General features: G+C 69.2%; 48 protein-coding genes, 2 tRNA genes and 1 rRNA gene. 32 read left to right on the forward strand and 19 right to left on the reverse strand.

Translation table 11 applies throughout. The annotated features are described in order from the left end of the window. Positions 1 to 64 precede the first annotated feature (64 nt). Entirely contained in the window at positions 65 to 979 is a 915-nt protein-coding gene (locus tag ACWDNU_RS27415) for an NAD-dependent epimerase/dehydratase family protein (RefSeq protein ID WP_449671000.1), read from the reverse strand. Between the two features lie 145 nt (positions 980 to 1,124). Between ACWDNU_RS27415 and ACWDNU_RS27420 the strand changes: the two genes are divergently transcribed. The 4 genes from ACWDNU_RS27420 to ACWDNU_RS27435 all read left to right on the forward strand — a co-directional run bounded on the left by ACWDNU_RS27420 (position 1,125) and on the right by ACWDNU_RS27435 (position 5,366). Next, entirely contained in the window at positions 1,125 to 2,486 is a 1,362-nt protein-coding gene (locus ACWDNU_RS27420) for an NDP-hexose 2,3-dehydratase family protein (RefSeq protein WP_449671001.1), read from the forward strand. Between the two features lie 73 nt (positions 2,487 to 2,559). Continuing rightward, the gene (locus tag ACWDNU_RS27425) at positions 2,560 to 3,318 is read left to right on the forward strand and encodes an SDR family NAD(P)-dependent oxidoreductase (protein ID WP_370935359.1); all 759 of its coding nucleotides are present in this window, start codon (positions 2,560 to 2,562) and stop codon (positions 3,316 to 3,318) included. 39 nt (positions 3,319 to 3,357) lie between these two features. Next, entirely contained in the window at positions 3,358 to 4,251 is an 894-nt protein-coding gene (rfbA, locus tag ACWDNU_RS27430; RefSeq protein ID WP_449671002.1) for a glucose-1-phosphate thymidylyltransferase RfbA, read from the forward strand. Between the two features lie 8 nt (positions 4,252 to 4,259). After that, positions 4,260 to 5,366, forward strand: coding sequence for a nucleotide disphospho-sugar-binding domain-containing protein (locus ACWDNU_RS27435; protein WP_449671003.1), 1,107 nt, complete (start codon positions 4,260 to 4,262; stop codon positions 5,364 to 5,366). A gap of 120 nt (positions 5,367 to 5,486) precedes the next feature. Here ACWDNU_RS27435 and ACWDNU_RS27440 read toward each other — a convergent pair whose 3' ends face one another. Then, positions 5,487 to 6,836, reverse strand: a complete 1,350-nt coding sequence (locus tag ACWDNU_RS27440) for an outer membrane protein assembly factor BamB family protein (RefSeq protein WP_449671004.1) — start codon at positions 6,834 to 6,836, stop codon at positions 5,487 to 5,489. 530 nt (positions 6,837 to 7,366) lie between these two features. Between ACWDNU_RS27440 and ACWDNU_RS27445 the strand changes: the two genes are divergently transcribed. Next, a complete protein-coding gene (locus ACWDNU_RS27445; RefSeq protein ID WP_449671005.1) occupies positions 7,367 to 8,203 on the forward strand; it encodes a G1 family glutamic endopeptidase in 837 nt (278 codons plus the stop codon). A 25-nt stretch (positions 8,204 to 8,228) separates the two neighbouring features. On the opposite strand, the gene ACWDNU_RS27450 is transcribed toward ACWDNU_RS27445, so the two are convergent. Beyond that, positions 8,229 to 9,122 (reverse strand): NADP-dependent oxidoreductase, encoded by an 894-nt coding sequence (locus ACWDNU_RS27450; RefSeq protein WP_449671006.1) that lies wholly within the window; start codon positions 9,120 to 9,122, stop codon positions 8,229 to 8,231. 92 nt (positions 9,123 to 9,214) lie between these two features. On the opposite strand from ACWDNU_RS27450, the gene ACWDNU_RS27455 reads away from it, so the two are divergent. Next, positions 9,215 to 10,924, forward strand: a complete 1,710-nt coding sequence (locus tag ACWDNU_RS27455; protein WP_449671007.1) for a CocE/NonD family hydrolase — start codon at positions 9,215 to 9,217, stop codon at positions 10,922 to 10,924. A gap of 17 nt (positions 10,925 to 10,941) precedes the next feature. Further along, positions 10,942 to 11,277 (forward strand): putative quinol monooxygenase, encoded by a 336-nt coding sequence (locus ACWDNU_RS27460; RefSeq protein ID WP_449671008.1) that lies wholly within the window; start codon positions 10,942 to 10,944, stop codon positions 11,275 to 11,277. A gap of 48 nt (positions 11,278 to 11,325) precedes the next feature. Here the strand turns inward: ACWDNU_RS27460 and ACWDNU_RS27465 are convergent, their stop codons facing one another. From ACWDNU_RS27465 to ACWDNU_RS27480, 4 genes are read right to left on the reverse strand one after another with little or no spacing between them, the layout of a single operon-like run. Next, the gene (locus ACWDNU_RS27465) at positions 11,326 to 12,414 is read right to left on the reverse strand and encodes an alpha/beta hydrolase (protein ID WP_449671009.1); all 1,089 of its coding nucleotides are present in this window, start codon (positions 12,412 to 12,414) and stop codon (positions 11,326 to 11,328) included. 23 nt (positions 12,415 to 12,437) lie between these two features. Further along, entirely contained in the window at positions 12,438 to 13,289 is an 852-nt protein-coding gene (locus ACWDNU_RS27470) for a hypothetical protein (protein WP_449671010.1), read from the reverse strand. A 23-nt stretch (positions 13,290 to 13,312) separates the two neighbouring features. After that, on the reverse strand, positions 13,313 to 14,473 hold the full coding sequence (locus ACWDNU_RS27475) for a serine hydrolase domain-containing protein (protein WP_449671011.1): 1,161 nt from the start codon (positions 14,471 to 14,473) through the stop codon (positions 13,313 to 13,315). Positions 14,474 to 14,506: 33 nt separating this feature from the next. Next, positions 14,507 to 14,746 carry a hypothetical protein gene (locus tag ACWDNU_RS27480; RefSeq protein ID WP_370935344.1) on the reverse strand — a complete coding sequence of 80 codons (240 nt, stop codon included), beginning with the start codon at positions 14,744 to 14,746 and terminating at the stop codon, positions 14,507 to 14,509. 170 nt (positions 14,747 to 14,916) lie between these two features. On the opposite strand from ACWDNU_RS27480, the gene ACWDNU_RS27485 reads away from it, so the two are divergent. After that, entirely contained in the window at positions 14,917 to 17,172 is a 2,256-nt protein-coding gene (locus ACWDNU_RS27485) for a helix-turn-helix domain-containing protein (protein WP_449671012.1), read from the forward strand. A gap of 18 nt (positions 17,173 to 17,190) precedes the next feature. Then, complete coding sequence (locus ACWDNU_RS27490) at positions 17,191 to 17,742, forward strand: hypothetical protein (protein WP_449671013.1); 552 nt, start codon at positions 17,191 to 17,193, stop codon at positions 17,740 to 17,742. A gap of 29 nt (positions 17,743 to 17,771) precedes the next feature. Here ACWDNU_RS27490 and ACWDNU_RS27495 read toward each other — a convergent pair whose 3' ends face one another. Continuing rightward, positions 17,772 to 18,722, reverse strand: a complete 951-nt coding sequence (locus tag ACWDNU_RS27495; protein ID WP_449671014.1) for a DMT family transporter — start codon at positions 18,720 to 18,722, stop codon at positions 17,772 to 17,774. Here ACWDNU_RS27495 and ACWDNU_RS27500 point away from each other — a divergent pair. Further along, the gene (locus ACWDNU_RS27500) at positions 18,721 to 20,130 is read left to right on the forward strand and encodes an aminotransferase-like domain-containing protein (protein ID WP_449671015.1); all 1,410 of its coding nucleotides are present in this window, start codon (positions 18,721 to 18,723) and stop codon (positions 20,128 to 20,130) included. The genes ACWDNU_RS27495 and ACWDNU_RS27500 overlap by 2 nt on opposite strands. On the opposite strand, the gene ACWDNU_RS27505 is transcribed toward ACWDNU_RS27500, so the two are convergent. Further along, positions 20,127 to 21,623, reverse strand: coding sequence for a class I adenylate-forming enzyme family protein (locus tag ACWDNU_RS27505; protein ID WP_449671016.1), 1,497 nt, complete (start codon positions 21,621 to 21,623; stop codon positions 20,127 to 20,129). The genes ACWDNU_RS27500 and ACWDNU_RS27505 overlap by 4 nt on opposite strands. Then, the gene (locus ACWDNU_RS27510) at positions 21,620 to 22,507 is read right to left on the reverse strand and encodes an alpha/beta hydrolase (RefSeq protein WP_449671017.1); all 888 of its coding nucleotides are present in this window, start codon (positions 22,505 to 22,507) and stop codon (positions 21,620 to 21,622) included. Before ACWDNU_RS27510 ends, ACWDNU_RS27505 begins: the two co-directional genes overlap by 4 nt. Positions 22,508 to 22,577: 70 nt before the next feature. Between ACWDNU_RS27510 and ACWDNU_RS27515 the strand changes: the two genes are divergently transcribed. Further along, the gene (locus ACWDNU_RS27515) at positions 22,578 to 23,210 is read left to right on the forward strand and encodes a TetR/AcrR family transcriptional regulator C-terminal domain-containing protein (protein ID WP_449671018.1); all 633 of its coding nucleotides are present in this window, start codon (positions 22,578 to 22,580) and stop codon (positions 23,208 to 23,210) included. A 33-nt stretch (positions 23,211 to 23,243) separates the two neighbouring features. Here the strand turns inward: ACWDNU_RS27515 and ACWDNU_RS27520 are convergent, their stop codons facing one another. Further along, positions 23,244 to 25,061, reverse strand: a complete 1,818-nt coding sequence (locus ACWDNU_RS27520) for an NAD(P)-binding domain-containing protein (protein WP_449671019.1) — start codon at positions 25,059 to 25,061, stop codon at positions 23,244 to 23,246. 154 nt (positions 25,062 to 25,215) lie between these two features. Between ACWDNU_RS27520 and ACWDNU_RS27525 the strand changes: the two genes are divergently transcribed. The 4 genes from ACWDNU_RS27525 (at position 25,216) to ACWDNU_RS27540 (ending at position 27,151) form a co-directional block, all read left to right on the forward strand. Further along, on the forward strand, positions 25,216 to 26,406 hold the full coding sequence (locus tag ACWDNU_RS27525) for a transcriptional regulator (RefSeq protein ID WP_449671020.1): 1,191 nt from the start codon (positions 25,216 to 25,218) through the stop codon (positions 26,404 to 26,406). Between the two features lie 83 nt (positions 26,407 to 26,489). Then, positions 26,490 to 26,561, forward strand: a tRNA-Val gene (locus ACWDNU_RS27530). A 34-nt stretch (positions 26,562 to 26,595) separates the two neighbouring features. Continuing rightward, positions 26,596 to 26,667: transfer RNA gene (locus tag ACWDNU_RS27535), tRNA-Val, on the forward strand. 142 nt (positions 26,668 to 26,809) lie between these two features. Then, positions 26,810 to 27,151: a hypothetical protein gene (locus ACWDNU_RS27540; protein WP_449671021.1), complete on the forward strand. Its 342-nt coding sequence runs from the start codon at positions 26,810 to 26,812 to the stop codon at positions 27,149 to 27,151. Positions 27,152 to 27,186: 35 nt separating this feature from the next. On the opposite strand, the gene ACWDNU_RS27545 is transcribed toward ACWDNU_RS27540, so the two are convergent. Further along, on the reverse strand, positions 27,187 to 27,729 hold the full coding sequence (locus ACWDNU_RS27545; protein ID WP_449671022.1) for a hypothetical protein: 543 nt from the start codon (positions 27,727 to 27,729) through the stop codon (positions 27,187 to 27,189). 207 nt (positions 27,730 to 27,936) lie between these two features. Between ACWDNU_RS27545 and ACWDNU_RS27550 the strand changes: the two genes are divergently transcribed. From ACWDNU_RS27550 to ACWDNU_RS27570, 5 genes are all read left to right on the forward strand, one after another. After that, positions 27,937 to 30,072: a phosphocholine-specific phospholipase C gene (locus tag ACWDNU_RS27550; protein ID WP_449671023.1), complete on the forward strand. Its 2,136-nt coding sequence runs from the start codon at positions 27,937 to 27,939 to the stop codon at positions 30,070 to 30,072. 109 nt (positions 30,073 to 30,181) lie between these two features. Beyond that, positions 30,182 to 31,126 (forward strand): ATP-dependent 6-phosphofructokinase, encoded by a 945-nt coding sequence (locus ACWDNU_RS27555; protein WP_370935331.1) that lies wholly within the window; start codon positions 30,182 to 30,184, stop codon positions 31,124 to 31,126. A gap of 167 nt (positions 31,127 to 31,293) precedes the next feature. Beyond that, positions 31,294 to 32,556 (forward strand): MocR-like pyridoxine biosynthesis transcription factor PdxR, encoded by a 1,263-nt coding sequence (pdxR, locus tag ACWDNU_RS27560; RefSeq protein ID WP_449671036.1) that lies wholly within the window; start codon positions 31,294 to 31,296, stop codon positions 32,554 to 32,556. 48 nt (positions 32,557 to 32,604) lie between these two features. Then, positions 32,605 to 33,093: a carboxymuconolactone decarboxylase family protein gene (locus ACWDNU_RS27565; RefSeq protein WP_449671024.1), complete on the forward strand. Its 489-nt coding sequence runs from the start codon at positions 32,605 to 32,607 to the stop codon at positions 33,091 to 33,093. Then, positions 33,090 to 34,280 (forward strand): MFS transporter, encoded by a 1,191-nt coding sequence (locus tag ACWDNU_RS27570; RefSeq protein ID WP_449671025.1) that lies wholly within the window; start codon positions 33,090 to 33,092, stop codon positions 34,278 to 34,280. The genes ACWDNU_RS27565 and ACWDNU_RS27570 overlap by 4 nt, the downstream gene beginning before the upstream one ends. On the opposite strand, the gene ACWDNU_RS27575 is transcribed toward ACWDNU_RS27570, so the two are convergent. Beyond that, positions 34,247 to 35,437, reverse strand: a complete 1,191-nt coding sequence (locus ACWDNU_RS27575) for an acyl-CoA dehydrogenase family protein (RefSeq protein ID WP_370935327.1) — start codon at positions 35,435 to 35,437, stop codon at positions 34,247 to 34,249. The two genes, ACWDNU_RS27570 and ACWDNU_RS27575, sit on opposite strands and share 34 nt — an antisense overlap. Continuing rightward, a complete protein-coding gene (locus ACWDNU_RS27580) occupies positions 35,434 to 36,555 on the reverse strand; it encodes a CaiB/BaiF CoA transferase family protein (protein ID WP_449671037.1) in 1,122 nt (373 codons plus the stop codon). Before ACWDNU_RS27580 ends, ACWDNU_RS27575 begins: the two co-directional genes overlap by 4 nt. Positions 36,556 to 36,661: 106 nt before the next feature. Here ACWDNU_RS27580 and ACWDNU_RS27585 point away from each other — a divergent pair, with 106 nt between their 5' ends. Next, the gene (locus tag ACWDNU_RS27585) at positions 36,662 to 37,408 is read left to right on the forward strand and encodes a helix-turn-helix domain-containing protein (protein ID WP_449671026.1); all 747 of its coding nucleotides are present in this window, start codon (positions 36,662 to 36,664) and stop codon (positions 37,406 to 37,408) included. Positions 37,409 to 37,464: 56 nt separating this feature from the next. Here ACWDNU_RS27585 and ACWDNU_RS27590 read toward each other — a convergent pair whose 3' ends face one another. Next, positions 37,465 to 37,872, reverse strand: coding sequence for a MarR family winged helix-turn-helix transcriptional regulator (locus ACWDNU_RS27590; protein ID WP_449671027.1), 408 nt, complete (start codon positions 37,870 to 37,872; stop codon positions 37,465 to 37,467). 95 nt (positions 37,873 to 37,967) lie between these two features. On the opposite strand from ACWDNU_RS27590, the gene ACWDNU_RS27595 reads away from it, so the two are divergent. The 7 genes from ACWDNU_RS27595 to ACWDNU_RS27625 all read left to right on the forward strand — a co-directional run bounded on the left by ACWDNU_RS27595 (position 37,968) and on the right by ACWDNU_RS27625 (position 44,538). Continuing rightward, on the forward strand, positions 37,968 to 39,038 hold the full coding sequence (locus tag ACWDNU_RS27595) for a substrate-binding domain-containing protein (RefSeq protein ID WP_449671028.1): 1,071 nt from the start codon (positions 37,968 to 37,970) through the stop codon (positions 39,036 to 39,038). Between the two features lie 88 nt (positions 39,039 to 39,126). Then, positions 39,127 to 39,753, forward strand: a complete 627-nt coding sequence (locus tag ACWDNU_RS27600) for an AmiS/UreI family transporter (RefSeq protein ID WP_449671029.1) — start codon at positions 39,127 to 39,129, stop codon at positions 39,751 to 39,753. A gap of 25 nt (positions 39,754 to 39,778) precedes the next feature. Beyond that, positions 39,779 to 40,816, forward strand: coding sequence for an aliphatic amidase (locus ACWDNU_RS27605; RefSeq protein ID WP_370935322.1), 1,038 nt, complete (start codon positions 39,779 to 39,781; stop codon positions 40,814 to 40,816). A 41-nt stretch (positions 40,817 to 40,857) separates the two neighbouring features. Continuing rightward, positions 40,858 to 41,904, forward strand: coding sequence for an AAA family ATPase (locus tag ACWDNU_RS27610; protein WP_449671030.1), 1,047 nt, complete (start codon positions 40,858 to 40,860; stop codon positions 41,902 to 41,904). A gap of 79 nt (positions 41,905 to 41,983) precedes the next feature. Further along, a complete protein-coding gene (locus ACWDNU_RS27615; protein ID WP_449671031.1) occupies positions 41,984 to 43,141 on the forward strand; it encodes a sialidase family protein in 1,158 nt (385 codons plus the stop codon). A gap of 30 nt (positions 43,142 to 43,171) precedes the next feature. After that, entirely contained in the window at positions 43,172 to 43,906 is a 735-nt protein-coding gene (locus tag ACWDNU_RS27620; RefSeq protein ID WP_449671032.1) for a thioesterase II family protein, read from the forward strand. 152 nt (positions 43,907 to 44,058) lie between these two features. After that, the gene (locus tag ACWDNU_RS27625; RefSeq protein ID WP_449671033.1) at positions 44,059 to 44,538 is read left to right on the forward strand and encodes a nitroreductase family deazaflavin-dependent oxidoreductase; all 480 of its coding nucleotides are present in this window, start codon (positions 44,059 to 44,061) and stop codon (positions 44,536 to 44,538) included. 268 nt (positions 44,539 to 44,806) lie between these two features. Here the strand turns inward: ACWDNU_RS27625 and ACWDNU_RS27630 are convergent, their stop codons facing one another. Beyond that, positions 44,807 to 45,427, reverse strand: a complete 621-nt coding sequence (locus ACWDNU_RS27630; protein ID WP_116206505.1) for an L-threonylcarbamoyladenylate synthase — start codon at positions 45,425 to 45,427, stop codon at positions 44,807 to 44,809. An 83-nt stretch (positions 45,428 to 45,510) separates the two neighbouring features. Here ACWDNU_RS27630 and ACWDNU_RS27635 point away from each other — a divergent pair, with 83 nt between their 5' ends. The 3 genes from ACWDNU_RS27635 (at position 45,511) to ACWDNU_RS27645 (ending at position 47,697) form a co-directional block, all read left to right on the forward strand. Continuing rightward, positions 45,511 to 46,230: an MgtC/SapB family protein gene (locus ACWDNU_RS27635; protein WP_344282958.1), complete on the forward strand. Its 720-nt coding sequence runs from the start codon at positions 45,511 to 45,513 to the stop codon at positions 46,228 to 46,230. A 118-nt stretch (positions 46,231 to 46,348) separates the two neighbouring features. Beyond that, positions 46,349 to 47,170 (forward strand): DivIVA domain-containing protein, encoded by an 822-nt coding sequence (locus ACWDNU_RS27640; RefSeq protein ID WP_449671034.1) that lies wholly within the window; start codon positions 46,349 to 46,351, stop codon positions 47,168 to 47,170. 245 nt (positions 47,171 to 47,415) lie between these two features. Continuing rightward, positions 47,416 to 47,697 (forward strand): metal-sensitive transcriptional regulator, encoded by a 282-nt coding sequence (locus ACWDNU_RS27645; protein WP_009081418.1) that lies wholly within the window; start codon positions 47,416 to 47,418, stop codon positions 47,695 to 47,697. 311 nt (positions 47,698 to 48,008) lie between these two features. Here ACWDNU_RS27645 and ACWDNU_RS27650 read toward each other — a convergent pair whose 3' ends face one another. After that, positions 48,009 to 50,240 (reverse strand): heavy metal translocating P-type ATPase, encoded by a 2,232-nt coding sequence (locus ACWDNU_RS27650; RefSeq protein WP_449671035.1) that lies wholly within the window; start codon positions 50,238 to 50,240, stop codon positions 48,009 to 48,011. A gap of 11 nt (positions 50,241 to 50,251) precedes the next feature. Further along, positions 50,252 to 50,458: a heavy-metal-associated domain-containing protein gene (locus ACWDNU_RS27655; RefSeq protein WP_354750865.1), complete on the reverse strand. Its 207-nt coding sequence runs from the start codon at positions 50,456 to 50,458 to the stop codon at positions 50,252 to 50,254. A gap of 114 nt (positions 50,459 to 50,572) precedes the next feature. Between ACWDNU_RS27655 and cobF the strand changes: the two genes are divergently transcribed. Next, complete coding sequence (gene cobF, locus ACWDNU_RS27660; protein WP_344282928.1) at positions 50,573 to 51,334, forward strand: precorrin-6A synthase (deacetylating); 762 nt, start codon at positions 50,573 to 50,575, stop codon at positions 51,332 to 51,334. A gap of 114 nt (positions 51,335 to 51,448) precedes the next feature. On the opposite strand, the gene rrf is transcribed toward cobF, so the two are convergent. Continuing rightward, positions 51,449 to 51,537, reverse strand: a 5S ribosomal RNA gene (rrf, locus tag ACWDNU_RS27665); the annotation flags it as partial.

A 51,537-nucleotide genomic window follows, 5' to 3' on the forward strand; every position in this document is an offset into this window, starting at 1 on the left:
TTGACCGCTGTGCTGGCGCAATGAACGGTTGCGGGGCACCGGATCCGGTGCCCCGCAACGAGGATCACGGCCGCACCGACTCCCACAACGCCCGCAGCGAATCGTCGAGCGTGTGCCGTGCCTGCCAGTTCAGCACCGCCGAGGCGGGACCCGGATCCACTTCCTGTGCGCCCTCCGCGGAGCGATGGGACGCAGTCTGCTGCGGAGCCCGCTCGGACAACCGCGCGGGCACCCCGCTGATCTCGACGAGGTCCGTGACCAGCGAGCGCACCGGAATCGACCTGCCGCTGCCCAGGAGGACAACCCCGCCGGGAACCGGCGTATGCGCGGCGAGAGCGACGGCGGACACCAGATCGCGGACATCGAAAAAGTCACGGGAAGCCCGGAGGGCGAAGAGATCGAGCGTGGCGGACGAACCTTCGCGGGCAGCCGCTGCGAGAACCGCGGCGACCTTTCCGGGGAGACTGGCCTCCGGAATGCCTGGACCGAGCACATTGGACAGTCGAAGAACCACGCCGTCGACAGCGCCGCGGGCGGTGGCCGCCAGCACCGCACGAGTGGCGAGATTCTTGGTGCGCCCGTAGGGAGTCCGCGGCGCACACGGCACGGATGCGTCGAGCCGGACGCCGCCAGGCACCGAACCGTGTTCGTGGACAGTGCCGAACTGCACGAAGCGCGTCCGCGGCGAAAGCCCGGCGAGCACATTCTCCACCAGGCGAGTGTTCGAATACTCCATCTGTTCCTCGGTCACCGCGCCCCACAGCGCGCCCGCCGCGTTCACGACAAGGCTCGCCCGCAGGTCCCCGAACAGCTCGCGGGCCGGTGCCGTCGCGAGGTCGGCCGTGACGATCCGGGCGCCGGGAACGTCGGCGCGCCGCCGGGCGATCGCGACGACGTCGCAGCCGCGTGCGGCCAGCCCCGCACAGACCTGCCTGCCGAGAAAACCCGTGCCGCCGAGAACCACCGCGCGATCGTTCACCGCCACAGCGTGCCAGCCCGCCCTCGACCACGGATCCAGCCCGCTCGGCCAGGACTCGACCAGTCCGCGAAGAGCACGCCCGACGCTGAAAGCCGAACGGCGGCCAGGCCCGTTGCCCGGTCGGTTGACGAGATCCGGGGTTGTTGTGGACGAAGACGAAGGCATCGCCGTCTCAGCGGCGGTCACCGACAGCGCCGTCACGCCGAACAAGGACGTCGACCAGTGGTTCGCCGCGCATCGCGCGCGCTCGGACTTCTCGGTCACCCGCATCCCGTTCGCCGAGATGGACCACTGGGGTTTCGCCGGCGACGCCGGCGCGCTGGCGCACGACAGCGGACGGTTCTTCTCCGTCGCCGGACTGCGGCTCGAACCCGACTCCGGACCGGCGTGGGACCAGCCGATCCTCGTGCAGCGCGAGATCGGCATCCTCGGCCTGCTCGTGCGCGACATCGACGGCGTGGCCCACTTCCTCGTGCAGGCCAAGGCCGAACCCGGCTACACCGGCGGCGTGCGGATCTCCCCGACAGTGCAAGCCACCCGCAGCAATTTCAGCGGCGTGCACCGCGGCCGCTCGATCCCGTACCTCGAGCACTTCCTCGACGCGCCGCCGGAACGCGTGCTCGTGGACAGTCTCCAAGGCGAACGCGCGGCGTGGTTCCTGCGCAAACGCAACCGGCACCTCGTGGTGCGCGTCGACCACGACGTGCCCGAGCACGACGGCTTCCGCTGGCTCACCCTCGGGCAGCTGCGCCGGCTGATGAAGGAGGACAACGCGGTGAGCATGGAGATCTGCTCCGTGCTGGCCTGCCTGCCCGCGCCCTCGTCCGACGGCGCGTCCGACTTCCACACGGCGCTGGCCCGCTCGATTTCGGGCAAATGGCAGGCGAAACACGGAATGCGCGAAGTCGGCAGCCGCTTGTGCGAGATCAAGGCCCGGCACGAAATCGGTCAGCGCCCGATCCCGCTGCACACCGCCGAAGGCTGGCAACGCGACGACCATCGCCTCTTCCGCCCGGACGGCCGCTTCTTCTCCGTGGTCGCCGCCCGCGTCGAAGCGAACCGCGAAGTTCCACAGTGGACTCAACCGTTGCTGGCCCCGGTCCCGGGCGGAATCTCGGCGCTGGTGACCCGCACCGTCGACGGCGTCCTGCACGTACTGCTCGACGCCCACATCGAAGCGGGCTCCCTCGACGTCGCGGAGTTCCGGCCCACCGTGCAGTGCACCCCGGCCAACTACGCCGGCCGGCCCCGCCCGCCGTTCCTCGACACCGTGCTCGGCGCCGCGCCGGAGCGGATTCGCTACGACGGCGTGATTTCCGAGGAAGGCGCGCGGTTCCACCACGCCGAAAACCGCTACTTGATCGTCGACGGCGGCGAAGACTTCCCGCTCGACGTGCCGCCGGAGTTCACCTGGGTGAGCGTCGCCCAGATCCGGCGGCTGCTGGAACACAGCTACTACCTGAACATGCAGGCGCGCACGCTCGTCGCGCTGCTGCACGCGATCTGACCCACCCCGGCACCAGCCGCGCTCAAGCGCGACGCCGGAGGATCGCCGCGGACGAAACCTCAGGGAGGCAAGGATGGACACCGGACTGACCGGCCGCGTCGTGCTCGTCACGGGCGCGACCGGAGGCATCGGGCTCGCCACGGCACGGGCGTTCGCCGCGGAGGGCGCCAAGGTCGCGCTGACCCACCGCGACAGCGCGGCGGCCGCGGCCGTGCTCGTCAAGGAGTTCGGGCCGGAGCGGGCGATGGCCGTCCGCTACTCCCTCGCCGAACCGGAGTCCGCCGAAGCCGCCTTCGCCGAGATCACCGAACGGTGGGGCCGGGTCGACGTGCTCGTCGCCAACGCTTACCACCGCACCGGACGGCGGGCGCCGGGGCACCGCTTCGAAGACGTCGCCGCGAGCGAATGGCAAGCGACGCTCACCGACAACCTCGCTGCCACGATCCGGCTGTGCCAGCTCGTGCTGCCCGGGATGCGCGAGGCGGGCTGGGGCCGGATCGTGCTGCTGTCTTCCCACGTCGTCTCGCACGGCCGGCGCGGACAGGAAACCTATGCGGCGGCGAAAGGCGGGCTGCACGGCTTCGCCCGCAGCCTCGCGTGGGAGGCGGGCGAGGAGGGCGTGCTCGTGAACGTGGTCGCGCCGGGCCTCACCCGTACCGAGGCGGTGCTCGCGAAACTGCCGGAAGCGCTGCGGGAACAGGAACGTTCGCGCACCGCGACCGGGAGACTGTCGGAACCCGAAGACGTCGCCTCCGCGGTGGTCTTCGCCGGATCGGCCGCCAACCGCAACATCAGCGGCCAGGTCCTCGAAGTCTCCGGCGGTCGCAGCTGAACCGAAAGATCCATTCGGCACCAACGGAAACGGGCGGATATGCGCGGAATCATCCTCGCCGGCGGACACGGGACGCGGTTGCACCCCATCACGCGGAGCGTGTCGAAGCAGCTCCTGCCGGTCTACGACAAACCCATGATCTACTACCCGCTCTCGACGCTGATGCTCGCGGGCATCCGGGAAATCCTCGTGATCTGCACCCCGCGCGACCTCACGCTGTTCGAGAACCTGCTGGGCGACGGCAGCTGGCTGGGCATCGAAATCACTTACGCCGTGCAATACGAACCGCGAGGCCTCGCCGACGCGTTCCTGATCGGCGCCGACCACATCGGCGACGAGGACTGCGCGCTGATCCTGGGCGACAACATCTTCCACGGCCACCGCTTCTCCGAACTCCTTGTCCGCCACCGCTCCCCGGTCGAAGGCTGCGTGCTGTTCGGCTACCCCGTGACCGACCCGGAGCGCTACGGCGTGGCCGAGATCGACGACACCGGCCGCCTGCTGTCGCTGGAAGAGAAACCCCGGCACCCCAAGTCGAACCTCGCGGTGACCGGCTTGTACTTCTACGACCGGCACGTGGTGGACATCGCCCGCGGCCTGAAGCCGTCTCCGCGCGGCGAGCTGGAAATCACCGACGTGAACCGGCACTACCTGGACGCCGGAGCCGCCCGGCTCGTCCCACTCGGACGCGGGTTCGCCTGGCTCGACACCGGCACCTACGGCTCGCTCATGGACGCCGGGCAGTACATCCAGCTGCTGGAACACCGCCAGGGCGTGCGGATCGCCTGTCTCGAGGAAGTGGCACTGCGCATGGGTTACATCGATGCGGCCGAATGCCACCGGCTGGGCGAGGACATGGCGCACTCGGACTACGGTCGCTATGTCCTGACTGTCGCCTGCGCGCAACAGGTCGCGGGACCGGTGATGCTCTAATGGGTTCGATGCGCGTACTGGTCACCGCGGCGGTGCCCAGCCACCTCATGTCGATCATCCCGCTTGCCTGGGCATTGCGGTCGATGGGCCACGAAGTACTGGTCGCGGGCAAAGCCGACGTAACCGCCACCGCGCGCAGTGCCGGCCTGTGCACCGCCGACGTCCGCGAAGCCGACAGCGGACTCGACGCCCGTCGCAAGGCCGCCGCGAAGCCCGTGTCCCCGGACGGCCCGCCCGACTGGGCGCGGATGGCGGACAACTGGCGCGCGCGAGTCGGCAATGTGCTCGACAGCTATCTGGAAACGGCGCGGCAGTTCCGCCCGGACCTAGTGGTCACCGACCCCATCGAATACAGCGGCCCGGTGCTCGCCGGTCTGCTCGGCATCCCCTACGCCGTCCACCGGTGGGGCCCGGAGTCGTTGTCCAGCGACGCCCTTCCCCACGCGCGAACGGCACTCGCTGATCTGGGGCCGTTCAACGCCCCCTCGGCCATCGTCGACCCGTGCCCGCCCAGCCTGCAAGCCCCCGAAGCGACCCCGGCGAGCCATCCCCTGCGCTTCGTCCCCTTCAACGGCTCCGGCACGGTGCCGAGGTGGCCGTCCGACGGCCGGACGCGGCTCTGCGTATCGCTCGGCATGTTCGGCTTCAGCGTGCTCGCCGGCGACGGTTCGGCCACCGTGCTGGAAGTACTGGCCGGCAAGCTCGCGGGACGCACCGATCTGGACGTGGTGCTGCCCGTACCCGCCGAATACCTGGAGCAGGTGCGCGAGCTGCCCGCTCCCGTACGCGTCGTACCACAAGTCCCGCTCAACACCGTCCTCGGCGACTGCGCGCTGGTGCTGCATCACGGCGGCTCCGGCACCGCGCTGACCGCCGCGACGTTCGGTCTGCCGCAACTAGTGATGCCCCAGGCCCACCCCGCACTGGCGAGCTGCGCGGAACGCCTGGTCAAGACCGGCGTCGCACGGGAGGCCGGCGCCGAACCGGCGGAGGTGATCGACGAGGTCCTGGCCTCCGGCAGCGAGGCCGGGCGAGCCGCCGAGCTGCGGGAGGAAATGCTCGCGCTGCCGACACCGGCCGAGACCGCGGACGCGTTGACGCGGGAATTCGCCTGAAGCGGCGAGGAATCCCGAGAAGCACGCGAGGTTTCGGGGAGACGGTTTCGCCGAGCTGTCGCGGTTTATCCATGCACCGCAACTTGGCGAAATTACCGCCGCCTCCCCGATCCCACGGGGTCAGGCTCCGGAGACAGCCACCACGCCGGTCATGGTGCCCACGTACGCGTGGTCACCGGACAGGGTGGGAGAGGCGAAGTGCGGGACGGTGCCCAGGTTGATCTGACTCCGCACCGTGCCGTCGGCCGGGGACAGTGCGTACAGGTCGCCGGTGTTCCAGTCCACCACCCACACCGCGCCGCCGCCTACCGTCGGGGAGCCGTTCGCGGAGACTGCGGCGCGCCAGACCACGGTGGGAGTGCCGGCCGCGTCGACGCGCACTGCTGCCGGACCGTCGGTGCAAGGCAGGTAGGCGGTGTCTCCGCTGGTCGCGCTGCCGCCGAAAGACTGGCAGATGTCGGCCTGGGCCAGTTGCCCGCCGATGCCGCCGAGCTTGTCGTGGTTCAGCACGTACCCGGTGCCCCGTTTGCCGACCGCGATCACGTGGTCGCCGAGCAGGGTCGGGCTGGACGAACCGAGATCCAGGTCCTGTGCGTTGTCGTCGGCCCAGGTGTCCGGGGCGAACAGGTCCACCCGCTGCAAGGCGGGCGACAGGGCCAGCACGGAATCGCTGTCGTCGTAGGCCATGGTGGATTCGCCGTTGCCCACCGAATAAAGGAGCCGCTGCCCGTCGACGACGCCGCCGCCCGGGGCCCAGATCCCGGCTTCCCTGGTGGTCGGCACGGCGTAGCTGATCGGGTCGGTACCGGCGGTGGTCACCGATGCCACTGAGCCGATGTAGTTGGCGCAGTCGCCGGCCAGTCCGCCGTAAGGCACATAGACCCGGCCGTCGAACAGGGTCAGCGCCGCTCGCTGCTGGTGGGCCACCGCGTCGCCTTTCGGCGGCTCCAGTGGCGTGCGCACCTCCACCGCACCGGTTCCCGTGTTCACCCCGACCAGCACGTGCTGCCCGCCGGTGAGTTCGGCCAGCGCGTAGACCCGCGACGTCGCCTGGTCGTACACCATGGTGCTGGTGATGCCGAGCGGGTCGATGTTCCCGCACGGCAGTTCCGACCGGCGCGCCGGTTCGCCGATGTGGGCCGACCAGCGCGTCGCGCCCGTGGCCGGGTCGAGCGCGTACACGGTGTTGTTTTCCGTGGCGGCCAGGATTTGCCCGCCGACCACCAGCGGCTGCCCGTACACCGCGCCGTCCAAAGTGGACTGCCAGGCCGTTCCGAGCGTGCCCAGCGGCGCGAGATCGGCGGCGTCGCCGGTACGCGCGTTGTCGCGGTGATAGGTCGGCCAGTCGCTCGCGGCGGCCTGCCGGAGATGACCGGCGGCCTCCGGAGCGGCCTGCGCCGGTACCGGAGAGCCGATGATCAGCACGGCGGCTGTGCTCGCGATCGCCGCGCGAAAGCCAGATTCGTTCATCACGCACCGTTTCCGAAGAGGGGGCCGATGACTTCGCTGGAATCGCAGTATCCCGCGCCGAACTCCCGCGCGACAGCGTCGAGCGACGCGGGCCGTCCAGGCTAACCGGCAAGGCCGTTCGCCTCCGAAACGTCGTTTCACCTGCCGCCTCGGCCACGACGGAAAACTCCTTTGCATTGTGCCGCACAACGAAATCCCGCCGCGCCACACCAGCCGGACGCAGACCGTTCAGGGACTTTCGGCCGCTGGTCCGGCCGCTGCGGGCGTGCCACACTGGGCGGCCCTGACAGCGAACCGCGCATTCCCGCCGAGCCGAGATCGTTTTCGAAATGGCGATCAAGGCTCTCGAAAAGGTACGGATCAATGACAAGTCCGCGAAACCGGTGCCGTTCCGCGGTTGAACCGCCAGCGCACCCCGGAATGGGCCTGGCCGTCGAGGCGGGATTCATGGCCCTCGGCCCGGATTTCCCCGCAGTCCGCGGCACATCCCCCGGCGCGCCACCCAAATCCGCCGACTAGGAGGAAACCCCGTGCCGACAAAACGACCGCTGAGAAACCTCGCGAGAACGATCGCGCTGCTCGCCGCCGGAGCACTGCTTCCGCTGCCTGCCCCGCAGCTGCCCGCGGAACCGTTGTCCGCCAACGCAGCCGCGGCCCAAGACCAGAGACAAGCCGGGCCGCATGGAACAACCAACTTCACCTCGCGGAACTGGTCGGGCTACTTCACCACCAACGCGGCCCACACCACCGATTTCCGCTCCGTGCACGCGCGGTGGATCCAGCCCAAGGTCACCTGTCCGGCGAACAAGGACGCCTGGGTCGTCTCCTGGGTGGGCATGGACGGCTGGTGGAACGACGTCGTCGAGCAAGGCGGCTCTTCGGCCCGCTGCGTCAACGGCGTCCCGCAGTACGCGCTCTGGTGGGAGATGTTCCCGCACAACAACATCCAGCTCGCGAACCCGGTCAAGCCGGGAGACCTGATCGACGCCAGCGTCACCTACGAAGCCGCGGCCAAGAAGTTCCGCATCGTCGTCAAGGACCAGACGACCGGCCAGACGCTGATTCAGGTCCAGCCCTGTTATCCGGACATGGGCGGCTGCCCGCGAGTCAACGCCGAGGTGATCACCGAGACGCCGCTCGGCGGAAACGCCGGCGACGGCGTGTTCTTCCTGCCGAACTACGGGGCCGTGAGATACGACCAGGTGTCCGTGACCGACACCGGCGGGCACGTCGGCTCCCTGGCCAACCCTCATTGGGACCTCGGGCACGTCAACCAGGTCAGCCCGACGAGCGGCGTCACCAAGCAGAACGCCTTGGCTCTCGGTCCGCGAGGTGCGTCGTTCAGCACCGTGTGGGTCCACGAATAACGGCCCGCCGCCGGGGAATGATCCGTCAGACCAGCAATACCCGGCGTCCGCGAGTATGCCCCGCCTGGCTGTCCGCGTGCGCTGCCGAAGCCTCAGCCAGCGGATAGGACTTCTCCACCGGGATGTGGAGTTTTCCTTGCGAGATAAGGCTTACCGTCTCAGCCAGCGCGTCCATCATGTTCCCGCCGACGCCCGCGAATCGGATCCCCAGCATCGGGGCCTCCAGGTCGGCGATGGTGATCACTCGCGAAGGATCCCCGGTCAGGTCCAAGAGACCGCGGATCACCCCGGCGCCGTTGAGATCCAGAGCGGCGTCGATCTGGCCGAGCTGACGGACCCGGTCGACCCAGCCCTCGCCGTAGGTGGTCGCGATGGCGCCCAGGCTCCGTACGTAGTCCTGGTTCGCGGGACTGGCCGTGCCGATCACCTTGATTCCGCGCTCGCGGGCGATCTGCAGCACCGCTGAGCCGACTCCGCCCGCGGCGCCGCTCACCAGCAGCGTCTGTCCAGTTTGGACATCGACCAGGCGGAGGACGCGGAGCGCGGTTTCGACCACCGAGGGGTACCCGGCGGCTTCGGCGAAGGTCAGGCCCGAGGGCAGGCGCGCCCAGGACGACAGGACGGCGAACTCGGCGTAGGTGTTCGAGCCTCGGCCCAGCACCAGGTCCCCGACCGCGATGCCGGTGACGCCCTCGCCGATCTCGTCGACGACGCCGGAGGCGTCTTGGCCGACGCCGGAGGGCAGGTCGATCGGGCGGATCCGCTGGAACTGGCCTTCTCGCGTGCGCCAATCGTGCGGGTTCACGCCTGCCGCTCGCACGGCGACACGGATCTGGCCGGGGCCGGCGTGGGGTTCGGGCACTTCTGCCAGGTCAAGGACGTCGGGGCCGCCGTATTCGGCGAAGCGCACTGCTTTCATGCCGCCAACTTAACAACAACGGTTAGTGTTTTGCAACGGTTAGTGTTACGGTCGGCCGCACCGAGCCAGCTCCTCTCCTGACGGGAGTAACCGTGTATCCACCGCGCATCGACGCTGGCGTCCAGATGAAGACCCGGGACGGCGTCACCCTGGTCGGCGACCTGTACCGCCCGGCCGCGGACGGTCGCTGGCCCGTGCTGCTGCACCGGACGCCTTACGACCGCACGGGCGTTTTCCGCGTGTCGGGGCTCGTCGCCGATCCGGTGTGGCTGGCCCGGCAGGGCTTCGCGGTGCTGGTGCAGGACAGCCGCGGGCGATTCGGGTCCGGCGGCGAGTTCGACTTCGTCACGCAGGAGCGCGACGACTCCTCCGACACGATCGACTGGGCCGCCGAGCAGCCCTGGAGCGACGGCAACGTCGGGATTTACGGCTCGTCCTATCTGGGCATGACCGTGCTGCAAGCCGTCGCCGCCCGGAATCCGCGGCTCAAGGCGGCGGTCGGGATGATCGGGACCGCCGACATGCGGCACACCGCGCGCCCGGGCGGACTGTTCGAGCTGGGGTTTCTGACCTTGTACGCCCTGGGGATGGCCGCGGAAGGTCTGGACCACACCTCGCTGAGCCCGGCCGAGCGGGACCAGGTGCGCAAACAACTGGAGAAGGCTTTCGCTGACCGTCGGGCGGCGGTGAGCCAGTTGCCGTTGACCAGCCTCGCTCCGCTGGACGACAGCCGGGTCGCGCCGTCGTGGGCGGACTGGCTGCGGTCGCCGCACGATCCGTTCTGGGACCGGCCCACGCTGCTCACCGAGCCCGAGCGGGTGGACATTCCGTTTCTGCAGATCAGCGGATACCGGGACTTCACGAGCCCCACGCAGTTCCGGCTCGCGACCCGGTTGGCGGGCAACGAAAAAGCCAGCCTGATCGCCGGTCCGTGGACTCACGCGGGCACCTACAGCGCGTTCGGCGACGTCGGCGCGCGGGTGTTGCCGAACGCGGCGGCCGGGGTGCCGACGTGGAGTCCGGTGCTCGCCTCGTTCTTCGACCGGCATCTGCGCGGCGGCGACGGTTCGGATTTCCCCGCGGCTGAGCCATATCTGTCCGGGAGGGTCAGCTATTTCGTCGGCGGATCGAATACGTGGGCACAAGCACCCGCGTGGCCGCCCGCGTCGACGGTCGAAGAATGGGCGCTTTCCTCAGACGGCCTGCTGACGACCGAAGGGGGCCACGGCTCAGACACCTTCACGGCCGATCCGCGAGACCCGTTTCCCACGCACGGCGGGGTAATCGCGTTCGAGGGCGACCCCGCCGCGGCTCCGGGCGGCATCCAGGATCAGCGCGCGGTCGACGGGCGCGAGGACGTGCTCCGCTACACGAGCGCCCCGCTGGCCGAGGACGTGACGATCGCCGGGCAAGCCGAGCTGATCGCGTACGTCACCAGCACCGCGCCGGACGCCGACATCTGCGTCACTTTGGTGGACGTCGAGCCTGATGGTTTCGCGCTCAATGTCGCCGAGGGTGCGCAGCGGGCCCGATATCGCAACGGCGGCGACACCGATTGGCTTGCCGCGGAAGAACCCAGCCGCGTGCCAGTTACTTTGCACGACGTCGCGCATCGATTCGCCCGCGGGCATCGTATCCGGGTGCAGATCGCCGGGTTCAGCTTTCCGCGCTTCAGCCGCAATCTGCACACTCGCACGGTGCCGGAGTTCGGCACTCTCGACGAGGCGGTCGTCGCGCAGCACACCTTGCACCACAACGAAAATTATCCATCCGCACTGCGTCTTCCAGTGCTCGGCGCGTAAGAAACCAGGAGCTTCCGTTGTCTGAAATCGTTGTTATCGCCCGACTCAAGGCGAAGCCGGGCCGCAGTGGCGAAATGCTCGCCCTGTTTTCCGAACTGGTTCCCGAAGTGCTGCGCGATGAGCCTGAGACGCTGCGGTATGCCTTCTATGTTGAACAGGACCCGTTGCGGGTGACGGTGATCGAGAAGTACCCCTCGCGCGCCGCTCTCGAAGCGCACAACACCGGAGTACTGACCAAGTACCTGCCCCGGCTGCTCGAACTCCTCGACGGCGCACCGGAAACAGTCGAACTGCGACCGGCGGAGCTGGCGATCTCAGTCAGTCCGGACGACGCCGCCCGGTTGAGCCTCTAGTTCAGGTGAGCGTCCCGGACGGATCGGTTCCGTCCGGGACGCCAAGCCTTACGCAGCAGCGAAAGCCTGCTCCAGCCGCGGCAGGTAGTCGACGAGGTCCTGGCCCCAGCACCCGGCCGTGTGCTTGCCCTGGCAGTTCGGTCCCCAGGTCTTGCCGTTGCCGTAATCCACGGCGTAGTAAGGATGTCCGGCCTTGTCGAGCGCCGCCTTCAGGTTCTGCTGAGCGGCCTCGGTGACCGATTCGGCGAACGCCGGTTCGTCGAGGAGGACGTTGATCGGGTTCCCGTTGCCGGAGCCGGTGTAGAGCGAAACGCCGACTGTGGCCAGTTTCCCGGCATTGACGAGCGGGCCGTGGGCCAGCGCCGCGGACATGTCGCCCGCCTCGTTGAGCGGTCCGAAAGCCGAGTCGGTCGGCACCGCCGGGCCGAACCCGCTGCCGCCGGCGGTCTCGCCGGAGCCGGACGTGCCCGACATGGCGAAACCGACGTTGGACAGCGTGCCGCGGATCGCCGTCCGGACCCAGTAGAGGTTGAAGTCGATCGCGCCGGACAGCGAAACGGCCTGGCTGAACAACTCAGGCCGGTCCTCGGCGTAGTGCAGCGCGCCGAAGCCGCCCATGGACAATCCGCCGATCGCCCGGCCCGGCTTCGCGGCGATGGTGCGGAAGTTGGCGTCGATGAACGGGATCACCTGGTTGAGGTGGAAGGTTTCCCAGTTCTGCGCCCCGGCCGCGGTGTCCTGGCGGACCCAGTCGGTGTACCAGCCGCGGAGCCCGCCGTCCGGAATCACGGTGATCATCTTCTGGCTCGCCAGCAGCGCGGGGTACGCCAGATGCGGGTTGCTCGGATCGTCGCCGACGCCGTGCAGGAAGTAGAACACCGGGTAGCGCTTGGCGGTGTCGGTGTAATAGCTGCTCGGGACGATGACGCGGATGTGGTGCTCTCCCGCGACCGCCGGAGTCGTCACAGTGAGGACGAAGTTGGTCGCGGTGCCTTGCGGGGTCCCGACTTGGGTGAGGCCGTAGCCGTCGGTCAGGGTGGGCACAGCGGGGGTGTCGGCGTGGGCGGGGCTGCTGAAGGCCAGCACTGCCGCGACAGCGGACACCAGGGCGCGCGTACGCGTAAACAACGGTCTCATGGTCGCTTTCTCGGTAGCGGGGGTCACGGGTTCTGGGTCACGTGGAAACCGGCGCCGTAGGTGCCGGGGTGCGCGGCGTCGCGGGCGCGCAGGTCGGCGAGGATGTTCGCCGAGCTGGTGTAGGCGTATTGCGGGACGCCCAGGATGACGGCCTTGGTGATGCCCGCCCACGGACCGGCCGCCTGGAAGTTGTTGCCCTGTCCGGGATATTCGGTGCCGGGCACGTGCCAGATCGCCGGGCCGCCGGAGTCGCCGGCCTTGTGCTTGGCCCAGGACTGGTAGACGCCGTTGGCATTGTTGGTGATCCGGCCGTACCAGACGCCGAGCTGACCGGACACCACGAGTTCGTTGTTGTTGTTCAGCGCGGCGCCGAGGAGGCGTTCGCTGGGCAGCGGCGGGTTCAGCGCGTTGGGGCTGGGCTGCCCGTCGGGGGCTTCCATTTCGCCGGTCTGCTTCAGGTACGGCCCCTGCGAGGAGAGCGTCACCGACGGCGCCAGCTCGATGATCAGGTAGTCCTTGGTCGGGTGGCCGGTCATCGAGCCTTCCCGGCTCTTGAAGTACCGCACGTAGCCGATCGGGCCGAACCCGGTGTCGGCGCGGTCGTAGACCGGCTGGATGTTCTCCGGGATGTCCCGGTCGGAGTACTTCTGCCCGGGCGGATCCTGCAGGCAGTGCCCCGCCGAGACGGCGATCTTCCGGTCGTACTTGTCGGTGCCGACCGCTCCGATCGTGCAGAAATGGTCGGGCGCGTTCGGGTCGAACAGGATCTGCATCGAGTTGAAGACCCGTTTCACCGTCTCGGCCGAGGCGCTGGCCGCGCCGGTGACCGCCAGGACGACCACCGCGATCGCGGCGAGGAAACTTCGGGTGCGCACACACGCTCCTTGATTCGTAGGGTTCACTGCCTGCTGCCGCAGAGAGCGGAGTCGATCACGTCGACCGGCGAGGGCCGGATGCTCGTCAGCTCCCACGCGTTGGTCATCATCGAGGCGTACCGGCCGTCGTCGGTCACCGCGGTCAGCGAGGTGTAACCGGACGCCGCGACGCCGTTGTGGAACCAGGCTTCCCCGCCGCAGGACAGCGTGATCGCCTGCAGGCCGAGGCCCAGGCCGACGTAGTTCGGGTCGTGCACCGGAACCTGGATCGTCCGGCGCATCTCGGCCAGCGCGGCCGGGGAGACGACCTTGCCGTCGAGCAGCGCGCGATAGAACGCCGACAGGTCCGACAGCGTCGAGACGACCGCGCCGGCCGAGCTTTCGATCGACGGTTCGGAGATGACCGGCGCCGAGGTCGTCTCGGTCCAGAAGAAGAACGGGCCCGCCCGGACCCCGCGGTACCCGGCGAGGTACGGCGCGGGCAGGGACCGGTCGCCCGCGTGCGGGAAACTGGTCTGCGCCAGGCCTAGCCGGTCGATGATCCGGGTGGTGATCGCGTCGCCGACGGACATCCCGGTGACCTGCTCGATCAGCAGGCCGTTGATCAGGTAGCCGAGGTTGGAGTACAGCACGCTTGTGCCCGGCGCGGACGCGGGCGGGAAGTTGCGCAGCCCGACCTGGACGAGGTCGCGAAGACCGATGCTGCCGTCCGGTTTGACGAACCCGGCCGCTTTCTGGGCCCAGGCCACCACATCCGGGGCGGGGATTCCGGCGGTGTGCTGGAGCAGCTGGCGGACGGTGATCCGGTTGCCGTCGTAGCCGTTGCCGTCGACGAGGCCGGGCAGGTAATGCTCGATCGGCGCGTCGAGCGCGACCTTGCCCTCGTCGACGAGTTGCAGGACGACCGACGCGGTGAAGGTCTTGGTCTGGCTGGCGATGCGGAAGCGCTCGTCCGGCCGCAGCGGGCGCGCGGGTCCGGTGATCGTCGCGCTGCCGGCGGACAGATGCCACGACCCGGACGCGTTGCCCGCATAAACGGCCGCGCCCGGTCCGGCGTGGGACTGGTAGCCGTTGAGGACAGCCTGGGTGTCGGCGTGGGCGTCGGACGCGGACGCCGGTGCGGCCAGCGCCACGGCGACGACGACGCTCGCCAGCATCGAAGCCGTCCGTCTCAGTGTGCGCACAAAATCTCTCCTTCGCTCGAAGGGTTTCCGGAGCTATCTGAACTGGTACCGGCAGACGGCCACCGCCACGACGATCAGCAGCAGCACGCCCACCAGCACCAGGCACCCGACCCCGCCGCTGGCCGACCGGCGGCGCTCCGCCTGCCCCCTTGGCGGAACGCCGGGATGGCATTCGGCGTAGTGCCGCGTCCGCTGCTCGGCGCTGTCGGCCCTCGTGAGCCAAGGCGTCCGATAGCCGCATTCGCCGCACCAGTACCGGTAGTCGGCGGCCATACCCGGTTTCCTTCTCTCTTGCGGCGAGGTGACCGGGCTGGGGGATCCGGTGCCGATCATGGTCGCGTTCGCGCAGGTCGTGGCGCCAGAGCACAAGCCGGTCAAAGATGACCGGCCCGCGCGGTAAGGTCATTTCCGGGAAAGCGGGCGCACAGTGAGGGGTCTCCGCGGTGACGAGCCGGGCCGGCGTTCTGCTGCGGGAGATGCGGCGGCAGGCCGGGTTGACGCAAGAGCAATTGGCGGAGCGCTCCGAGGTCAGCGTCAGCACTATCCGGCGGCTGGAGAACGGCAAACCCATCGATCCGCGGATGGGCACCGTGAAGCTGCTGGCCGACGCGCTGGGAAGCACGACGGCCGAGCGGCGCGCGCTGCTGGCCGAGTTCGGCGTCTCCCCCGCGCCCGAGGAAGCCGAGCCGCCGCGCATCCGGGGCGCGCTTTCCGAAGCCGCGGACCACTTCGCGCAGGTGGTCGCTTCTCGCTGGCAACGCGAAGAAGAGCAACGCAGGGTCCACGATCCCTTTCCGCTGCCGGTCCGATGGGAGCTGGCGGCCGAACGGCTGACCGATCGCTGGGACAACATCCGCAACGTCCCTCCCGGCGGTGCGACGGAACCGCTGAAGCTGGACGGCGAACTGGACGACATCGCGGAGGTCTACCGGCGGATCCCGTCCGGGCGGCTGGTGGTGCTGGGCCGGGCCGGTTCCGGGAAGACGATCCTGACGCTGCGGTTCGTGCTGAGCTGCCTCCGGACGCGCGCCGCCGGCGAGCCGGTGCCGACCATCTTCGCCATCAGCACGTGGGACCCGACGGCCAGCACGCTGCGGGACTGGCTGATCGAACGGCTGCCGCAGGACTATCCCGACTATCCCGGCCTCACCGCTTCGCTGGCCGCCGAACTGGTCGAAACCGGGTGCATCCTCCCGGTTCTGGACGGGTTCGACGAGATCTCCGGCGGACTGCACGCCGCCGCGCTGGCCGCGCTCAGCGCCACCTCGCTGCCGTTCCTTCTGACCACGCGCCCCGGCGAATACGCGACGGCGGTCGCCGCGACCGACGTGCCGACTTCGGCCGCGGGCGTGGAACTGCTCGACCTGACCCCGGCCGACGTCGCGAATTACCTGCCCCGCACCACCTCCCGCGACGGAAACCGGTGGGGCCCAGTGCTCGCCGAGATGCGCGGCCGTCCCGACGGGCACCTGGCGACGGCCCTGCGAACGCCGCTGATGGTGGGTCTCGCGCGGACCGTCTACAGCGACGTCCCCGGCCGCGACCCGGCGGTTTTGCTGGACACCACCCGGTTTCCGACCTCAGACGCCGTCGAAGACCACCTGCTAGCCAGCTTCGTGCCCACCGTGTACCGGCACCGACCCCCGCATCTGGCGCGCCCGCTCCGGAGCTGGGACCCCGGACGCGCCCAGCGGTGGCTGGGCTATCTCGCCCAGCACGTGGGCCAACTCGACGACCACGATCTCGCCTGGTGGCGGCTGAGCACTTCGCTGCGCCGGTCGTCGCGGATCCTCGCCGTCGTCGCGGCTTCGACGCTGGCGATCGCCGTGCTGAACTGGCTGGTCTTCGTCCCGCTCGACCTGATCGGCCGCGGCAGCGCGTTCACCTTCCGCGCGGGCCTGATGGACGGACTCCTGATCGGGCCGATGGTCGGACTGGCCTTCGGACTGGTCTACGGCCTGATGATCGTGTGCGGCGGGAAAACGATCGAGCCGTCGCGCGTCCAGATCCGGTTGCGGGGACGACATCGAACCGGACGGCAGTTCCTCCGCACCTACGCCGCCCGGCTCGGCACCGCCCTGCTGGGCGGCTTCGTGATCGGACTCGGATACGGCCCGGTCAACACCGCTTTGCACGGCCTGCTCTTCGGTTTCCCGCCGGACGGCAAGTCCCTGGTCGAGAAAATGCTGGTCCCCACGCTCGTCTACGGACTCATCTTCGGGCTCGCGGCCGGTCTCGTGTTCGGCCTCATGGCCGCGCTGGAAATCCCGCTGGACGTCGGCTCGGCCGCCACTCCGCTCGGCCTGCTGGCCACAAACCGCACGACTGCGGTGCGGCAGTTGCTGATTCTGGTGCCGACAGTCGCCCTAGCGATCGCTTTCGGAGGGTGGCTGCTGGTTGAACTTCTCCAAGGCCCGCTGGGGCCGCTTCGCTGGCCGCTGTCGGCGGGCCTGCTGATCGGAGCTGTAGGCGGTCTGGGTGGCGGGCTTTCTTATGTGCTGGCGTTCACGGCTTGGGGACAGTGGGTGCTGCTGGCGCGGATCTGGCTGCCGCTGACCGGTCGGCTGCCGTGGGCGGTGTCGGAGTTTCTCGACGACGCGTACCGGCGCGGGGTGTTGCGGCAGGCTGGGGCGGTGTATCAGTTTCGCCATGCGCGGCTTCAGGATCGTCTCGGCCGGGAGTATCGGGCGCACGCCTGATCCGGCATTCTGTCCGGCATGAGCAGCGATGGGGAAAGCCACCGGCTGATCGCCGCGCTCGGCAAGCCGTACCTCGAGGGGTTGGGCATCGCCTGCGTCGCGGGCATCGACGTCGCCGAAGCGGTGCGCAGGCTCTCCGCCGAAGTCCTCCACGCCCGGGAGGACTTGCAGGCCGCGTGGGAAGAAGACCCCTTCAATGACGGCAACACCATCCTGACCATGTGGGCCACCGACGTGCCGGGCGGATGCGTCCTCGCGCAGCCGTGGGGATACGGGCCGGAAATGCCTGGCGTCACCAAGGCCCTGTCGGCGGGCACGACCTGCTACGGCATGTACGCCAATCCCAAGAGCGGCAACCAGGGCAGCATCGTCCGCGACGGCGAGATCATCGGCTCGGACTTGCATCCCGGCGGCGGCGAGCCGGACGACGATCTGCTGGCCTGCCTGTACGAGGACGAAGCACTCGCCTACTGCTTCGCCTACGCGGGGCTGCGGCCCGTCGACAACCGCTCGGTCATCGGACCGCCGGACGCCTGGATCCGGTTGCCCGACCGCGATTACTGGAACTGAACGGTCCTGGGTTTGCGCGGCAGTCGAGATCACTTCACACCCTCGACCGCCGTCTGCACCGGAGGCCGAGCAGTCCGGACCCGCACCGCGCTTCCCGCGCACGCCACCACCGCCATCCCGCCCAGGATGGTCTGCCAGGTCAGCTCTTCGCCCAGGAATACCGCTGCCCACAACAGATTCAGCACCGGCTGTACCAACTGCACCTGGCTGACCTGAGTCATCGGCCCCAGCCCCAGGCCCCGGTACCACGCGAAGAAGCCCAGATACATGCTCACCACCGCCAAATACGCGAAGGCGGCCCACTCGCCCACTGTCGCATGTGGAGGGTGGCTCGCCATCGACACGACGGTCAGCCCAACCATCAACGGCGACGCGACCACGAGCGCCCACGAAACGGTTTGCCACGCACCCAATTCCCGCGCGAGCAAACCGCCCTCTGCGTAGCCGACAGCGGCGGCCAGTACGGCACCGAAGAAGAGCGCGTCCGACCACTGCACTCCGCTGAGTCCACCGCCTTGCAGGACTGCGAAGCCGATCGCGGCGACGGCACCGACCGCAGCCAGGGCCCAGAAAGTCGCGGGCGGACGTTCGCGCGTGCGGAGGACCGCTACTACGGCGGTCGCGGCGGGGAGTAGCGCGATGACGACGGCGCCGTGGCTGGCGGAGGCGGTGGTGAGGGCGTAGGAGGTCAGCAGCGGGAAGCCGATCACCACTCCGCCCGCGACGACGGCGAGACGGAACCATTGGGTGCCGCGCGGGAGGCGTTGTTTGGTGACCGCCAGCGCGACGGTCGCGAGCACCGCAGCGACCACTGCGCGGGCCGAGCCGATGAACATCGCCGAGAGTCCGCCGTTTTCCACGGCGAGCCGGGTGAACGGCATCGTGAACGAGAAGGCCACGACACCGAGCAGGCCCCACCAGAGACCGGCCCGGGGTAGCGCCGGTGCCACCGGAAGAGTAGCGCTATCCTTCAGTTTCATGTCCGACGATAGCAGCTCCCGGATCGCTTCGACACTGCGCGAGTGGATCAGCACCGCACCGGCCGGAGCGAAGCTGCCGTCGTCGCGGGAGCTGGTCGCGCGGTATTCGGCCAGTCCGGTGACTGTCCAGAAAGCACTGCGCAGCCTGTCTTCCCAAGGGCTGGTGGAGAGTCTGCCGGGCGTCGGCACCTTCGTCCGAGCCGCGCCGACTACCGGGTCCGGCGACTACAGCTGGCAGACGGCAGCGCTCGGAAGCCCGGGGCACGGTCTGCTCAAACAACCCGCGTCACTGCAACCGGCCTCCACTAACTCAGTAGCGCTTCATTCCGGCTACCCCGACCCCGAACTGCTGCCGGAACGTCTCGTCCGGAGTGCGTTCGCCCGGGCCGCCCGCACGGCCGCGCTGGTGGGACGGCCGCCGACGGCGGGCGTTCCCGAACTGCAGGCCTGGTTCGCCGCGGAACTCCGCGCGGTGACGCTGGCCGGGATCGCCCCGGTGACGCCTCGGGACGTCGTGATCACGCCGGGCAGCCAGAGCGGCCTGGTCACCGCGTTCCGCGCGCTGGTCGGGCCGGGACAGCCGCTGCTGCTGGAATCGCCGACGTACTGGGGAGCGATCCTCGCGGCGAAGAAAGCGGGAGTCGCGGTCGTGCCGGTGCCGAGCGGCCCTCACGGACCGGATCCCGACGAACTGGCCAGGACGTTCGAGCAAACCGGCGCGCGGGCCTTCTACGCGCAACCCAGTTTCGCCAGCCCGACCGGCGCGCTGTGGTCTCCTGATTTGGCCGGCCGCGTCCTCGACACTGTTCGGCAGCACGGAGCGTTCCTGATCGAGGACGATTCCGCGCACGATTTCGGCATCACCGCGGAACCACAACTGCTCGCCGGACGCGACGACGACGGCCACGTGGTCTACCTCCGCTCGCTCACCAAGAGCGTCTCCCCCGCGATCCGAGTCGCCGCCCTGATCGCCCGCGGCCCGGCGCGCGACCGGATTCTCGTCGATACGCTGGCGGAGTCGATGTACGTCAGCACAGTGCTGCAGACCGTCGCGCTCGACGTCGTGACCCAGCCCGCGTGGCGCACCCACCTGCGCCGGGTCCGGCACCAGCTCAAAACCCGCCGGGACCTGCTGCTCACCGGACTCCGCGACCACGCACCCGCGGTACACGTGGAATCCGTGCCCCAGGGCGGGCTCAACCTCTGGGCCCGGCTCCCCGCAACGGTCGACCTGACCCGCGTCGTCCGCGACTGCGAAACCGCCGGTGTCATCATCGGTCCCGGCGACGAATGGTTCCCCGCCGAACCCACTGGACGTTTCATCCGACTCAACTACGCCGGGCCGAATCCCGGCGCGTTCGCCGACGCCGCCCGAGTGATTCAAGAAGCAGTCACGGCCAACGCCTAGCTTTCCGCACGCAGGGCCGCCTTCTGCACCTTTCCGGACGGCGTCAGCGGCAGAGCAGGCCGGAGCACGATCTGGCGCGGGACCTTGTAGTCGGCGACCTTTCCCGCGCAGAACTCCTTCAACTCCGCTTCGGTGACCGTCGAATCCTGTGCTGGGACAACGTAATACCGGCCGATCTCGCCCAGCACCGGGTCGGGAACGCCGACCCCGGCCGCCATCAGCACCCCGGGATGCCCGGCCAGAACGTTCTCCACCTCGATCGGATAAATATTGAAGCCGCCTTGGACGAACATGTCCTTGGCGCGGCCGTGCAACGTCAGATAACCCTCCTCGTCCGCGCGGGCCATATCGCCGGTGTGCAGCCAGCCGTCCGCGTCGACCGCCGCCGAGGTTTCCGTCGGCAGATTGTGGTAGCCAGCCATGATCGACGGCGTGCGGAACAGTAGCTCGCCGGTTTCGCCAACGGGCAGCGCTTCTCCCGTCGGAGAGGCGATTTTTGCTTCCACGCCCGGGAAAGGAACGCCGATAGAGCGTTCGGTCGCTTCTGTGCTGGCACCCCACGGCGTCATCACGACCGCGCCGGAAACCTCGCTCAGCCCGTACAGATTCATCACGGTCGCCTTCGGGAACGCAGCCGTAAGGCGTTGCAGCAGAGCCGGTTCCGCGTTCGCGCCGCCGGTGACCACTACGCGGATCGCGGACGTGTCGACGCCGGCGAAACGTTCGTGATTCAGCAGCAGGGTGTGCATTGTCGGCACGCCGACCCACATCGTCAGCCCGGCGGTCCGGAACAGATCTGCGGCGGCACCGGCGTCGAAGGACGGCAGCAGCACCGTCCGGCTGCCCGCGACCAAAGCGGACAGGATGCAGCAGGTGATGCCGCTGACGTGATTCAGCGGAACGGCCACCGGCAGCACATCGGCGGGGCTCAGCTGGAGGTGGTCGGCTTCCGCGGCGGCGGACGCCAGCTGGCCGCGATGGGTCAGCGTCGCGCCTTTGGGGCGGCCGGTGGTGCCGGAGGTGTAGATGATCATCACCGGGTCGTCGTCTTCGACCGCCGCCGAAGCAGCAGCCAGCGCTTCATCGGGCTCCGCCGAACCCAGCTCGGCGAACGTCACGAAGGAGACACCGGGCAGTTCGAGGTTTTCCAGCAGGGCAAGGAAATCGACGTCGCCCGCCGACGGCTCGGTCACCACGAGCCGCGCGCCGGAATCGGTGAGGATGTGCGCGAATTCGGTTTCCCGGTATCGCGGGCTCAACCCCACCACCACCGCGCCGATTTTCGCGGCGGCGAAGTACACCGCCAGCCATTCCGGTGTCGTGCGCCCGTTGACCGCGATCCGGTCGCCGCGCCGCACGCCCCGCCGCAGGAAGTCGGCGGCGATCCGGTCCGACCACGCGTCCATCTCGGAAAACCGGAGGTCACGCGAACCGGCGGTCCAGCCGACGGCGTCCGCGGAGGCGGTGCGGAGCAGGTCGTGAATACGCGTCATCGCTCGTCCTCACTGGTCAGGTGGACGGCGAGGAAGTCGAGCTGATCCGCGACGACCTTGTCGACCACAGGCGGATGGTAAACCGTGAAGTGATCCGCGTCGTAATGCTTCAGCACCGCGCGCGGCGCGTCCTCGGCCACGCGAGCGGCGATCGACGGGTCGATGAGGTTCTCGTGGTCGCAAGCGCAGATCAGCAACGGACATCGGACGCGCGAGGCCTGCGCGGCGGCGTGGTAGAACACCATGCCCAACCCGGACGCGGCGGTGATCCGGTTGTCGAACCGGCAGCCGGTTGGCGTGACCGATTCCCAGCCTTCCAGCGCGCCGGGCTGATTCACGAACGCCAGCTCGCCGGGGCGGCCGACCAGCGGAACGTACCGGCGCGGCAGACGCAAGACGGACCGCAGCAGGTCGGAGACGATCGGCCCGGTGAACCGCGCGAGGTGCCGCAGCCCGGCCCGCGCCACGACGGCCCGGCCGCTGAACACCGGACACTGCACGACCGCCGCGGCCAGCGACGGATGCCGTGCCGCCGCGGCGAGCACGTGACTGGAGCCGAACGACGTTCCCCACAAGGCGATCCGGCTGGCGTCGATCTCCGGCCGCCCGCGGGCGAATGCCAGGGCCGCGTCGACGTCCTCCGCGTACCGGCGCTGGCTGACCAGCTGCCGGGGCTGCCCGCCGGACTCGCCGAGGTGCCGGAAATCGAACGCCAGCACGGCGAAACCCGCTGCGGAGAACCAGGTTTCGTACTGGCCGAGCATCATCTCGTGCGTCGCGCCGCCGCCGTGCACGAGCACGACCGCCGGATGCGGGCCCGGCCCGTCCGGGAGCGTGAGCCAGGCCGCGCACTGGTCACGGCCGGAACGGAAGCTGGTGCGCATGGTCCTCCCTTCAAGTACGTTGTACGTGAACCTAGTTAAACACGTACCTTGTACTTAATCAAGGAGAATCATGCCCGCACCGCGGAAGTTCACGCGCGACCGGCTGCAGGCCGCCGCGCTCGCGCTGGTCGACGCCGCCGGCCTGGACGGCCTGACGATGCGCAGCCTCGCGGCCGAACTGGGCACCGGTCCGATGACGATCTACAACTACGTCGACGGCCGGGACGGGCTGGAGCAGCTCGTCACGGAAGCGGTGATGGCAGAAGCGACCTGGCCGGATCCGTCCGACGACTGGGTCGCCGACGTGCACGCGGTCGCCGAGGGAATGTGGCGGGCGGTGCGGGCGCATCCGCACGCCATCCCGCTGATCCTGACCCGCCGCAGCTTCGACCTGACAACGCTCCGGCCGGCCGAGGCCCTGGTTCGCGCACTCGCCCGCAGCGGACGCTCCGGAGCCGAGCTGCTGGTTGCCTTCCGCACGGTTTCCGCTTTCGTCATCGGCTGCGCCCAGGCCGAACTGGCCGGTCCGCTGTCGCGCGACGCGGACGAAGCCGAGACCGCCGACCGGATCGCGGAACTGCATCAAGACCAGTTCGCCGGGCTCCTCGAAATCGCGGAGGCCGCCACGGTGAGCGATCCGGAAACCGAGTTCGCCGAGGGAATGCGCATCGTCCTGGCCGGCCTGCAAGAAAAAACCCGGTGACCGCCAAGGCAGCCACCGGGTTTCCCAACAACGTCAAGACAGGTGATGCACGTCCTGCAGCCCGTACACCGGCGTCTCAAGGCCTTCGAACCGCGCCTTCAGCTGCAGCGCCAGATACAGCGAGTAATGCCGGGACTGGTGCAGATTCCCGCCGTGGAACCACAAACCCTCCTGCTGGGTGGGCTTCCACATGTTGCGCTGCTCGCCCTCCCACGGGCCCGGGTCCTTGGTCGTTTCCGAGCCGAGGCCCCAGCATTTGCCGACCCGGTCCGCGGTTTCCTGCCCGACCAGGTCGGCGACCCAGCCGTTCATCGAGCCGTAGCCGGTCGCGTACACGACCACGTCGGCTTCCAGCTCGGTGCCGTCCGCCAGCATCACCGAGTTCGCGGTCAGGTGGTCGACCTGGCCGTGCGCGAGCTTGATGCTGCCGTCGGCGACGAGCTCCGAAGCGCCGACGTCGATGTAGTAGCCGGAGCCGCGGCGCAGGTACTTCATGAACAGGCCGGAACCGTCGTCGCCCCAGTCGTGTTTGAAGCCCGCCGCCTCGAGCCGGGCGTAGAAGTCCGCGTCGCGCTCGCGGATCGCTTGGTACACCGGGATCTGGAACTCCGGCATGATCCGGTACGGGATCGACGCGAAGATCAGGTCGGCCTTCTCGGTGGTGACGCCCGCGGCCAGCGCGCGCTCCGAGTACAGGTCGCCGAGGCCGAGGTCCATCAGCGAATCCGACTTCACGATGTGCGTGGACGAGCGCTGCACCATCGTCACGTCCGCGCCGTGCTCCCACAGCGCCGCGCAGATGTCGTGCGCCGAGTTGTTCGAGCCGACGACGACCGCCTTCTTGCCCGCGTACGCGTCCGGCCCGGGGTGCTGCGACGAGTGGTGCTGGTCGCCCTCGAACTCGTCCATTCCGGGGAACGACGGCAGATTCGGCTTGCCGGACATCCCGGTCGCGAACACCACGTGCTTCGGCGTCAGAACCACTTCTTCGCCGTCACGGTCCACCTTGACATGCCACTGCTTCGCGTCGTCATCCCACACCGCGGAGGTGACCGCCGAGCGCGTCCAGTACGGCACCTCCATCAAGCGCGTGTACATCTCCAGCCAGTCCGCGATCTTGTCCTTCGGCGCGAACACCGGCCAGTTCTCCGGGAACGGCAGGTAGGGCAGGTGGTCGTACCAGACCGGGTCGTGCAGGCAGAGGTTCTTGTACCGCTTGCGCCACGAATCGCCGGGCCGGTCGTTGCGCTCCACCACCAGCGAGGGCACGCCGAGCTGGCGCAGCCGGGCGCCGAGCGCGATCCCGCCCTGCCCGCCGCCGATCACGACGACGTAGGGCTGCTGGCCGTAGCCGAGCGTCTCCTGCTCCTCGGCCCGTTTCTCCGCCCACGACCGGCGGCCGCGCACCACGCCGTGCTCGACGCCCTTGGGCCGCCGTTCCCGCTGCGACTCCTCGAAACCCTTCAGCTCGCGCAGGCTGGTGAGCAGCGTCCACGCGCCCTCTTCCTTCAGCCGCAAATGCCCTTTCGCGCGTCCGGCGGCGGTCTCGAACTCGATCCACGCCTCGGTGACGCCGTCGCTTTCAGTGGCGGGTTCGCTGGTGCGGAATCCGCTCGGATCAGTCGCTTCCAGACAGCCGCCGAGCAAGCCCGCGACGCCGTCCCGGCCCTCGACGGTCTTGAGGTTCCAGGTGAACGAAACCAAGTCGCGCCAGTAGGAATCGACGGCGAACAACGCCGCGGCGGCCTCGACGTCGCGGGCGGTCAGCGCGGCCTCGAACCGGGCCAGCCAGTCCTCGACCCGGGCCTGCGGCGTACTCGCCTCCGCGATCCGGTCGACTGTCTGTGTCATCGCTACTCCTCGGACGTCGCTGTCGTGGTGTAGCGCCGATCACACTCCCCGGGCGACGGGCGCGGCAAGGGTTGCAGCGAGTTGCACGCGCCCGCTGCATGGAAACATCGGCGCAGGTCACCTATGCTGGGCGGCTAACGCGACGGTGCGGGAGGTGACTGTGGTGGTGCACAGTGCGGTGCCTCCGGGCCGCAACCTGCCCACCCACGCCCGCGACCTCGTCCGCATGCACGAAGCCGTCATCGGCGGCAGCCGCCCCGCCGTGCCGCCGCGCCCGCTCGTCTCGCGCTCCTGGTCCCGCGTGCTGAGCCTCGGCCTCACCGCCGACGGGATGAACGCCCGCGATTCGGTGCCCGGCGACGAGGTCGAACGCCGCAGGCACGGCTCGCCGCTGCGGCACGTCATCGAAGACCTCCGCCAGGTCGTCGGCGCGACGTCCGATTCGGCGCACATGCTCCTGGTAGTCACCGACGCGGACGGCATCATCCTGTGGCGCGAAGGCTCGTCCGCCGTCCGGCGCAAAGCGGACACGCTGGGCTTCACCGAAGGCTCCGAATGGACCGAAGCCCGCGTCGGCACCAACGCGATCGGCACCGCGCTCGCCGAAGCCGCGCCCATCGAACTGCTCGCCGGCGAACACTTCGAGCAGAACCAGCACCCGTGGTACTGCACCGCCTCGCCGATCCACGACCCGCGCACCGGCGAACTGCTGGGCGTCATCGACATCAGCGGCCCCGCCCTGACCCTGCATCCGGCGATCGGCGCACTGGTCGAAACCGGCAAACGGCTGGCCGAATCCGAACTGTGGCGCACGCACCGCCAACGCCTCGAACGACTGCGCCAAATGGCTGAACCTGTCCTGTCCTCCGGCCCCGCCCTGGTCGTGGACGAGGACGGCTGGGTCGCGCACAGCGTCGGCGTCTCCGCGGGCGAACGCATCGCCGCCCCCCAAACCGGCCAGGTCGTCGCCGTCCCCGGCCTCGGAGCCTGCCTCCCCGAACCCATCGCCGACGGCTGGCTCGTCCGCCCCGCCGACACCGCCCGGACCGTCCGCCTCGACCTGGACCTCACGCCCGCTCCCCTGCTCAGCCTGCAAGCAGGCGACACCGGCTGGCGCCGCCCGATCACCAAACGACACGCGGAAATCCTGGTCCGCCTGGAGAAGGCCGGCCGCGACGGCCTGTCCGCGGTCGCGCTGAGCCACGCCCTCTACGGAGACGCCGAACACCTCGTCACCGTCCGCGCCGAGGTATCGCGCCTGCGCCGCCTGCTGGGCGCCATCGTCGACACCCGCCCGTACCGGCTGGCCGAAGGCGTGCGCATGACTGTCCACGCAGGACAGTGACCAGCGCGGCCGGCGAAACCGGGCCCCCTGTCAGGCGTCGCCGAGGCGTCCGCTAATGTTTACGACACGTTGCACAGCAGCAAGCGCGATTAGCTCAGCGGGAGAGCGCTTCCCTGACACGGAAGAGGTCACTGGTTCAATCCCAGTATCGCGCACTCCAGTCCACCCCAGGCTGGTGCGTTGCACAACGGGCGATTAGCTCAGGGGGAGAGCGCTTCGTTCACACCGAAGAGGTCACTGGTTCGATCCCAGTATCGCCCACAGTGTTTGTTCTGGTCACCCGGCCTGTCGATGATATTCATTGGCAGGCCGTTCGTGATTTTTGGGAACATCCGGGGAGAACGGTCTCCTGAGCGCAAGCCGAAGAGGCCCCCGGCACGTCCAGAAGCTCATGAGGTGACCCGTGTCTGCCGTGTTCATCATCGACCCTCGCGGCAAACGCGACCTGGGGTTCCTCGACTGGAATCCCTCTCGCGGCATGCTCCTTCAGGTTCTCGAGTTCATCGCCGACGAGGTCGAGGATCAGGCGCTGGCCGCGGACCTGCGCGAGTTCGTGGCCGGGGGTTACGCGTTCATCGCCCTGAGCAGCTACGGCGCGGAGCAGGGCGCCGAGATCATGAAGGTGATCCGGGAGAAGCTGCCAGCCGAGGTCGAAAAGTGGTATCCGGGCCACGAGGGCGCCCGCCAGAACATCGCGGAGCTAGTCGAACTGGTCGAGGAAGCCGAAGCCTGTCCCTCTGAGTGACCGTCGTCAGCGATGCGCCGCCAGCTTCGTCGGGGTTAGGGCGTCGTGGGTTTCTGGGAGGCTGCGGTGTTCCGGATCCGCTTGGTGCGGCCGTGCTCAGCCAGCAATGCCAGCACCTGCTGCGAAGCGGAGAAGTCGGCCAGCCGCCGCTGCATCCAGTCGCTCGCCGATTCCAGGTCGGCGACGTCCAAGACCCCGCCGTTTTCGGTCTCCAGCCACAATTCCCAATCCCGCACCCGCTGCCGGACGAACTCGCGGTCCTTCGCTGGTGCGAGCCGGCCCGCCTCCTCGGCGATTTCCGCCGCCCGCCGAAGGAACTCCGCCGGATCGGCGGTCTCCCCCGCGAGGTGGTCGACCAGCTCCACCACCGCCGTTTTGGCCGTCAGCGGTTCCGGATCCCGCACCAGCACCGCGGCCAGCTCCCGCCGATCCGCCCCGCCGCTCGCTGAGATAACGCGACGGTAAGCGGCGGAGCGGACATGCTCGTCCGCGACCGCCGCATCGACCTCGACGTCGGTCAGCCCGGCGGCCTCGAACAACGCGGTCAGGTCGGCTCGCAACGTCGTCACTTCGTCCATCCTTGTGCGGCCGCCTGGTTTCACCTGCCGAGCTTGCGTCCTTTTGCCAGTCTTGCTTCAAGTCTGGCCTCAGTTTCCCCCGGCGGAAGTATTCACCCGCGCGCCAGATCCGGGACACTCTCCTCGTTCATGCTCTCACCCGGGCGGGCGGCGGCCGGTAAATCCGGGTGACCGTTGTCTCGCCGCGAACACGTGGAGGAACGAACCATGGCGGGTACGAGTCGCCGGAATTTTCTCGGCATGGCGGGGGCTTCGCTGGCCGGCGCGGCGGCCGGCGGGCTGCTGCCCGGGTCTATCGGGAAGGCTCTCGCGGTCGAACCGGCCCGCCGGTCGGGCACGATCGAGGACGTCGAGCACGTCGTCGTCCTCATGCAGGAGAACCGGTCCTTCGACCACTACTTCGGCACCATGCGCGGCGTGCGCGGCTACGGCGACCCCCGGCCGCACTTGCTGCCCAACGGGCGGCCGGTGTTCTACCAGCCGCCGGCGAAGGTGCGCACTGCCGGATACAACGGGCGCGGGCTGCCCAACGACGCCGAGTACGTGCTGCCGTTCCCGCTCGACGCGCTGCGCACCAGCGAGCACATCGCCGGCACGCACCACGGCTGGGGCAGTGGCGAGCCGCTCTGGAACGGCGGGCGCTACGACGGCTGGGTGAACGAGAAGCAGGACGTGTTCACCATGACCTACCAGCAGCGGTCCGAGCTGCCGTATCACTACGCGCTCGCCGAGGCGTTCACCATCTGCGACGCCTACCACTGCTCCGTCCCGGCGGACACCGCACCGAACCGGATCCTTCTGTGGTCCGGCACCATCGACACGCAGAACCGCCTTGGCAGCAAGCAGAACGGGCCTGGGCTCTGGGAGCGGCCGGACACCAACGGCTACAGCTGGACGACCTATCCCGAGCGCCTGCAGCAGGCGGGCGTGAGCTGGAAGCTTTACCAGGGCGGCAGCGGCATTCCCGGCGAGCCGACGGACAACTACACGGACAACTCGCTCGAGTTCTTCGCGAAGTACCACCGCCAGGAAGGCGCGTCCGGGCCGCTGGTCGAGCAGGGCGTTTCGATGCACACGCTCAAGGAGTTCCGCGCCGACGTGCAGGCAGGCACCTTGCCGCAGGTCACGTGGATCGTCCCGCCGTACAAGTACAGCGAGCACGCCGCCGCGTCCGCCAGCGACGGCGCGTACTACCTGAACCTCGTCCTCGACGCGCTCGTCTCCAACCCCGAGGTGTGGAGCAAGACCGTCTTCTTCATCAACTACGACGAGAACGACGGCCTCTTCGACCACGTCGTCCCGCCGATGCCGCCGCTGGTCAACAAGCCGGGCACGGACGGTCTCGTCTCCCGGTCGCTCGCGGCGAGCCTCCCCGACGAGACGCTCGACTTCGACAAGCTCCCGAAGGGCACCGGCGGCGGACCGGCCGGCGTCCCGCTGACCGGCAAGCACCCGGCGGGGCTCGGTTCCCGCGTGCCGATGCTCGTCGTGTCGCCGTGGTCGCGCGGCGGCTGGGTCTGCTCGGAAACCTTCGACCACACCTCGGTGCTGCGCTTCCTCGAAGCCCGGTTCGGGGTGGCGGAGCCGAACATCAGCGCGTGGCGCCGTTCCGTCTGCGGCGACCTCACCTCGGCGTTCGACTTCTCCCGCCCGCAGACCAAACCGGTCGCGACGCCGACGCCGACCCCGCTGCCCAGCAAGAACCAGCCGTTCTCGGTGAAGCTGCCGCAGACGATGCCGACGCAGGAGCCGGGCGTCCGCCCCGCGCGGGCGCTGCCGTACCGGTTCACCTCCGAGGTCGCCGGGAAGCGCGACGGGCACTCGATTTCGGTGCAGTTCACCAACAACGGCACCGCGGGCGCGTACTTCTACGTTTACGCGCACGGCGATTCGCCCCGCCGCTACACGGTCGCCGCGCACGACACCGTCAGCGACATCTGGGAAGGCGCGCCGGGCACCGACGAGCACGGCAACTACGACCTTCGCGTGACCGGCGCGAACGGTTACCTCGCCCAGTTCACCGGCACCACGGCGGACACCACCGAACCCGAGGTTTCGGTGTCCACCAACAACTACGGTGCTCCGCTGCTGACGCTGACCGTCACGAACCCGGGCCGCCAGCGCCGGAAACTCAAGCTGCGCAACGACTACAGCCGCAGTGCCGCCCGGACGATCGTGCTCGGCCCCGGCGAAACCCGGCGGGTCCCGTGCGAAACGGCGTCCGCGTTCGGTTGGTTCGACATCTCGCTGACCGACCCGGCCGCGCCGGGCTACCTGCGCCGGTTCGCCGGGCACAACGAGACCGGCCGTCCCAGCTTCAGCGACCCCGGTCCGCGACGGTAATCCCCGCGAAAGTCCACTAAAGAGAACGGAAACGCCCGGCCGGGTGGAACCTGCCGGGCGTTTCCGCATCCCGCTTGCTTCATCGATTCAGTCATGCCACTCTCGCCGCATGCGGATCGGCATGCTGACCGGCGACCTCGACTGCCCCGGATCGAACGCGGTGGTCCGGGCCTTCGCTCGCAAAGGCATTCAGGTGTACGGCTGGGAAATCGTCGGCATCCGGGACGGGTGGGCAGGGCTGCGGGAGAACCGCACCGTGCCGATCGGGCCGCGTGAAATCGACGAGACCTTGACCCGGAACCGTCCGCTTCTCGGCTCCTCGCACGGCCCGGTCAAGCCGGGCGATTCGCTGCACGGTCTCGACGCGCTGGTCGTGCTCGGCGGAGAGGATGCCGTTGCGGGGGCAGCGAAACTCGCCGCCGACGGAGTCCAGGTCGTCGTCGTTCCCGCGACGATCCGCAACGACGTCATGGCGACCGACGCGACCTTCGGCTTCGACACCGCGGTGCAGATCGCCGCCGACGCGCTCGACCGGTGCCGCACCACGGCCGAATCGCACGAGCGCGCGCTGGTCGTCGAGGTCTCCGGCCGGGATTCCGGCTGGATCGCCCTGCACGCCGGGCTGGCGGGCGGCGCGGACGTGATCGTCGGGCCGGAGCACCCGTTCGACCTCGACCAGGTGCTGGCGCGGGTGACGCGCCGGTTCGAACGCGGCCGAGCCCCGATCGTCGTGATCGCCGAAGGCGCGCTCCCGCAAGGATCCCCGGTGCCGAACGGCGTCGCCGCGTGGCTGTCCGAGGAGATTTCCCGGCACACCGGCAAGGAAGCCCGCGCGGTCGCGGTAAGCCAGGACGGCGGACGGCCGACCGCCGCTGACCGCGAACTTGGCACCCGATTCGGCCTCCGCGCGGCTGACGCGGTGCACGCGGGCGAGTCCGGGGTCATGGTCGCGCTGCGCGGCACCGATCTCGGCACCGTCCCGTTGGCCGCGGCCGCCGGACGAAAGACGGTCTCCCCCGCGCGGTACCGCGAAATCGAAGCCCTGCTCAGCTGACGTCCGCCCACTGTGGACGCGCCAGGCTAGAGTCCGGCCATGAAGCGCGCATCGGTGGCCGAGGGTCTCGACCTCTACCTGCCCGTCTCCACCACCCGCCCGCGCACGCGCTCGAAACCGCCCTGCGCGCGGCGGTCGTCGACGGTCGCCTTCCGGTAGGCACCCGCCTGCCCGCCTCCCGCGCACTCGCCACCGATCTCGGCATCGCCCGCAGCACTGTTTCCGAGGTCTACTCGCGGCTCGCCGCCGAAGGCTGGCTGGAGAGCCGCGTCGGAGCCGGAACGTGGATCGCTGGCTTCCCTCGGCAGACACAACCAGTTGCAGCCCAACGACAATCGCCGCCGGAGTACGAGCTTCGCGGCGGTCTCGCCGACGCGGGAGATTTCCCGCGCAGCCAATGGAGCGCGCAAACCCGGCGAGCGCTGTCGGAAATGCCGGTCTCCGCATTCGCTTACGCCCCGCCAGAAGGAGCGACCGAACTCCGCGACACCCTCGCCGGGTACCTCGCCCGGACGCGCGGCGTGGCGGTCACCGCGGCGGAAGTCCTGATCGGCAGCGGCTTCGGCGATCTGCTTTCGTTGACCTGCCGAAGCATTCGCGCGCGCGGCGGCAAGCGGATCGCCGTCGAGGAGTTCGGGCACGAACGGCACCGGCGCATCATCGCCGAGTCCGGACTGGAGATCGTCGCGATCCCGGTCGACTCCGACGGCGCCGACCTCGCGGACACCCGGGCGGACGCGGTCTTCCTCACCCCGGCCCACCAATTCCCCACCGGAGTGCCGCTTTCCCCGGAACGCCGCCGGGCCGCGGTCGAATGGGCGAACGCCCGCGACGCGCTGATCCTGGAGGACGACTACGACGGCGAGTTCCGCTACGACCGCCGCAGCATCGGCGCGCTCCAGGCCCTCGCGCCGGATCGGGTCGTCTACCTGGGCACGTCGAGCAAAGCCCTCGCCCCGGCCGTCGGCGTCGCGTGGGCGGTGGCCCCGCCCGAGCTTTTCCCCGAACTGCTCCGCCAGCGCACCCTCAGCGGCGTCACGCCCAGCGGGCTGCACCAGCAGGTCCTCGCGCGCTTCCTCGACTCCCACGAGTACGACCGCGCCGTCCGCCGGCGCCGGGCCACCTTCCGGACCCGCCGCGAGCTGTTCGCCCAACTCCTCGCCGAACGCTCGCCAGACCTGCGGCCGGGCGGTCTCGCCGCCGGTCTCCAATGCCTGGTCGAACTCCCGAACGCGGCCACCGAAGAACGCACCCTCGCCGCCGCGCGCCAGTTCGGCGTCGCCATCGAAGGACTCGCCGACTACCGCGCGCCCGGCGGCAATCCGGACCGCGCCGGGGTCGTCATCGGCTACGGCGCGGTGTCGTCCGCCCGGGCCGCCCGCGCCCTCACCCTGGCCGCCGACGCGCTGGCAAATGGACTGAGTTCCTAGCGACAGATTGGCCGGGAACTCGGTCCATTGGCGACCTAATCTAGGTCCATGACAACGACGAACCCCACTCTGGTCCCGATCCCCCAGCGCCTCGATTTCGACGCACTGGCCCCGATTTTCTCCCGTGCGATGAGCACTTTGGACGACGCCGCGACCCAGCAGCTCGACCACGCCGGCATCGAGCCGGGCCTGCGCGAACTAGTCCGCCTCCGCGCCTCCCAGATCAACGGCTGCGCGTACTGCGTCGACATGCACTCGCAGGCCGCGCGCAAGGAAGGCGTCACGGCTCAGCGGGTCGACGCGCTCGCGGTCTGGGCGGAATCGGGCCTGTTCACCGCGGCCGAGCGGGCCGCGTTCGCGCTCACCGAGGACGTCACCCGTCTCTCCGAAACGCACGTGCCCGAGTCGACCGTTTCCGACGCCGTCAAGGCGCTCGGCGAGGAAGGCGCGTCGGCGGTGATCGCGCTCATCACCGCGATCAACATGTGGAACACGGTCGGCGTGTCGACCCGCTGCTGGTCGGTCAGCCCGGCATGACCAGCGCGCGCACGGCGATCCGGCGGCTCGCCACCGCACAAGCCCTGACCTCGGCGGGCGACGGCGCGGTGCTGGCCGTGTCCGCCGTCCACTTCACCACCCGGGTCGGCCTGCCGGCGGGAATCGTGGCGCTCGGGCTCTCGCTCGGCGCCGCGACGAGCCTGACCACCACCGTTCCGTTCGGGACGCTGCTGGACCGGATCGGCGCCCGCCGGGCACTCGCCGCGGCGACCGTCGCCGCGGTCGCGGGCCTGCTGCTGTTCGCCGTCGCGCACACTGTTCCGCTATACATCGCCGCGTGCGCGCTCTTCGCCTGCGGGCAGAGCGCGCTCGCGGCGGGCCGCCAAGCCGTCGTCGCCACCGTCGTGGCTCCCGAAGGCCGCGTCCGGGCCCGCGCATTGCTGCACACCGCCGTCAACATCGGCATCGGCGCGGGCTCCGGACTGGGCGCGCTCGTCCTGGCCGCCGGAACCAACGTGGTCACTGTTTTCCTCGTCGACGCCGGATTGTTCATCTTCGCCACCGCTTTGTATCTGCACGCCGGACCGGACGCACCCACCGAACGCCAAACCGGCTGGCCAGCCTTGCGCGACCGCCGCTACGTCACCCTGACACTGCTGGCCGCGATCACCCAGCTGACCATGCCGATCCTCAGCGTCACCCTTCCACTGTGGATAGTCACGCGCAGCGCAGCTCCACAATGGACTTCCGCCGTGGTGCTGCTGGCCAACACCGTCCTCGTCGTACTCCTCCAGCTGCCGATCAGCCGACAGGTCCGCGACGCCCGCACGGCCCGCCGGTCCCTCGCCGTGGCCGGAATCTTCCTGATCGCCGCCTGTTCCGTCTTCGGCTCGCTCGGCGCTTCCGAGCACCCCGTGGTCCTGGCGCTAGTGGGCGCGCTCCTGCTCACCGTCGCCGAAACGACCGCCTCCGCCGGTGCCTGGCACCTCGCGTTCAGCCTTGCCCCCGAAGGACATCAGGGCCAATACCAAGCGCTGTTCGCCACCAGCACCGCGCTCGCGCGCATCACCGGGCCGATCGTGCTGGTCCCGCTGGTGCTGACGTTCGGCTTCCTCGGCTGGACGCTCGCCGGGCTCGGCATGCTCGCCGCGGCCGCCGCGCTGGCGGCCATGGCCGTCCCTCGCCGGAAACCTCAGCGGAAAGCGGACTGCCCGGTGATCGCCTGACCGACCACCAGCGTGTGCATCTCGACAGTGCCCTCGTAAGTGAGCACCGATTCGAGGTTGTTCATGTGCCGGATCACCGGGTACTCCAGCGAAATCCCGTTCGCGCCGAGGATCGTACGAGCGGTGCGGCAGATCTCGATCGCCTCGCGGACGTTGTTCAGCTTGCCGAGGCTGACCTGTTCCGGCCGCAGCACCCCGGCGTCCTTGCGCCGTCCCAAGTGGATCGCGAGCAGCAACGCCTTCGTGTACTCGAGCGTCATGTCGACAAGTTTCTGCTGCGTCAGCTGGAACGCGGAGATCGGCTTCCCGAACTGCGTGCGGTCCTCCGCGTAGGACATCGCCGCCTGCAAGCAAGAACGCGCCGCGCCGACCGAACCCCAGACAATGCCGAAGCGGGCTTCGTTGAGACAGCTCAACGGTCCCTTCAGCCCGGTGACCTCCGGGAGCACCGCGTCCGCGGGCAGCCGCACGCCGTCGAGAACAAGTTCGCTGGTGATGGATGCGCGCAACGACAGCTTGTGCTTGATCTCCGGTGCCGAGAAGCCCGGCGTGTCGGTGGGCACCACGAAACCGCGCACGCCCTTGTCGGTCTGCGCCCACACCACGGCGACGTCGGCAACGCTTCCGTTGGTAATCCACATCTTCCGGCCGTCGAGCACCCAGTCGTCGCCGTCGCGCCGCGCGCGGGTGCGCATGCTGCCCGGGTCCGATCCGGCGTCCGGTTCGGTCAGCCCGAAGCAGCCGATCGCCTCGCCCGCCGCCATCGACGGCAGCCACTGCTGCTTCTGCTCCTCCGAACCCCACTTCCAGATCGCGAACATCGCGAGCGAGCCCTGCACCGACACCAGCGAGCGGATGCCCGAGTCGCTCGCCTCCAGCTCCAGGCACGCGAGGCCGTACTCGGTCGCCGACATCCCCGCGCAGCCGTAGCCCTCCAGGTGCATGCCGAGCACCCCGAGCGACCCCAGGTCCTTGGCCAGACCGCGGACGTCGGGCAGCTCGCCGCGCTCGAACCAGTCGCCGACGTACGGGTCGATCCGCTCGGAGCAGACCCGGCGGACCGCGGCCGCGATCGCCTTCTCGTCTTCGGTGAACAGGTCGCCGAGCCCGGCGGGGTCGCGGGGATCCAGCGGCGGCAGGGACTTCGTGGCGCTCATTTCTTCTCCTCTGCGAGCCAGCGGCGAATCTCGTCGCTGTGCTGCCCCAGCCGGGGCGGGGCGGTGTAGCGGGCGACCGGCGTGTCCGAATAGCCGATCGGGTGGCGGACCTGGGGCGGCGAGTCGCCGACCGGCACGGTGGGTGCGAGACCGAGCGATTCCGCGAGCTTGAACCCGTCCGCGAGATCGCCGACTGGACCGGCGGGCACGCCGACCTCGGTCAGCCTCGCCGCCCACGCGACCACCGTGTCGGTGCCGAGTTGCTTTTCGAGCACAGCTCGCAACTCCGGACGATTGCGGACGCGCTCGGCATTCGTCGCGAACCGCTCGTCGTCGGCCAGTTCCGGAACGCCCAGCACCCCGGCCAGCCGACGGAACTGCCCGTCGTTGCCGCAAGCCAGCGCGAGCACATCGTCCTTGCAGCGCAACGTTTCGTACGGCGCGATCGACGGATGCGAGTTGCCCATCCGGCCCGGCGCACGTCCGGTCGTGAGATATGACGAAGCCTGGTTGGCCATCGAACCGAGCAAACTGGACAGCAGATTCACCTCGACCCGCTGCCCTCGCCCGGTCTGCTCGCGGGCTCGCAACGCGGCGAGAATGCCGATGGTGGCGTCCTTCGCGGCGAGCACGTCGACGAGCGCGACGCCGACCTTCGCCGGTTCGTCGGTGCCGGTGATGCTCATCAGGCCGCCCATCGCCTGCACGAGGAAGTCGTAGCCGGGCAGGTCCGCGTCGCCGCCGAAGCCGGAAACCGAGCAGTACACAATGCCGGGATTACCCACGCGGACGGATTCGTAGTCGAGCCCGCGCCGCCCCAGCGCGCCCGACCGGAAGTTCTCCACGAGCACGTCGGCGCGTTGCGCGAGTTCGCGCGCCAAGACCAGGTCGTCCGGATCGCCGAGGTCGAGCACCACGGACTGCTTGGACCGGTTCGCGCATTCGAAGTACGAGCTGGAGTTTCCGGTCCACGGCGGTCCCCAGCCGCGGGTGTCGTCCCCGGAACCGGGCCGCTCGACCTTGATCACCGTCGCCCCGAGGTCGGCCAGGTTCACGCACGCCAGCGGCCCGGCCAGCACCCGGCTGAAATCCGCGACGACGACACCGTCCAGTGGCATGCTCACGAGCGCACCTCCTCGCTACGCATACTGGCATCAAAATACGTATTTACGCAACCCGCAGGTCCGGGTAGAGTTCCCGATCACCCGAGGAGAGAAAGCACCGATGCCGACGCACCCCACGCCGGACGGCCGCCCGAGGCCGCACCACCGGATGATCGACCGGGTGTCGACCATCCTGGAGCGGGCCGCGCGCTCCCGGAACGGGGTCACGCTCACCGAGTTCGCGCGCGAGCTCGACGCGCCGATGAGCTCGATCCAGGGCCTGGTCAACGGCCTCGTCGCCACCGGCTACCTCGACGAACACGACCGCCGCTACTCCCTCGGCCCGGCCCCGTTCCTGCTCGTCCGCCTCGTCGGCCGCCCCACCGTGACGACGGTGTCGCACGAGGATCTCGAAGCGCTGCACGAGGAAACCGGGATGACCGCGGTGCTGGCGATCATGGTGGGCAGCGACCTTTATTACGTCGACTACGCCTCGCACGACCCGCGCTACGCCTACCTCGCCGAAGGTTTCGTGCGCCGTTCGCCGATCCGCACGTCCACTGGCTGGATCTTGTTGGCAGCCATGGAAAACCGCGATCTGTGGCCGCAGATCGGCGCGTTGCCGCCCGCGGACGCCGAGCTGGTCGAGCGTTTCGTACAGGACCTGACGCGGATCCGCGCTGAGGGCTTGGTCGCCGCGCCCAGCGCTTCGACCGAGGCGGACGGCGTGTCAGTCTCCGTGGTCGAGGACGGCCGAACTGTCGCCGCGGTGGGGATCATGGGCAGCCACGCCGAGGTGGCCGAACGCAAAGACGAGCTGATCAAGGTGCTGGGCCAGCGTCGTCGTGAGTGGCAAAGCCGGTTCTAACCGGCACTGCCACGCACGAGCCCAGCCCGCCACCCTCGTGCGCGGCAATCACGGTTCTAACCGGGATCAACACTCACGAGAGCCGCCAGCACACTCCCCGCCGGATCCAGCTCTTTCTCCAGCTCGCCCAGCTTCGCCGTGGCCCGCTGATGCGCACTGCGTCCGCGAGGCGCGAGATACACCCGAACCCGCCGCCGATCCTCCGCGTCCACCTCGCGATACGCCGCCGCAGTGGTCACCAACCGGTCGACCACGCGGGTCAGCGTCGGCCCAGTGACCAGCGTATGCCCGGCGAGTTCGGTCATCGTGAGGCCGTCGCCCCCGGCGAGCGCGTCGAGCACCAGCCAGCCGTCGAGGGACAGCCCCTCTTCCTTGAGCAGCGGCTCGATCCGCAGAGTGACCGCGCGTGCGGTGCGGGTGAGGGCGCGGATCAACGACGCCTCGGCCGCCTGTGCCTGCCTCATCCGCCCGCCCTCGTTCCCGCCCTTGCGCAAATGCCTCCGCATTGTAAGACTTCCAAATGGAAGCAAGTCAACCGGCAAAGAAGCCCGGAGCCGGCATGGGACTCGGAGTCGCCAGCCGCGCGAGCGCGTTGCGCGTCGCGCTGGTCGTCCCGCTGCAGGGACCGGCGGGCCTTTTCGGGCCTTCGTGCGAGGCGATCAGCGAACTCGCGGTCCGGGAACTCAACGACGCGGGCGGAATCCTCGGCCGCGAGGTGACGCTGGAAGTCGTCGACGGCGGCGCGCCTCCCTCGCAGGTCGCGTCGTCCGTGCGCCGCCTGGTCGACGCGGGCGAGATCGACGCGGTCACCGGTTGGCACATTTCCTCAGTCCGCAACGCGCTCGCGCCGGTCCTCGCCGACCGCGTGCCGTACGTGTACACGTCGCTCTACGAAGGCGGCGAAAGCCGTTCTGGCATCTACTGTTCCGGCGAAGTCCCGCGCGTGCAGATCCAGCCCGCGTTGCGGTGGCTGCGCGACAACTGCGGCGCGCGCAGCTGGTTCGTGGCGGGCGACGATTACGTGTGGCCGCGCGGTTCCGCGGACGCGATCCGGCGCTACGCAAGGGAACTCGATCTCCAGATCGCCGGCGAAGCGTTCGTCGGACTCGGTTCCGGCGACATGGCACGGCTTGTCCGCCGGGTCGAAACTTCCGCGTGCGACGGCGTTCTCATGCTGTTCGTCGGACAAGACGCGGTGCGATTCAACCGCCAGTTCGCCGCGCGCGGCCTCCACGAGCAGATGCTGCGCTTCAGCCCGCTGATGGAAGAAAACATGCTGCTCGCCAGCGGAGCCGAGGCGACCCGCAACCTCTTCGCCTCCGCCGCGTACTTCCGTTCCCTCGTCACCGCGGACGCGATGGACCTGCTCGGCCGCTACGTCCGCCTGCACGGCCCGGCCGCGCCGCCGCTCAACAACGCGGCCGAATCCTGTTACGAGGGCTTGCATACGCTCGCCGAACTCGCCCGCCGCGCGGGCACTCCGGACATGCGCGCACTGAACGCCGCCATCGACGGCGTCGCCTACGACGGGCCGCGCGGCACCGTCGAATTCCACGGCCAGCAAGCCGCGCAGCACGTGCACCTCGCCGCCGCGAGCGGCTGCGACTTCGATCCGATCACCCGGCTCTGACCCGTCCCGCCCCGGTCTTGACGGCCGCCCGCCGGCCATTTATTTTCACTTGACAGTATTTCATCTGGTACCAACTGAGGAGCGTGCGATGAACAACGTCGGCCTGCTCTACGTCGGGGCGGTACTGCTGGTCAACGGGCTGATGCTGCTCGGGCGAGTGCCCGCCCGGTCGGCCGCCGCGCTGAATCTGTTCGTGGGCGGGCTGCAGTGCGTGACGCCGACGGTGCTGATCGTCCAGGCGCACGGGGATTCCGAAGCGATCCTCGACGCGTCCGGGCTGTTCCTGTTCGGCTTCACCTATCTGTACGTCGGCATCGCGAATCTCGCCGGGCTCGAACCCGAGGGCATCGGCTGGTTCTCGCTGTTCGTCGCGGGCGCCGCGATCGTCTACGCCGGCATCGCGTTCTGGCGGCAGCACGATCCGGTGTTCGGCGTCATCTGGCTTTCCTGGGCTCTGCTGTGGGGCCTGTTCTTCCTCGTGCTCGGGCTCGGCCGCGAGGAGCTGACCCGGTTCACCGGCTGGACGACTGTCCTGTTGAGCCAGCCGACCTGCACGCTGCCCGCGTTCCTCGCGCTCACCGGCGGCTACCGCTCCACCGGGGCCGCCGCGCTCATCGCGGCAGCGGTCGCCGTCCTGCTCGTCGCCCTCGCCGCGGTGCTCGGGTTCCGCGGCCAGCCCCGCTCCGTCCGCGACCGCGCGGCGGCCGCGGCCTGACCATCCCATCAGAAGGAGAAATCCCATGCGACACGGTGACATTTCCTCGAGCCCGGACACGGTCGGCATCGCGGTCGTGAACTACAAGATGCCGCGGCTGCATTCGAAAGCCGAGGTGCTGGACAACGCGCGCAAGATCGCCGACATGGTGGTCGGCATGAAGAGCGGCCTGCCCGGAATGGACCTCGTCGTGTTCCCCGAGTACTCGACGCAGGGAATCATGTACGACGAGCAGGAAATGTACGACACCGCCGCGACCGTCCCCGGCGAGGAGACCGCGATCTTCTCCGCCGCCTGCCGCGAGGCCGACACCTGGGGCGTTTTCTCGATCACCGGCGAACAGCACGAGGACCACCCGAACAAGCCGCCGTACAACACCTTGGTGCTGATCGACAACCACGGCGAGATCGTGCAGAAGTACCGGAAAATCCTGCCGTGGTGCCCGATCGAGGGCTGGTACCCGGGCGACCAGACGTACGTCACGGACGGTCCGAAGGGCCTGAAGATCTCGCTGATCATCTGCGACGACGGCAATTACCCGGAAATCTGGCGGGATTGCGCGATGAAGGGCGCCGAGCTGATCGTCCGCTGCCAGGGCTACATGTACCCGGCGAAGGACCAGCAGGTGCTGATGGCGAAAGCCATGGCCTGGGCCAACAACTGCTACGTCGCGGTCGCCAACGCGGCCGGATTCGACGGCGTGTACTCGTATTTCGGGCACTCCTCGATCATCGGCTTCGACGGCCGGACGCTCGGCGAAACCGGCGAGGAGGAATACGGCATCCAATTCGCCCAGCTGTCGCTTTCGGCGATTCGCGACGCACGCGAGTACGACCAGTCACAGAACCACCTCTTCAAGCTGCTGCACCGCGGTTACTCGGGCGTGCACGCGGCCGGTGACGGTGACAAGGGCGTCGCGGACTGCCCGTTCGAGTTCTACCGCACGTGGGTCACCGACGCGCAGAAGGCTCAGGAGAACGTCGAAGCCCTCACGCGCAGCACCGTCGGCGTCGCCGAATGCCCGGTGGGCGAGCTGCCGGTCGAGAAGACCAAACAGGCCTGATTCTCGCTGGCTGCCGGTTTTCGGTTCAGGGAAAGGACACCATGCCGTTCATCACCGACAGGTACCACGACCAGAACCGGAACCGGCAGCCAGCCGCTCCGGCCGCCGCGCCCGTTCCGTCCACTCCGGACACCCCCGACGCTTTAGCGCAACGCCTGCGCAGCCGCGTCCTAGGCCAAGAACCTGCCATCGACGCCGTCGTCCGAGCCATCACCCTGGCCCGCGCGGGCGCGACGGAACCCGACCGTCCACCCGCGACAGTACTGCTCCTGGGCCCCACCGGCGTAGGCAAAACCGAACTGGTCCGCCAAGTCGCCGCCGCCCTGCGATCCGGCCCGGACGACCTGTGCCGAGTGGACATGAACTCCCTCGCCCAAGAACACTATGCCGCCTCCTTCAACGGCGCCCCGCCCGGATACGCCGGAAGCAAAGAAGCCTTCACCGTCTTCGACCGATCCACAGTGGAGGGTGACCCGTACACCCCCGGAATCGTCCTGTTCGACGAAGTCGAAAAGGCCCACCCCAACGTCCTGCGCGCTCTCCTGGGCGTACTGGACAACGGAATCCTGCGTCTCGCGAACGGTCAGGAAAAGATCTCCTTCCGCAACAGCTTCGTCTTCCTCACCTCGAACCTGGGCTCCAAAGAACTGGCCCGCCGTCGCGGCTCCCGCTGGCGCTCGCTCCTGGACCGCGGCCACACCCGCCGCACCGTCGTCGACAAAGCCCTGCAGTCGTTCTTCGACCCGGAATTCCTGAACCGCATCGACGAAACGGTGATCTTCGACGAACTGGACCGCACCACCGTCGAACAAGTCGCCCGCCTGGAAACCGACCTGCTGCGCACGAGGCTGCGCCGCCGAGGCGTCGACCTCCAGGTAGCCGACTCCGCCGTCCACTTCCTCGCCGTCGAAGGCTTCGACCCGGTCTACGGCGCCCGCGGCCTGCGCCGAACGCTGCGCACCCACCTGGCCGCCCCCGTGGCCGCGGAAATCATGCGCGTCCGCCCCACCGGCACCGCCCCGCTCCGGATCACCGCCACCGCCGCGACCGGATCCATCCGCGCGACCGCCACCGATCCGGAGTCTTGACGCCGCGCGACCGCCTCTCTAAGTTCTCCGGACATAGGACGTCGGACATCCCATGTCCGGATCGAGAGGCGGTCCCCCGGTGCTCCCGAGAACAGTCACGCTCGCGCTCGCCGCAACCCTCCTGAGTCTCACCCCGACCCCGCCCGCCCACGCGAGCGCCGCCTGCACGTCGTCAACCCCGTTCGTCTCAGGCGCCGAGGGCTACCACACCTTCCGCATCCCAGCCGTGGTCCGCGCCGCGAACGGCTCGCTGATCGCCTTCGCCGAAGGCCGCCGAGACTCCCCCGGCGATTCCGGCGCGATCCAAACGGTCGCCAAAACCTCCCGCGACGGCGGCTGCACCTGGGGCGACCTGCGCGTAATAGACAGCAACGGCGAGGCCACCGCCGGAAACCCGACCCCAGTACTGGCCCGCAACGGCGACCTGGTGCTGCTGACTGTCCACAACGGACCCGTCAGCGAAAAAGCCATCATGTCCGGCACGGTTTCCCCGCAAGACTCGCGCCGGGTCTTCGTCCAGCGCAGCCCCGACAACGGCCGCACCTGGACCCCGGCCCGCGACATCACCGCCACGACGAAACTCCCGAACTGGCGCTGGTACGCCGCCGCCCCCGGCCACGCGACCCTCCTCAAACACGGCCGCTACGCAGGACGGATCATCGTCCCCGCCAACCACTCCAGCGCCCCTGCTCCGGGTTCGGCGGACGTGGGGACCGAAGCCAAGTACTACGGCGGCCACGACCTCTACAGCGACGACAACGGCCGCACCTGGCACATCGGCTTCACCGACGACCCGACCGACGGCGTCATCGCCCCCAACGAAACCACCGCCACCGAGCTTCCGGACGGCACGGTGTATTTCTCCAGCCGCAACCAGGGCTCCGCCCCCGAACACCGCCTGGACGCTTACAGCACCGACGGCGGCCGCACGCTGACTCGTCCCTACCAAGTGCAACCAACGCTGTCCGGTCCGAAGGTAGAAGGCAGCGTCCTGCAAACCTCCGACCGCCGCGTCCTCCTCTACTCGGGCCCGTCAGACCCTGCCGCTCGCCACACCATGCAACTCCGAACCAGCTCCGACGGCGGCAAAACCTGGCACCCGTCGACAGTTCTCGCCGACGCCCCGGCTGGCTACTCCGACCTGGTACAACCAGACCGCAACACCGTCGGCGTCCTGTTCGAAACCGGTGACGCCAGCGCCTACGAAAAGATCGAATTCCGCCGAGTTTCCCTTTAACGCCGCCCGCTCCTCGGTAAAATCGCCCGCATGACGGACCCGTGGCTACGCCGCTTCCACCCCGCCGACGACGCCCCCGCCCGGTTGGTGTGCCTGCCGCACGCAGGCGGCGCAGCCCCGTTCTTCCACCCGCTGTCGAAGGCGCTGTCCCCGGCCGTCGACGTCCTGGCGGTGCAATACCCCGGCCGCCAGGACCGCATGGCCGAGCCCGCCCTGCGCACCATCGGGGCCCTGGCCGACGGCATCACCCAAGCTCTCCTGGCGTGGCTCGACCTGCCGATAGTCCTGTTCGGCCACAGCATGGGCGCGACGCTCGCGTACGAGGTAGGCCTCCGTTTGGAGGAACGCGGCACACCTCCGGAAGCAGTAGTGATCTCCGGCCGTCGAGCCCCGTCCCGCCTGGTGAACGAACAAGTCCACCTCCAAGACGACGACGGCCTTTTGTCCGAAATCGAAGGCTTGGCCGGGACTGACCCGAAGGTGCTGCGAGACCCGGAACTGCGGGAACTGTTCCTGCCGGCCCTGCGCGCGGACTACACGGCCATCGAGACGTACCGCCCGAGCGCGGGCCCGCTCGCCGCCCCCATCCACGCGCACACCGGAGACGCCGACCCGCATGCGCCCGTGGCGGACGTCCAAGCCTGGTCGTCGCACACCCTCGGAGACTTCACCCTGACCACGTATCCCGGCGGCCATTTCTACCTGGTGGACCACGCTCCGGCGATCACGGATGCCCTGTTGAAGCTGACAACGAGCGGCTTCTAGCCCCCTGCCGGGCTCGTGTGTTGGCCCCGAGCCGGTTCTCCGCCCTCTTCTGCCGGATCTTCATCGCTGGACCCAGCACCGATTCTTCGCAGCTGCTCCCGCCGCGAACCGCCCCGCCGACTGTTCCCCCGCCGCCCCGTAGGCTGCCGATCATGGAACTGCGCAGGATGTTCGCCGGTTTGGGCCGCAGCAAGGCATTCGCCGCGTTCGGCCAAGCGATGATGCCCGCCGACCGCCTGCTCCTCCGCATCAGCGGCGGCCGCCTGGGCGTCGGCGCGGCAGTCGGGCTGCGCACCCTCCTGCTCACCACCATCGGCCGCACCAGCGGCGAACCGCGCCAGGTCCCGCTGCTGTACGTCGAACGCTCCGGCGGCTACGTCGTGATCGGCTCCAACTGGGGCGGCGAACACCACCCCGCCTGGACCGCGAACCTCCTGTCCCACCCCGACGCGACGGTCTCCGTCCACGGCCGCACCCTCCCCGTCCGAGGCCGCCTCCTGAAGGACGCCGAACGCCAGGAAATGTGGGACGCCGTCGCCTCGTACTGGCCCGCCTACGACCGCTACGCCGAGCGCGCCGCTCATCGCGAAATCCGGGTATTCCTCCTGGAACGCACAGACCCGGCCGCCTGACCGGACCCATTTCGTTCCGCTCAGAGCCAGCCGCCCCGTCCTCCGGCACGACGCTCGCCAGTGCTCCGCGCACTACCCGCTGCCGACGCTTCGGGTGGCTTGCACCACTGCGCAGCGGCCCGCAGCTGCCGTCCCGAGCACCGGCACGTCAAGAAGTTGTCACGGGGAGCCGTCGAGCCGGGCAATCCGCGTCAAGAGCCCCCGCGCCGGGCTGCCCGTAACCGCCGCCCGAATCAGGATCCGGTCAAGAACCCGATGCCGACCCCGCTCACTCGAACCGGGACGGGTCTCCCGCCCCGTGCCGCACGACCTCCGCCTCTCCGGAGGAGAAGTCGATCACCGTGGTGGGTTCCACGCCGCAGTCGCCGGAGTCGATCACGGCGTCCAGGACGTGGTCGAGTTCTTCCTTGATCTCCCAGCCCTGGGTGAGGGGCTCGCCGGAGTCGGGCAGCAGGAGCGTGCTCGACAGGATCGGCTCGCCCAGTTCGCCGAGCAGTTCCTGGGTCACGACGTGGTCGGGGATCCGCACGCCGACGGTCTTCTTCTTGGCGTGCAGCAGCCGCCGCGGGACTTCCTTCGTCGCCGGGAGGATGAACGTGTACGCGCCGGGCGTGCTGGCCTTGATCGCGCGGAACACCGCGTTGTCGATGTGCACGAACTGGCCGAGCTGGGCGAAGTCCTGGCAGACGAGCGTGAAGTGGTGCCGGTGGTCGAGCTTGCGGATGGTGCGGATCCGCTCCATCCCCTGCTGGTTGCCGATGCGACAGCCGAGGGCGAAGCACGAGTCGGTCGGGTAGGCGATGAGCCCGTCGTCGCGCAGCAGGTCGACTACCTGGGCGAGGGCGCGGCGCTGCGGGTTCTGCGGGTGCACGTCGAAGTAACGGGCCATTGCCCGAGCTTAGGCGTGCCCGCCGGGCCGGGCGCGCGGGCTCGCCGCGGGCCGGGCACAGTGACGGGCGAGGAGGTACGTCCGTGCATGCTCTCTGGTCCACCGGCGAACAGTGGGAACTGCTGCCGCCGGTGCTGCTCGCCCTGCTGCTGAGCACGGTGATCGGCATCGAGCGCGAGGTCGGCAACAAACAGGCCGGCCTGCGCACGCACACGCTGGTCGGCGTCGGGTCGGCGGTCTTCATGCTGGTGTCGAAATACGGCTTCGCCGATTTGCTCGGCATCGAGCACGTCGCGCTCGATCCGTCGCGGATCGCCGCGCAGATCGTGTCCGGCATCGGGTTCGTCGGCGGCGGGCTGATCTTCGTGCGCCGCGACGCGGTGCGCGGTCTCACCACCGCGGCGACGGTCTGGCTCGCCGCGGCCGTCGGCGTCGCGTGCGGTGCCGGGCTGCCGGTGCTGGCCGTCGCGACGACCGCCGGACTCGTGGTGATCACTCGCGGATTCCCGCCGCTTTCCCGGTTCGTCGCGCGCCATCGGCGGCAGCCGCCGATCCTCCGCTTGAGTTATGCCGACGGGCACGGCGTATTGCGGGCCGTGCTCGCCACTTGCACCGATCGGGGCTGGGCCGTCCACCGGGTGGCGGTCGACCGCGAAACAGTTTCCGAAGAGGGGCAACGGATCGCGGTCGTCACGTTGCTGTTGCAGGGCCGCGGCGATCTTCCCGAACTCACCGCGGAACTGGCCGAATTGCCCGGCGTGCGAAGCACCGCGACGGGCACCGAGGACCCGCTCGAAGATTGACCCGCCCCGGGCGCACACGGATCGCCGGACTTCAGGCACACTGGAGGCAGTGCGGAAACCCCGGTGCGGCAAGAAAAACGAGCGCCGAGGAGAAACCATCCAAATGGGAGGTGAGAGCATGGCCCCCGGCGGTGGCGAGGACCTGATGTCCGTCCGGCCGTCCTTCGACTCGGCTTGGCGCGGCTATCAGCGCGGCCAGGTCGAAGAATTCGTCACGTGGGTCGAGGCGGAATTCCGGCGCCTGGCCGCGGAACGCGACGCCGCGGCACACCAGGCCGCCGAACTCGCCGAGCGCAATCGCGAACTGCGCGCGACGATCGACCGGATCAGCGCCACCCCCATCGAGCCGGACGCATTGCAGGAACGCTCCCGCCGGATGGTCGAGCTGACGCGCGAGGAAGCCGCGGAGATCACCGCCCGCGCGGAGGACACCGCCGCGCGGATCATCGCCGAAGCCAAGGCGGAAGCCGTGCGCCTCACCGAAAAGGAACGCGCGCTCGTCGAAGCCGTCTCCGCGGACCGCGTGCTGCAACGGCGAGAACACGAAGATCTGCTGCGCCGCGCGGTCGAAGAACGCAAGGCCGCGGACGAAGCGGCGGCGAAAGAACGCCGACGGCTCGAAGAACACCTCACCCGCACGCTGGCCGACCGCCGCACCGACGCACTCCGCGAAATCGCCGACCGCACCGCCACCGCCCGCGCCGAAGCCGACGCGCACGTCCGCCAAGCCACCGACCACGCCACCCGCATCGTCGCCGACGCCGAACAGCGGGTCGCCGAACTCGTCGCGGTCCAGCAACGAGTCAAGGCCGCACTGCGCGGCGCGCGCGAATTGCTGGCCACCGCGAACGCCGACCTCGCCCCGGACGGCACTCCCGTACCGAACCAACGACGGACCTCCGCGCTCACCGAAGTCACCGAGGCCGCCCCGACCGGCTGACCGTCGGTCTCGGCCGCCCGGAGCCCGCTCGGCTGACCAGCGCCCCGCGCTTATCGGAGGCATCGAGAGCCACCGCGAACGCCGCCCCAGCCCCGGACAGCACCCGGTGCCGAACCGAGACCGCGCCTCCGCGCGCCGGAGGCACTGAGGCCGCCGCCACCGGCTGAACACCGGCCCCGGATACGCCGGGTGGGTATACTCGACGGTGAACCACCGGGGATGCCGAGAACAAGGGACGATGTGCGATGACCGGCTACGGCAGTGAACGAGAGGCCTACCTCAAGCGCCTTCGCCGGATCGAGGGGCAGATCCGCGGCCTGCAGCGCATGGTCGAGGAGGACAAGTACTGCATCGACATCCTGACCCAGGTGTCCGCGGCGACGAAGGCGTTGCAGTCCTTCTCGCTGGAGCTGCTCGACGAGCATCTCGCGACCTGCGTCGTCCAGGCCGCGGCCGCGGGCGGGGAGGAAGCGGACCTGAAGGTGCGCGAAGCCTCCGACGCGATCGCTCGGCTGGTGCGTTCCTGACGTAACTCCCACTCGGTTCCGCACAGCGCGGGGCGGCGGTAATCGGACATTGCTTCGGGTCCGCGCGTCGACGTGTCCAAGGCCGGAGGGAAGCAAGTCTGGCGTCCGTTACGCCGGGCAGTGCTGTCCAACGCGACTTGCCCGCTTACTGCGTTAATGAGGCAAGTCCCAGGTGGTTCCGGCCGCCGGTAAGCCTGGCGCACTCAGCGCCCCGGGCAACCCGGTGTCTCAGCGCACGGAGCAAGGCTCCTCAGCGAACGCGAAACGGGCCAGCAGCGGAAATCCCGCCACTGGCCCGTTCCCCGGGCGCCTCACGCAGCCCGGAACCGCCGCAACCGGAGGCTGTTCGACACCACGAACACTGACGAGAACGCCATCGCGGCACCCGCGATCATGGGGTTGAGCAGGCCGAACGCCGCCAGCGGCAACGCCGCGACGTTGTAGGCGAAAGCCCAGAACAGGTTCCCCTTGATCGTCCCGAGCGTGCGCCGGGCCAGGCGGATCGCGTCGACCGCGGCGCGCAGGTCGCCTCGGACCAGGGTCAGGTCGCCTGCTTCGATGGCCGCGTCCGTTCCCGTGCCCATGGCCAGGCCCAGGTCAGCCTGGGCGAGAGCGGCTGCGTCGTTGACGCCGTCGCCGACCATGGCCACGACCCGGCCTTCGTCCTGCAGTCGCTTCACCACGGCCACCTTCTCCGCGGGCAGCACCTCGGCCACGACTTCGGTGATGCCCGCGGCGTCGGCGATGGCCCGCGCTGCGCCCGCGTTGTCGCCAGTCAGCAGCACGGGACGCAATCCCAGCGCCTGAAGTTCGGCGACGGCTTGCGCAGAAGTCGGCTTGATCGTGTCCGCGACCACCAGCACGCCTCGTGCCACGCCGTCCCAGGCGACGAATACCGCCGTCGCGCCTTGTTCCTCCGCTGCGGCCTTGGCCTTGGTGAGGTCGTCGTCGACCTTCACGCTCCAGTCGGCCAGGAACGCGGCGCGGCCGGCCAGTACAGCCGCACCTTCCACGAGGCCGGAGACGCCTAGGCCCTCGGTGTTCCGGAACTCCGTCGCCGTCGGGAGGTCGCCGACCCGTTCGCGAGCACCGTCTGCGATGGCTTTCGCGATCGGGTGCTCCGAAGCGTGCTCGACCGCCCCGGCATAGCGCAGCAGTTCGCGCTCCGTGACACCTTCCCCGGCGTGGACGTCCACCAGGCTCATTCGCCCGGTCGTGACGGTCCCCGTCTTGTCGAGCACCACGGTGTCGACGCGGCGAGTGGATTCGAGCACCTCCGGACCCTTGATGAGGATCCCCAGCTGCGCGCCGCGGCCGGTGCCGACCAGCAGGGCGGTCGGGGTCGCGAGCCCCAGGGCGCACGGGCAGGCGATGATCAGCACGGCGACTGCAGCGGTGAACGCCTCGGTGACGTTTCCGCTGGTCAGCAGCCAGGTGATCAGGGTTCCCAGAGCCAGGACCAAGACGATCGGCACGAATACCGCCGAGACGCGGTCGGCCAGTCGCTGCACCGCGGCTTTGCCGTTCTGTGCTTCCTCGACGAGCCGCGCCATCTGCGCGAGCTGCGTGTCCGCGCCGACCCGGGTTGCGCGCACTGCGATCCGGCCGCCGACGTTCACCGTCGCTCCGGTCACGCCGTCACCCACTGCGACCTCGACCGGCACGGATTCCCCGGTGATCATGCTGACGTCGACGGCAGAGCCACCGTCAGTGACCACGCCGTCGGTGGCGATCTTCTCGCCAGGCCGCACCACGAACGTGTCGCCGACCCGCAGCTGTTCGACCGGGATTCGCTGCTCGCGACCGTCGCGAAGGACCGTCACGTCTTTGGCGCCGAGTTCGAGCAGCGCTCGGAGCGCAGCCCCGGAGCGACGCTTAGAGCGAGCCTCGAAATAGCGGCCGGCGAGGATGAACGTCGTGACGCCCGCCGCGACCTCGAGGTAGATGTTGTCGGTCCCGGATCCCCCGGACACGCTGAACTCGAAGCCGTGCCGCAGGCCGGGCATCCCCGCCATGCCGAAGAACAGCGCGTACAGCGACCACAGCGTGGCGGCTGAGACGCCGAGCGAGATCAGCGTGTCCATCGTCGCCGCGCCGTGCCGGAGGTTCGTCCACGCGGCGCGGTGGAACGGCCACGCTCCCCAGACCACGACCGGCGCGGCGAGCGTGAGCGACAGCCACTGCCAGTTCGTGAACTGCAACGCGGGGACCATCGCCAGCACGATCACCGGGACCGTGAGGATCGCCGAGTAGAGGAGCCGGTCGCGCAGCGGCCGCGTCTCGTCCTGCTCTGGCTCTTCCGGCTTCTCCGGTCGCGGCGCTTGCGCGGTGTAGCCGGTCGCTTCGACGACGCCCACCAGGTCGTCGACCGAAACGGTGGAGGGGTATTCGACGTGCGCCTTCTCGGTCGCGTAGTTGACGCTCGCGCTGACGCCCTCGACCTTGTTGAGCTTCCGCTCGACCCGAGCAGCGCACGACGCGCAGGTCATCCCGCCGATGGCGAGTTCGACTGACTGCACGGGGGCCGGTGTCGTGGTGCTCATGTCACTCCTTTTTACGCGACGACCTGGTAGCCGGCCTCAGCGACGGCGGCCTCGACGGCTTCGCGCGAGATCGGCTCTGCACTGGTGACCTTCACGGCGCCGGTGGCGAGGTCGACGTCGACCGTCTGCACGCCGGTCAGGCCGCCTACCTCCTCTTTCACCGATCCGACGCAGTGTCCGCACGTCATGCCCTCGACGGTGTAGGTCGCTTCAGTCATCGCCACACTCCCTATCGTGCTCCTTGCTGATAGCTCCTTTATACCCCTAGGGGGTAGCAGTACGCCAGGGGACCCTCTGGTGAACCGGGTTACCCGCCGGGAGAGACTGCAAGGATGCGGAAGATCTACGCGATCGGGATCGGCGCCGGCGACCCGGAACACCTCACGGTGCAGGCAGTCGACCGGCTCAATCGCGTCGACGTGTTCTTCGTGCTCGACAAGGGCAGTGCGAAAGCCGACCTGGTGCAGCTGCGCCAGGAGATACTGGAGCGGTTCGTGAGCCGGCCGGGGTATCGCGTGGTGAGCGCGAAGGACCCGGACCGCGACCGGACGCCTGCCGACTACCGCACCGCGGTCGCCGACTGGCACCAGCTCCGCACCGACGTCTACGAGCAGCTGATCCGCGACGAACTGGCCGACGGCGAGACCGGCGCGTTCCTCGTCTGGGGCGATCCGGCGCTGTACGACAGCACTATCGCGTTGATCGAGGCCGTGCTGGCGCGCGGGAACGTGGCGTTCGACTACGAGGTCGTGCCGGGGATCAGCAGCATCTCCGCGCTGGTCGCCCGGCATCGGACGACGATGAACCAGATCGGCCGCGCTGTGCAGCTGACGACCGGTCGCCGGCTGGCTGACGGCTGGCCGAGTGACGCCGATGACGTCTTCGTGCTGCTCGACGCGCACACCACGTTTGATCAGTACGCGGGCCAGGGGTTGTGGATCTACTGGGGCGCGTACGTCGGGACTCCGGACGAGATCCTGCTGTCCGGTCCGCTGGATGACGAGCTGGCGGCGAAGATCCGGGAGACACGCGCCGCGGCACGGGAGCGTCATGGGTGGATCATGGACACGTATTTGCTGCGCCGACCGGAGTGACGCTGGCGGGCCGTTTACTCGGCCCGCTTGTTTTGGGCATGAAAAAAGGGCGGGGCACCGGGAAAACCTTTTCAGGTTCTCGACCGGGGGCCCCGCCCCTTTTTTCTAGGTTAAGTTCGGCGGTGTCCTACTCTCCCACAACCCTTCGGTTGCAGTACCATCGGCGCAGTCAGGCTTAGCTTCCGGGTTCGGAATGGGACCGG

This window comes from Amycolatopsis sp. NPDC003676 (genome assembly GCF_053587275.1).

Excerpts from the sequence above, each read along its gene's own strand:
- ACWDNU_RS27425 (WP_370935359.1), top strand. The coding sequence starts at position 2,560 with ATGGACACCGGACTGACCGGCCGCGTCGTGCTCGTCACGGGCGCGACC.
- rfbA (WP_449671002.1), top strand. The coding sequence starts at position 3,358 with ATGCGCGGAATCATCCTCGCCGGCGGACACGGGACGCGGTTGCACCCC.
- ACWDNU_RS27435 (WP_449671003.1), top strand. The coding sequence starts at position 4,260 with ATGCGCGTACTGGTCACCGCGGCGGTGCCCAGCCACCTCATGTCGATC.
- ACWDNU_RS27440 (WP_449671004.1), bottom strand. The coding sequence starts at position 6,836 with ATGAACGAATCTGGCTTTCGCGCGGCGATCGCGAGCACAGCCGCCGTG.
- ACWDNU_RS27450 (WP_449671006.1), bottom strand. The coding sequence starts at position 9,122 with ATGAAAGCAGTGCGCTTCGCCGAATACGGCGGCCCCGACGTCCTTGAC.
- ACWDNU_RS27465 (WP_449671009.1), bottom strand. The coding sequence starts at position 12,414 with ATGAGACCGTTGTTTACGCGTACGCGCGCCCTGGTGTCCGCTGTCGCG.
- ACWDNU_RS27480 (WP_370935344.1), bottom strand. The coding sequence starts at position 14,746 with ATGGCCGCCGACTACCGGTACTGGTGCGGCGAATGCGGCTATCGGACG.
- ACWDNU_RS27490 (WP_449671013.1), top strand. The coding sequence starts at position 17,191 with ATGAGCAGCGATGGGGAAAGCCACCGGCTGATCGCCGCGCTCGGCAAG.
- ACWDNU_RS27500 (WP_449671015.1), top strand. The coding sequence starts at position 18,721 with ATGTCCGACGATAGCAGCTCCCGGATCGCTTCGACACTGCGCGAGTGG.
- ACWDNU_RS27495 (WP_449671014.1), bottom strand. The coding sequence starts at position 18,722 with ATGAAACTGAAGGATAGCGCTACTCTTCCGGTGGCACCGGCGCTACCC.
- ACWDNU_RS27505 (WP_449671016.1), bottom strand. The coding sequence starts at position 21,623 with ATGACGCGTATTCACGACCTGCTCCGCACCGCCTCCGCGGACGCCGTC.
- ACWDNU_RS27510 (WP_449671017.1), bottom strand. The coding sequence starts at position 22,507 with ATGCGCACCAGCTTCCGTTCCGGCCGTGACCAGTGCGCGGCCTGGCTC.
- ACWDNU_RS27515 (WP_449671018.1), top strand. The coding sequence starts at position 22,578 with ATGCCCGCACCGCGGAAGTTCACGCGCGACCGGCTGCAGGCCGCCGCG.
- ACWDNU_RS27520 (WP_449671019.1), bottom strand. The coding sequence starts at position 25,061 with ATGACACAGACAGTCGACCGGATCGCGGAGGCGAGTACGCCGCAGGCC.
- ACWDNU_RS27545 (WP_449671022.1), bottom strand. The coding sequence starts at position 27,729 with ATGGACGAAGTGACGACGTTGCGAGCCGACCTGACCGCGTTGTTCGAG.
- ACWDNU_RS27550 (WP_449671023.1), top strand. The coding sequence starts at position 27,937 with ATGGCGGGTACGAGTCGCCGGAATTTTCTCGGCATGGCGGGGGCTTCG.
- ACWDNU_RS27555 (WP_370935331.1), top strand. The coding sequence starts at position 30,182 with ATGCGGATCGGCATGCTGACCGGCGACCTCGACTGCCCCGGATCGAAC.
- ACWDNU_RS27565 (WP_449671024.1), top strand. The coding sequence starts at position 32,605 with ATGACAACGACGAACCCCACTCTGGTCCCGATCCCCCAGCGCCTCGAT.
- ACWDNU_RS27570 (WP_449671025.1), top strand. The coding sequence starts at position 33,090 with ATGACCAGCGCGCGCACGGCGATCCGGCGGCTCGCCACCGCACAAGCC.
- ACWDNU_RS27575 (WP_370935327.1), bottom strand. The coding sequence starts at position 35,437 with ATGAGCGCCACGAAGTCCCTGCCGCCGCTGGATCCCCGCGACCCCGCC.
- ACWDNU_RS27580 (WP_449671037.1), bottom strand. The coding sequence starts at position 36,555 with ATGCCACTGGACGGTGTCGTCGTCGCGGATTTCAGCCGGGTGCTGGCC.
- ACWDNU_RS27585 (WP_449671026.1), top strand. The coding sequence starts at position 36,662 with ATGCCGACGCACCCCACGCCGGACGGCCGCCCGAGGCCGCACCACCGG.
- ACWDNU_RS27590 (WP_449671027.1), bottom strand. The coding sequence starts at position 37,872 with ATGAGGCAGGCACAGGCGGCCGAGGCGTCGTTGATCCGCGCCCTCACC.
- ACWDNU_RS27595 (WP_449671028.1), top strand. The coding sequence starts at position 37,968 with ATGGGACTCGGAGTCGCCAGCCGCGCGAGCGCGTTGCGCGTCGCGCTG.
- ACWDNU_RS27600 (WP_449671029.1), top strand. The coding sequence starts at position 39,127 with ATGAACAACGTCGGCCTGCTCTACGTCGGGGCGGTACTGCTGGTCAAC.
- ACWDNU_RS27605 (WP_370935322.1), top strand. The coding sequence starts at position 39,779 with ATGCGACACGGTGACATTTCCTCGAGCCCGGACACGGTCGGCATCGCG.
- ACWDNU_RS27610 (WP_449671030.1), top strand. The coding sequence starts at position 40,858 with ATGCCGTTCATCACCGACAGGTACCACGACCAGAACCGGAACCGGCAG.
- ACWDNU_RS27620 (WP_449671032.1), top strand. The coding sequence starts at position 43,172 with ATGACGGACCCGTGGCTACGCCGCTTCCACCCCGCCGACGACGCCCCC.
- ACWDNU_RS27625 (WP_449671033.1), top strand. The coding sequence starts at position 44,059 with ATGGAACTGCGCAGGATGTTCGCCGGTTTGGGCCGCAGCAAGGCATTC.
- ACWDNU_RS27630 (WP_116206505.1), bottom strand. The coding sequence starts at position 45,427 with ATGGCCCGTTACTTCGACGTGCACCCGCAGAACCCGCAGCGCCGCGCC.
- ACWDNU_RS27640 (WP_449671034.1), top strand. The coding sequence starts at position 46,349 with ATGGCCCCCGGCGGTGGCGAGGACCTGATGTCCGTCCGGCCGTCCTTC.
- ACWDNU_RS27645 (WP_009081418.1), top strand. The coding sequence starts at position 47,416 with ATGACCGGCTACGGCAGTGAACGAGAGGCCTACCTCAAGCGCCTTCGC.
- ACWDNU_RS27650 (WP_449671035.1), bottom strand. The coding sequence starts at position 50,240 with ATGAGCACCACGACACCGGCCCCCGTGCAGTCAGTCGAACTCGCCATC.
- ACWDNU_RS27655 (WP_354750865.1), bottom strand. The coding sequence starts at position 50,458 with ATGACTGAAGCGACCTACACCGTCGAGGGCATGACGTGCGGACACTGC.
- cobF (WP_344282928.1), top strand. The coding sequence starts at position 50,573 with ATGCGGAAGATCTACGCGATCGGGATCGGCGCCGGCGACCCGGAACAC.